The sequence below is a fragment of the Streptomyces sp. NPDC004609 genome (assembly GCF_042873655.1).
Classification (GTDB): Bacteria; Actinomycetota; Actinomycetes; order Streptomycetales; family Streptomycetaceae; genus Streptomyces.
Map to the genome: position 1 here is coordinate 56,095 of NZ_JBIALS010000026.1, position 57,671 is coordinate 113,765.

48 protein-coding genes and 1 pseudogene (2 of these 49 only partly in view) are annotated in these 57,671 nt (G+C 71.5%); 16 read left to right on the forward strand and 33 right to left on the reverse strand.

What is annotated here, in order from left to right; all coding sequences use genetic code 11:
* Positions 1–125 carry the start of an NYN domain-containing protein gene (locus ACFYT4_RS24330; protein ID WP_389272726.1) on the reverse strand. Its footprint begins 1,126 nt before the window's first position, so the window shows 125 of its 1,251 coding nt (coding positions 1–125); its start codon is at positions 123–125; its stop codon lies off the left edge, out of view.
* Between the two features lie 332 nt (positions 126–457).
* Between ACFYT4_RS24330 and ACFYT4_RS24335 the strand changes: the two genes are divergently transcribed.
* Positions 458–634 (forward strand): hypothetical protein, encoded by a 177-nt coding sequence (locus ACFYT4_RS24335; protein ID WP_389272728.1) that lies wholly within the window; start codon positions 458–460, stop codon positions 632–634.
* A gap of 88 nt (positions 635–722) precedes the next feature.
* On the opposite strand, the gene dnaE is transcribed toward ACFYT4_RS24335, so the two are convergent.
* Positions 723–4,262 carry a DNA polymerase III subunit alpha gene (dnaE, locus tag ACFYT4_RS24340; protein ID WP_389272731.1) on the reverse strand — a complete coding sequence of 1,180 codons (3,540 nt, stop codon included), beginning with the start codon at positions 4,260–4,262 and terminating at the stop codon, positions 723–725.
* A 193-nt stretch (positions 4,263–4,455) separates the two neighbouring features.
* Between dnaE and ACFYT4_RS24345 the strand changes: the two genes are divergently transcribed.
* The 3 genes from ACFYT4_RS24345 to ACFYT4_RS24355 all read left to right on the forward strand — a co-directional run bounded on the left by ACFYT4_RS24345 (position 4,456) and on the right by ACFYT4_RS24355 (position 7,826).
* Positions 4,456–5,823 carry a DUF2252 domain-containing protein gene (locus ACFYT4_RS24345; protein ID WP_389272734.1) on the forward strand — a complete coding sequence of 456 codons (1,368 nt, stop codon included), beginning with the start codon at positions 4,456–4,458 and terminating at the stop codon, positions 5,821–5,823.
* Between the two features lie 68 nt (positions 5,824–5,891).
* Positions 5,892–6,584: a hypothetical protein gene (locus ACFYT4_RS24350; protein ID WP_389272912.1), complete on the forward strand. Its 693-nt coding sequence runs from the start codon at positions 5,892–5,894 to the stop codon at positions 6,582–6,584.
* 426 nt (positions 6,585–7,010) lie between these two features.
* A complete protein-coding gene (locus ACFYT4_RS24355; RefSeq protein ID WP_389272737.1) occupies positions 7,011–7,826 on the forward strand; it encodes a DsbA family protein in 816 nt (271 codons plus the stop codon).
* Positions 7,827–8,025: 199 nt separating this feature from the next.
* On the opposite strand, the gene ACFYT4_RS24360 is transcribed toward ACFYT4_RS24355, so the two are convergent.
* Positions 8,026–8,601: a dienelactone hydrolase family protein gene (locus tag ACFYT4_RS24360; protein ID WP_389272740.1), complete on the reverse strand. Its 576-nt coding sequence runs from the start codon at positions 8,599–8,601 to the stop codon at positions 8,026–8,028.
* Positions 8,602–8,624: 23 nt separating this feature from the next.
* Here ACFYT4_RS24360 and ACFYT4_RS24365 point away from each other — a divergent pair, with 23 nt between their 5' ends.
* A complete protein-coding gene (locus ACFYT4_RS24365; RefSeq protein ID WP_389272743.1) occupies positions 8,625–9,767 on the forward strand; it encodes a mechanosensitive ion channel family protein in 1,143 nt (380 codons plus the stop codon).
* Positions 9,768–10,044: 277 nt separating this feature from the next.
* On the opposite strand, the gene ACFYT4_RS24370 is transcribed toward ACFYT4_RS24365, so the two are convergent.
* Positions 10,045–10,791, reverse strand: a complete 747-nt coding sequence (locus ACFYT4_RS24370; RefSeq protein ID WP_389272746.1) for an SDR family NAD(P)-dependent oxidoreductase — start codon at positions 10,789–10,791, stop codon at positions 10,045–10,047.
* A 93-nt stretch (positions 10,792–10,884) separates the two neighbouring features.
* On the opposite strand from ACFYT4_RS24370, the gene ACFYT4_RS24375 reads away from it, so the two are divergent.
* Positions 10,885–11,418, forward strand: a complete 534-nt coding sequence (locus ACFYT4_RS24375; RefSeq protein ID WP_389272749.1) for an SAM-dependent methyltransferase — start codon at positions 10,885–10,887, stop codon at positions 11,416–11,418.
* 141 nt (positions 11,419–11,559) lie between these two features.
* Here ACFYT4_RS24375 and ACFYT4_RS24380 read toward each other — a convergent pair whose 3' ends face one another.
* The 5 genes and pseudogenes from ACFYT4_RS24380 to ACFYT4_RS24400 form a co-directional block, all read right to left on the reverse strand.
* On the reverse strand, positions 11,560–13,146 hold the full coding sequence (locus ACFYT4_RS24380; RefSeq protein WP_389272752.1) for a Na+/H+ antiporter: 1,587 nt from the start codon (positions 13,144–13,146) through the stop codon (positions 11,560–11,562).
* Between the two features lie 157 nt (positions 13,147–13,303).
* Positions 13,304–14,245, reverse strand: coding sequence for an RluA family pseudouridine synthase (locus tag ACFYT4_RS24385; RefSeq protein WP_389272755.1), 942 nt, complete (start codon positions 14,243–14,245; stop codon positions 13,304–13,306).
* Between the two features lie 145 nt (positions 14,246–14,390).
* Positions 14,391–14,951: a signal peptidase II gene (lspA, locus tag ACFYT4_RS24390; RefSeq protein ID WP_389272758.1), complete on the reverse strand. Its 561-nt coding sequence runs from the start codon at positions 14,949–14,951 to the stop codon at positions 14,391–14,393.
* A gap of 57 nt (positions 14,952–15,008) precedes the next feature.
* Positions 15,009–15,482 carry a TraR/DksA family transcriptional regulator gene (locus tag ACFYT4_RS24395; protein WP_389272915.1) on the reverse strand — a complete coding sequence of 158 codons (474 nt, stop codon included), beginning with the start codon at positions 15,480–15,482 and terminating at the stop codon, positions 15,009–15,011.
* Positions 15,483–15,515: 33 nt separating this feature from the next.
* A pseudogene (locus tag ACFYT4_RS24400) lies at positions 15,516–15,953 on the reverse strand (hypothetical protein); the annotation flags it as partial.
* A 560-nt stretch (positions 15,954–16,513) separates the two neighbouring features.
* Here ACFYT4_RS24400 and ileS point away from each other — a divergent pair.
* The gene (ileS, locus tag ACFYT4_RS24405) at positions 16,514–19,684 is read left to right on the forward strand and encodes an isoleucine--tRNA ligase (protein WP_389272761.1); all 3,171 of its coding nucleotides are present in this window, start codon (positions 16,514–16,516) and stop codon (positions 19,682–19,684) included.
* Between the two features lie 707 nt (positions 19,685–20,391).
* On the opposite strand, the gene ACFYT4_RS24410 is transcribed toward ileS, so the two are convergent.
* The 16 genes from ACFYT4_RS24410 to rsmH form a co-directional block, all read right to left on the reverse strand.
* Positions 20,392–21,591: a DivIVA domain-containing protein gene (locus tag ACFYT4_RS24410; RefSeq protein WP_389272764.1), complete on the reverse strand. Its 1,200-nt coding sequence runs from the start codon at positions 21,589–21,591 to the stop codon at positions 20,392–20,394.
* A gap of 63 nt (positions 21,592–21,654) precedes the next feature.
* Positions 21,655–21,945, reverse strand: coding sequence for a YggT family protein (locus ACFYT4_RS24415; protein WP_389272767.1), 291 nt, complete (start codon positions 21,943–21,945; stop codon positions 21,655–21,657).
* Between the two features lie 69 nt (positions 21,946–22,014).
* Complete coding sequence (locus ACFYT4_RS24420; protein ID WP_389272769.1) at positions 22,015–22,632, reverse strand: cell division protein SepF; 618 nt, start codon at positions 22,630–22,632, stop codon at positions 22,015–22,017.
* Positions 22,633–22,757: 125 nt separating this feature from the next.
* Positions 22,758–23,477 carry a YggS family pyridoxal phosphate-dependent enzyme gene (locus ACFYT4_RS24425; protein ID WP_389272772.1) on the reverse strand — a complete coding sequence of 240 codons (720 nt, stop codon included), beginning with the start codon at positions 23,475–23,477 and terminating at the stop codon, positions 22,758–22,760.
* Positions 23,474–24,232, reverse strand: coding sequence for a peptidoglycan editing factor PgeF (pgeF, locus tag ACFYT4_RS24430; RefSeq protein WP_389272775.1), 759 nt, complete (start codon positions 24,230–24,232; stop codon positions 23,474–23,476). Before pgeF ends, ACFYT4_RS24425 begins: the two co-directional genes overlap by 4 nt.
* Before the next feature lie 2 nt (positions 24,233–24,234).
* Positions 24,235–25,440: a cell division protein FtsZ gene (ftsZ, locus tag ACFYT4_RS24435; RefSeq protein WP_389272778.1), complete on the reverse strand. Its 1,206-nt coding sequence runs from the start codon at positions 25,438–25,440 to the stop codon at positions 24,235–24,237.
* A gap of 277 nt (positions 25,441–25,717) precedes the next feature.
* On the reverse strand, positions 25,718–26,524 hold the full coding sequence (locus ACFYT4_RS24440; RefSeq protein WP_389272780.1) for a cell division protein FtsQ/DivIB: 807 nt from the start codon (positions 26,522–26,524) through the stop codon (positions 25,718–25,720).
* A gap of 54 nt (positions 26,525–26,578) precedes the next feature.
* Positions 26,579–27,673 carry an undecaprenyldiphospho-muramoylpentapeptide beta-N-acetylglucosaminyltransferase gene (gene murG, locus ACFYT4_RS24445; RefSeq protein WP_389272783.1) on the reverse strand — a complete coding sequence of 365 codons (1,095 nt, stop codon included), beginning with the start codon at positions 27,671–27,673 and terminating at the stop codon, positions 26,579–26,581.
* Between the two features lie 6 nt (positions 27,674–27,679).
* Entirely contained in the window at positions 27,680–29,020 is a 1,341-nt protein-coding gene (gene ftsW, locus ACFYT4_RS24450) for a putative lipid II flippase FtsW (protein WP_389272786.1), read from the reverse strand.
* A gap of 144 nt (positions 29,021–29,164) precedes the next feature.
* Positions 29,165–30,586, reverse strand: a complete 1,422-nt coding sequence (gene murD / locus ACFYT4_RS24455; RefSeq protein WP_389272789.1) for a UDP-N-acetylmuramoyl-L-alanine--D-glutamate ligase — start codon at positions 30,584–30,586, stop codon at positions 29,165–29,167.
* A complete protein-coding gene (gene mraY, locus ACFYT4_RS24460) occupies positions 30,583–31,653 on the reverse strand; it encodes a phospho-N-acetylmuramoyl-pentapeptide-transferase (RefSeq protein WP_389272792.1) in 1,071 nt (356 codons plus the stop codon). The genes murD and mraY overlap by 4 nt, the downstream gene beginning before the upstream one ends.
* The gene (murF, locus tag ACFYT4_RS24465; protein WP_389272796.1) at positions 31,650–33,086 is read right to left on the reverse strand and encodes a UDP-N-acetylmuramoyl-tripeptide--D-alanyl-D-alanine ligase; all 1,437 of its coding nucleotides are present in this window, start codon (positions 33,084–33,086) and stop codon (positions 31,650–31,652) included. The genes mraY and murF overlap by 4 nt, the downstream gene beginning before the upstream one ends.
* 4 nt (positions 33,087–33,090) lie before the next feature.
* Positions 33,091–34,770: a UDP-N-acetylmuramoyl-L-alanyl-D-glutamate--2,6-diaminopimelate ligase gene (locus ACFYT4_RS24470; RefSeq protein WP_389272799.1), complete on the reverse strand. Its 1,680-nt coding sequence runs from the start codon at positions 34,768–34,770 to the stop codon at positions 33,091–33,093.
* Between the two features lie 82 nt (positions 34,771–34,852).
* Positions 34,853–36,628, reverse strand: a complete 1,776-nt coding sequence (locus ACFYT4_RS24475) for a peptidoglycan D,D-transpeptidase FtsI family protein (RefSeq protein WP_389272917.1) — start codon at positions 36,626–36,628, stop codon at positions 34,853–34,855.
* Positions 36,629–36,848: 220 nt separating this feature from the next.
* Positions 36,849–37,415, reverse strand: coding sequence for a septum formation initiator family protein (locus tag ACFYT4_RS24480; protein ID WP_389272802.1), 567 nt, complete (start codon positions 37,413–37,415; stop codon positions 36,849–36,851).
* Positions 37,416–37,530: 115 nt separating this feature from the next.
* The gene (gene rsmH, locus ACFYT4_RS24485; protein WP_389272805.1) at positions 37,531–38,487 is read right to left on the reverse strand and encodes a 16S rRNA (cytosine(1402)-N(4))-methyltransferase RsmH; all 957 of its coding nucleotides are present in this window, start codon (positions 38,485–38,487) and stop codon (positions 37,531–37,533) included.
* Between the two features lie 316 nt (positions 38,488–38,803).
* Here rsmH and ACFYT4_RS24490 point away from each other — a divergent pair, with 316 nt between their 5' ends.
* The 4 genes from ACFYT4_RS24490 (at position 38,804) to ACFYT4_RS24505 (ending at position 44,470) form a co-directional block, all read left to right on the forward strand.
* Positions 38,804–39,346, forward strand: coding sequence for a beta-class carbonic anhydrase (locus ACFYT4_RS24490; protein ID WP_389272808.1), 543 nt, complete (start codon positions 38,804–38,806; stop codon positions 39,344–39,346).
* Positions 39,347–39,636: 290 nt separating this feature from the next.
* Positions 39,637–40,680 carry an AAA family ATPase gene (locus tag ACFYT4_RS24495; RefSeq protein ID WP_389272811.1) on the forward strand — a complete coding sequence of 348 codons (1,044 nt, stop codon included), beginning with the start codon at positions 39,637–39,639 and terminating at the stop codon, positions 40,678–40,680.
* The gene (locus tag ACFYT4_RS24500; protein WP_389272814.1) at positions 40,680–42,038 is read left to right on the forward strand and encodes a DUF58 domain-containing protein; all 1,359 of its coding nucleotides are present in this window, start codon (positions 40,680–40,682) and stop codon (positions 42,036–42,038) included. Before ACFYT4_RS24495 ends, ACFYT4_RS24500 begins: the two co-directional genes overlap by 1 nt.
* Positions 42,035–44,470 carry a DUF3488 and DUF4129 domain-containing transglutaminase family protein gene (locus ACFYT4_RS24505; protein WP_389272817.1) on the forward strand — a complete coding sequence of 812 codons (2,436 nt, stop codon included), beginning with the start codon at positions 42,035–42,037 and terminating at the stop codon, positions 44,468–44,470. The genes ACFYT4_RS24500 and ACFYT4_RS24505 overlap by 4 nt, the downstream gene beginning before the upstream one ends.
* 392 nt (positions 44,471–44,862) lie before the next feature.
* On the opposite strand, the gene ACFYT4_RS24510 is transcribed toward ACFYT4_RS24505, so the two are convergent.
* The 3 genes from ACFYT4_RS24510 to ACFYT4_RS24520 all read right to left on the reverse strand — a co-directional run bounded on the left by ACFYT4_RS24510 (position 44,863) and on the right by ACFYT4_RS24520 (position 47,248).
* On the reverse strand, positions 44,863–45,270 hold the full coding sequence (locus ACFYT4_RS24510) for a DUF3040 domain-containing protein (protein ID WP_389272820.1): 408 nt from the start codon (positions 45,268–45,270) through the stop codon (positions 44,863–44,865).
* 256 nt (positions 45,271–45,526) lie between these two features.
* Positions 45,527–46,309 carry a methyltransferase gene (locus ACFYT4_RS24515; RefSeq protein WP_389272823.1) on the reverse strand — a complete coding sequence of 261 codons (783 nt, stop codon included), beginning with the start codon at positions 46,307–46,309 and terminating at the stop codon, positions 45,527–45,529.
* A gap of 360 nt (positions 46,310–46,669) precedes the next feature.
* Positions 46,670–47,248 carry an SAV_6107 family HEPN domain-containing protein gene (locus tag ACFYT4_RS24520; RefSeq protein WP_389272826.1) on the reverse strand — a complete coding sequence of 193 codons (579 nt, stop codon included), beginning with the start codon at positions 47,246–47,248 and terminating at the stop codon, positions 46,670–46,672.
* 151 nt (positions 47,249–47,399) lie between these two features.
* On the opposite strand from ACFYT4_RS24520, the gene ACFYT4_RS24525 reads away from it, so the two are divergent.
* From ACFYT4_RS24525 to ACFYT4_RS24545, 5 genes are all read left to right on the forward strand, one after another.
* Positions 47,400–48,410, forward strand: a complete 1,011-nt coding sequence (locus ACFYT4_RS24525; RefSeq protein WP_389272829.1) for an ATP-binding cassette domain-containing protein — start codon at positions 47,400–47,402, stop codon at positions 48,408–48,410.
* Positions 48,382–50,469, forward strand: a complete 2,088-nt coding sequence (locus ACFYT4_RS24530) for a YhgE/Pip family protein (RefSeq protein WP_389272832.1) — start codon at positions 48,382–48,384, stop codon at positions 50,467–50,469. The genes ACFYT4_RS24525 and ACFYT4_RS24530 overlap by 29 nt, the downstream gene beginning before the upstream one ends.
* A 92-nt stretch (positions 50,470–50,561) precedes the next feature.
* A complete protein-coding gene (locus ACFYT4_RS24535; protein ID WP_389272835.1) occupies positions 50,562–51,170 on the forward strand; it encodes a TetR/AcrR family transcriptional regulator in 609 nt (202 codons plus the stop codon).
* A gap of 555 nt (positions 51,171–51,725) precedes the next feature.
* Positions 51,726–52,346 (forward strand): DUF4126 domain-containing protein, encoded by a 621-nt coding sequence (locus ACFYT4_RS24540; protein WP_389272838.1) that lies wholly within the window; start codon positions 51,726–51,728, stop codon positions 52,344–52,346.
* 97 nt (positions 52,347–52,443) lie between these two features.
* The gene (locus tag ACFYT4_RS24545) at positions 52,444–53,940 is read left to right on the forward strand and encodes a phytoene desaturase family protein (RefSeq protein WP_389272841.1); all 1,497 of its coding nucleotides are present in this window, start codon (positions 52,444–52,446) and stop codon (positions 53,938–53,940) included.
* 234 nt (positions 53,941–54,174) lie between these two features.
* Here the strand turns inward: ACFYT4_RS24545 and ACFYT4_RS24550 are convergent, their stop codons facing one another.
* The 5 genes from ACFYT4_RS24550 to ACFYT4_RS24570 form a co-directional block, all read right to left on the reverse strand.
* Complete coding sequence (locus ACFYT4_RS24550; protein WP_389272844.1) at positions 54,175–55,029, reverse strand: hypothetical protein; 855 nt, start codon at positions 55,027–55,029, stop codon at positions 54,175–54,177.
* 39 nt (positions 55,030–55,068) lie between these two features.
* Positions 55,069–55,986, reverse strand: a complete 918-nt coding sequence (gene metF / locus ACFYT4_RS24555; protein ID WP_389272847.1) for a methylenetetrahydrofolate reductase [NAD(P)H] — start codon at positions 55,984–55,986, stop codon at positions 55,069–55,071.
* A gap of 273 nt (positions 55,987–56,259) precedes the next feature.
* Positions 56,260–56,910: a thiamine phosphate synthase gene (thiE, locus tag ACFYT4_RS24560; protein WP_389272850.1), complete on the reverse strand. Its 651-nt coding sequence runs from the start codon at positions 56,908–56,910 to the stop codon at positions 56,260–56,262.
* A gap of 94 nt (positions 56,911–57,004) precedes the next feature.
* The gene (locus ACFYT4_RS24565) at positions 57,005–57,370 is read right to left on the reverse strand and encodes an Rv2175c family DNA-binding protein (RefSeq protein ID WP_389272854.1); all 366 of its coding nucleotides are present in this window, start codon (positions 57,368–57,370) and stop codon (positions 57,005–57,007) included.
* A gap of 122 nt (positions 57,371–57,492) precedes the next feature.
* Positions 57,493–57,671: the 3' portion of an NAD(P)/FAD-dependent oxidoreductase gene (locus ACFYT4_RS24570; protein ID WP_389272857.1), read on the reverse strand. The gene runs 1,144 nt beyond the window's last position; the window shows 179 of its 1,323 coding nt (coding positions 1,145–1,323); its start codon lies beyond the right edge, outside the window; its stop codon occupies positions 57,493–57,495.

The window sequence follows — 57,671 nt, forward strand, 5'->3', positions numbered from 1 at the left end:
TGGATGAGGGAGGTGTGGTCGACGGTGATCCGGGAACGCGCCGGTTCCCCGGCGAGCAGGCTCGCGGCGGCGCCCAGGAGATAGCCGGCGTCCACCAGGACAACGCAGCGGTCCACGCGCTCCACCCTCTTTCGGAAAACTTCGGGTTTCTCGATGCTGTCGGGTCTGTCTGGTCTGTCGGGATCTTCTTCGGGATCGTGAGGTCGCCCCGGCGACGATTCGGCGGAAGCCGCACCCGCGGGGGCGGGCCGGAGCGGGGACTGTTCCGGCTTTCCTTCGAGTCTGCCCGACCTCGTGAGGGTTAACGGCCGGAACTCGATCATCGGCGTGGCGAAAGCCTTATTCAGGCCCTTGACAAGGGGCCTTTACCCACTGCAATGATCCAAAATGCGACACATCGTCCCATATGTGAATCTGGTCGCGGCCCTGGCCCCTAGACCCTCGATGGAGGCACCCCATGGCCAAGAACAAGAATCGCAAGGGCAGCCAGCAGGCACGCGCGCCCCGGGCGGAGCGCGGCACCGAGCAGGCGAAGTCCACCGCCTATGAGTCCCAGGCCCGCCCGCAGTCGCAGGCCCAGGGCAGTCCGGCGGATGTTGCCCGTAAGCACCAGCGGCGCTTCGGCCACAACTGATCGCGCCGTACGACTGATCCGCACGTACGACCGCGGAAGGGGCGCGCCCGTGACGACGGGAGCGCCCCTTCCGTACGCGGGGACGGGCTCAGCCGGCCAGACAGGACGGCCCGAGCAGCACCTTCAGATCGCCGAACAGCGCGGGGTCGGGCTGCACGCGGTGGCGGTCGAGCCGCAGCACGGTGGTGGTCCGGGGGCCCTGGAGCCGGATCCGCACCTCGGTATTGCCCTTGTGGTGGCTGAGGATCTCCCCGAGCCTGCTGACCATCGGCGGGGTCACCTTCACCGTGGGGATGGTCACGACCACCGGGGCGTTGGTACCCGCGGACGAGAGGTCGGGAACCATCAGCTCCATGGCCACCAGCCGGGGCACGTCCTCGCGCTTGTCGAGCCGGCCCTTGACGAAGACGACGGTGTCCTCGACGAGCTGGGTGGAGACCAGCTGATACGTCGCGGGGAAGAACATGCACTCGATGGAACCGGCCAGATCCTCCACGGTGGCGATCGCCCAGGCGTTGCCCTGCTTGGTCATCTTGCGCTGGAGGCCGGAGATGATGCCGCCGATGGTGACCACCGCGCCGTCCGTGTGCTCACCGCCGGTGAGCTGGGAGATCGACGCGTCGGACTTGTCGGAGAGGACGTGCTCCAGGCCGAAGAGCGGATGGTCGGAGACATAGAGGCCGAGCATCTCGCGCTCCTGCGCGAGCAGATACGACTTGTCCCACTCCAGGTCCGAGAACTCGACGTCGAGCCCGAAGCCCGGCTCGTCGCCGGCCTCGTCGCCCATCCCGCCGAAGAGGTCGAACTGCCCCTCGGCCTCCTTGCGCTTGACCGCCACCACATTGTCGATCATGGGTTCGTGGTGGGCGACGAGCCCCTTGCGGGTGTGCCCCATCTCGTCGAAGGCGCCCGCCTTGATCAGCGACTCGACGGTCCGCTTGTTGCAGACGACGGCCTCGACCTTGTCGAGGAAGTCGGGGAAGGAGGAGTACTTCCCCTTCGCCTTGCGGCTGCGGATGATCGAGTCCACGACGTTCGTCCCGACGTTACGGACGGCGGAGAGGCCGAAGAGAATGACGTCGTCGCCCTGCGCGGCGAAGTTCGACTCGGATTCATTGACATTGGGCGGCAGGACCTTGATGCCCATACGGCGGCACTCGTTGAGATAGACCGCCGACTTGTCCTTGTCGTCCTTGACCGAGGTCAGCAGGGCCGCCATGTACTCGGCGGGGTAATTCGCCTTCAAATAGGCGGTCCAGTAGGTGACCAGGCCGTACGCGGAGGAGTGCGCCTTGTTGAAGGCGTATCCGGCGAAGGGGACCAGGACGTCCCACAGGGACTGGATGGCCTCGTCCGAGTAGTTGTTCTTGCGGGCGCCGGACTGGAAGATGGTGAAATTCTTCGCCAGTTCCTCGGGCTTTTTCTTGCCCATGACGCGGCGGAGGATATCGGCTTCACCCAGCGAGTATCCGGCGATGATCTGGGCGGCCTTCTGCACCTGCTCCTGATAGACGATCAGGCCGTAGGTGATGTCCAGGACTTCCCTGAGCGGTTCCTCCAGCTCGGGGTGGATCGGGGTGATCTCCTGCTGCTTGTTCTTCCGCAGGGCGTAGTTCGTATGGGAGTTCATTCCCATCGGGCCCGGACGGTACAGGGCCGATACGGCGGAAATGTCCTCGAAGTTGTCGGGCTTCATCAGCCGCAGCAGCGACCGCATCGGCCCGCCGTCGAACTGGAAGACGCCGAGGGTGTCGCCGCGGCAGAGCAGTTCGTAGGTCTTGGGGTCGTCGAGGGGGAGCGAGAGGAGGTCCAGCTCGACGCCGTTGTTCGCCTTCACCATCTTGACGGCGTCGTCCATGATGGTGAGGTTGCGCAGGCCGAGGAAGTCCATCTTCAGCAGGCCGAGCGACTCGCACTGCGGGTAGTCCCACTGGGTGATGGTGACGCCGTCGGTGTGGCGGACCCAGACCGGGGCGTGGTCGACGATCGGCTCGCTGGACATGATCACGCCGGCCGCGTGGACGCCCATCTGGCGGACCAGGCCCTCGACGCCCTTGGCGGTGTCGATGACCTTCTTCACATCCGGCTCGTTCTCGTACATCGCCCGGATCTCCCCCGCCTCGCTGTAGCGGGGGTGCGAGGGGTCGGTGATGCCGGAGAGGTCGATGCCCTTGCCCAGCACGTCGGCGGGCATGGCCTTGGTGAGCCGGTCGCCCATCGCGTACGGGTAGCCCAGGACACGCGCGGAGTCCTTGATGGCGTTCTTCGCCTTGATCTTTCCGTAGGTGCCGATCATGGCGACCTTGTCGGCGCCGTACTTCTCGGTCACGTACCGGATCACCTCGACGCGCCTGCGCTCGTCGAAGTCGATGTCGACGTCGGGCATGGAGACACGCTCGGGATTGAGGAAGCGCTCGAAGATCAGCCCGTGCTCGATCGGGTCGAGGTCGGTGATCCCCATCGCGTACGCCACGATCGAGCCGGCCGCCGAACCCCGGCCGGGGCCCACCGCGATGCCGTTGCTTTTCGCCCACATGATGAAGTCGGCGACCACGAGGAAGTAACCGGGGAAGCCCATCTGGATGATGACGTCCATCTCGTACTCCGCCTGCTTCTGGCGGTCCTCGGGGACGCCTCCCGGGAAACGGCGGTTCATGCCGACCCGGACCTCTTCCTGGAACCAGGTGACCTCGGTGTAGCCCTCGGGGATGTCGAACTTGGGCATGAGGTCGCGCTTTTCGAACATGCCCGTGATGTCGACCATCTCGGCGATGAGGCGGGTGTTGGCGCACCCCTCCTGCCAGGCGTCCGAGGAGTCGATCGCGTACATCTCGTCCGTGGACTTCAGGTAATAGCCGGTGCCGTCGAACTTGAGGCGGTTCGTGTCGGAGAGGTTCTTGCCGGTCTGGATGCACATGAGGGCGTCGTGCGCGGTCGCCTCGTGCGCGTACGTGTAGTGCGAGTCGTTGGTGACCAGCGGCGGGATGCCGAGCTTCTTGCCGACCCGGAGGAGGTCCTCGCGGACCTTGCGCTCGATGTCGATGCCGTGGTCCATCAGCTCCAGGAAGTACCGGTCCTTGCCGAAGATGTCCTGGTAGTCGGCAGCCGCCTTCAGCGCCTCGTCGAACTGGCCGAGCCGCAGCCGGGTCTGCAGCTCACCCGACGGGCAGCCGGTGGAGGCGACGATCCCCTCGGACCACTGGGAGATCGACTCCTTGTCCATCCGGGGCCACTTCTGCAGCCAGCCCTCGGCGTACGCGTCCGAGGAGAGCCGGAAGAGGTTGTGCAGGCCCGTCCTGTCCACGGCCCACATCGTCGCGTGGGTGTAGCCACCGGAGCCGGAGACGTCGTCCCGCTTCTGATGCGGCTGGCCCCACTGGACCTTGCGCTTGTGCCGCCGCGACCCGGGCGCGATATACGCCTCGATGCCGATGATCGGGGTGATCCCGGCATTCTTCGCCGTGTGGAAGAAGTCGTACGCCCCGTGCAGGTTGCCGTGGTCGGACATGGCGATGTGCGTCATGCCCATCTCATTGCAGACATTGAACATGTCCTTCAGCCGCGCCGCGCCGTCCAGCAGCGAGTACTGGGTGTGCACATGCAGATGTGTGAAGGGCGGCTTGGTCACGGCGGGGGCCTCCGGGGAACGGGCGGTGACGGGCAGCGGACTGTCTGGGGGGACAGCCCCGAAGTCTACGACTCCCCACCGACAGACACGGGGGCACTCATCGGTACGGTCGAGCGTTGGAGGGGGCGGAAGCACCCTCGCCCGGCCACCGGCCGGGTCCCTCGTTCCGCCCTGCACCAGGAGGCACCCAGCGATGCCGGTACCGCACCCCGCCGAGGTCTCGGCCGACGAGCGCGGCGAGCAGATTCTCGCCGTTTTCCAGGCCGCCTTCGGTGAGCTCCTGGCCGCCGACCCGGCCGCGTTCCGGGTCAAGTTCCGGAAGATGGCGGCCTCGGCGTTCGCCTTCTACCGGGGTACGGCCTGCCTGTTCTACGGGGACCTGGAGCAGGAGCACGCCGGGCGTGGCGACCGGGCGATCCGCGGCGGACCGTATCTGGACGAGCGCACCAGCAGGGTGTGGATCCACGGCGATCTCCACGCCGAGAACTTCGGCACGTACATGGACGCCAACGGCCGGCTGATCTTCAATGTCAACGACTTCGACGAGGCCTATGTCGGCCCCTTCACCTGGGACCTGAAGCGGCTCGCGGCCTCGCTGGCGCTGATCGGCTACACCAAGGCGTTCAGCGACGAGCAGATCAGCGACCTGGTGCGGATCTACGCGGCAGCCTACCGCGAGCGCATCCACGATCTGGCCGCGGGCGCCAAGCACGAGGAGGTGCCGCCCTTCACCCTGGACACCGCCGAGGGCCCCCTGCTGGACGCCCTGCGCGACGCGCGCTCGCTCACCCGGTTCTCGCTGCTGGACTCGATGACCGAGATCCGCGACTTCGAGCGCCGTTTCGCCTCGGGCGGCGGCGCGGTGGAGCTGGACGCGGCGACCCGGTACAAGGTGCTGGCGGCCTTCGACGGATATCTGGAGACGCTGCCCGAGTCCAGCCTGACCAGGCCCGACTCGTACCGGGTGAAGGACGTCGTCGGCCGGCGCGGTATCGGCATCGGCTCCGCGGGACTGCCCTCGTACAACATCCTGCTGGAGGGCAACAGCGACGCCCTGGAGAACGACGTCGTGATCTATATGAAGCAGGCGCAGACCCCCGCAGTCTCCCGCCACATCGACGATCCGGCCGTGCGGGGTTACTTCCACCACGAGGGGCACCGCACGGTGATCTCGCAGCGCGCCCTCCAGGACCACGCCGATCCGTGGCTGGGCTGGGCCGAGCTGGACGGCGCCGGTCAGCTGGTGGCCGAGGTCTCTCCGTACGCGGTGGACCTGGACTGGTCGGACATCGACGACCCGACGGAGATCGCGGCGGTCGTCGCGGACCTCGGCCGGGCGACCGCCACCATGCACGGCGCCGCGGACGACGAGAGCGGCCACTCCCTCGTGCCGTTCTCCACGGAGCGCGCCATCGACGCGGCGATCGCGGCGGACGGCGACGACGGCGAGGGCTTCGCGGATCTGCTGGTGGACTTCGCGCACGGCTACGGCGCCCGGGCGCGGATCGACCACCAGATCTTCGTGGACCTGTTCCGCAACGGCCGGATACCGGGCCTGTAGGCCCCGGTCCGCACGGAGCAGCGGGCCCTTAAGGCTCCTCTCAGGGAGCCATGGCACACTCGCAGACGATGGACGTATCGGGAATGCAGCTCAGGGCGCTGCGGGCGGCGGTCTTCACGGCACTGGCCGTGACGCTGTCCGCGGCTTCCCATGTACTGCTCTCCGGAGCCCCGCTGCCGTGGACCACGGTGGCCGGGCTCTGCGCCGCCGTCTTCGCCCTCGCGTACGCCCTGTCGGGCCGGGAGCGCGGGTACTGGCGGATCGCGAGCCTGCTGGTCCCGCTGGAGCTGGCCGCCGACACCGTCTTCAACGGCAGCCAGGACGTCTGCTACGGCCCCGGCGGCGGCCCGGTCACCGGCTCGCTCCGGGCCCTCGGGCTCGATGTGCTGTGCGGCGGCAGCGTCGGCGGCGGTCTGCCGGGAGTCACGGGTGCCGAGGACGGCGCGGCGGCCCTGCTGCACTCCGCCGACCCCGCGCTGCCGTGGGTGCTGCTGGCCGCGCATGTGTCGGTCGGGCTGCTCGCCGCGGCCTGGCTGCGGCACGGCGAGGCCGCGCTGGCGGGCCTGGTGCGGACGGTGGGCGCGTTCGCCTTCCGGCCGCTGCTGCTGGCGGTCGCCGCGGTGGTGGCGGCACACCGGCCGAGGCGGCGCGTGGTGCGTTCCGTGCCGCGTCATACCGCCTCCCGCACGCTCCTTCTCGTGCACGCCCTCGGCCGGCGGGGTCCCCCGCGGCCGGGCGCGGACTTCGCCCTGTGTGCCTGAGCGGTGCCTGAGCGACGGAGCGGCGGCGCCCGGTACGGTCCCCGGCCTCCGGGGCTCCGGCCACCGGGCCTTGGGGCCCCGGGGTGCCGTCCGCTTCCCGCCGGCCCGGTCCCCGTCCTCCCGGCGGCGGTCCCGGTCTCCTGAGCCGTCCGGGCGGCCGAGGCCCCCGGGTGCCGTGGCCCTCCGCACGCCGGAGCCGCCCGGGCCGTGGAGCCCTGGGGTGCACAGCCCCCGTACGGCTCGCACCGGCCGTTGAGCGGTCCGACGGCCTCAGGCCCACACGGACCGGACCGGCCGGATCAGGCGCGTGTGGCCCCCGCCCGGCACCTCATGGCGATCCGCGCCGCCCCCTCATTCCCCTTTTATCCCTTCATCCCCCCATATTCCGTATCTCCCCGATACGGGCATCTCACGGAGTGAATCAGCATGAGCGCACGCAACAGCAAGGCCAACAAGGCAGCCGCCCGCGAGCGGCTGCGCCAGGAGCGCGAGCGGCAGGCGAAGAAGGAGAGGACCCGCCGACAGTTGATCGTCGCCGGCTCGACGGTCCTGGTCCTCGCGGTCGCGGGCGGCATCGGCTACGGCGTGATGCAGGCCAACAAGCCCGGCCACTGGGAGTCGGCGAAGGACGCGAAGAACGTCACCGCACCCAGGAACACGAGCGGCGAGAACGGCACGACCGTCGTCATCGGCGAGCCCGGGGCGAAGAAGACCCTGGAGCTGTACGAGGACTCCCGCTGCCCGGCCTGCGCGGCCTTCGAGCAGGGAGCGGGCAAGACCCTGGAGAAGGACGTCGCCGAGGGCAAGTACAAGCTGAAGTACATCGGCGCCACGTTCATCGACAACATGGACCAGGGCGAGGGCTCCAAGAACGCGCTGAGCGCGCTGGGCGCCGCGCTGGACGTGAGCCCCGAGGCGTTCACCGAGTACAAGGCCGCGCTGTACTCCCAGAAGTTCCACCCCCAGGAGAGCGAGGACAAGTTCGCCAAGGACTCGTACCTCCTGGAGGTCGCCGACAGCGTCCCGGCGCTCAAGAACAACGCCGCGTTCAAGAAGAACGTCGAGGACGGGACCTTCGACGCGTGGGCGATGAAGATGTCGGCGACGTTCGACAAGAGCGGGGTCGAAGGCACCCCGACGCTGAAGATGGACGGCAAGAAGGTCACGGTGGCGGGCTCGGACAACGCGCCGGAGACGGCCGCGGAGTACCGGACCGCGATCGACAAGGCGCTGAAGGGCTGACGCGCCGCCCGGCCGAAAGGGGCCCGCCCGGCCTGGAGGGACTCCTTCCGGCCGGGGGAGCCCGTACCGCCGGCCGGGAAGGGCCGCACCGGGTCCCTCCCGCAGCCCCGCCGCCGCTCCGTTCCGCGGGGGCGGACGGGCGGGGCGGACCCGTCCGGTCCGGCGGGGCCGCCGGGCCCGGACCGGACCGGACCGGCGGCTACGCCGTGAGCGACTCCAGGAAGCCGAGGGCCACCCGCCAGGTCGCCCCGGCCGCCTCCTCGTCGTAGTCCGGCAGCCCGGGATCGGTGTAGATGTGCCCGGCGCCCGGATAGCGGTAGACCTCCACATCGGCTCCCGCCCTGCCCATCCCCAGATACCAGGCGGTCAGCCAGTCGTGCGGCTCGAAGGGGTCGGGATCGGCGATATGGAGCTGTACGGGCAACTCGTCGGCCGAGGCGTTCTCGGCGATGTCGGAGGTGCCGTGCAACAGCAGCAGCCCGCGGGCCCTGTCGTCGCCGAGCGCCAGGTTCTGGGCGAGGGACGCGCCCAGCGAGAAGCCCGCGTACACCAGACCGCTCTCCGAGTGGGGCGCGGCGGCGAGGACCGCCCGCTTAAGCAGTTCGTCCTGCCCGATCCCGTCCTTGAACGCCATGCCCTCCTCCACCGTCTCAAAGGTCCGCCCCTCGAACAGATCGGGTGTCCATACCGTGTGACCTGCTGCTTCAAGGAGTTCGGCCGCGGAGGTGACGGCCGGCCGCAGACCGTAGGTGGAATGGAAGAGCATGATGTTCATGAGGTCAGGTTACGTTCGAGGACATGGAGAACGCGCTGCGTCCGTTGATCGTGATCGGTGGCTCGGTCGTGCTCACCCTCGTGGTGGGCTGGCTGGTCGATCTGCTGCTGCGACGGGCCGACTCACGGCACACCGAGACCCCCCTGTGGGGACTGCTCCGCCGTGGCCGGCTGCCGCTGCAGTTCGTGCTGGGCACCGCCCTGCTGAGAGGCGCGTACCGCCAGACGGAGATCGGGATCGTCCGGGACCACGAGGCGGGCATCGGGCAGGTGCTGACCCTGGTGCTGATCGGGGCCTCCGCCTGGCTCGTCGTCAGGATCGCCACGGCCGTCGTCGAGTCCACGTACAGCCGCTACGCCGCGGCCACCCGTGATCCGGCCCGGGTACGCCGGGTGCGCACCCAGGTCACGCTGATCCAGCGGGTCGTCATCGCCGTGGTGGGCGTGGTCGCGGTGGCCGCGATGCTGCTGACGTTCCCGGCGATGCGGACGGTCGGCACCTCGATGCTGGCGTCGGCCGGTGTGCTCGGCATCGTCGCCGGTGTCGCCGCCCAGTCCACGCTGGGCAATCTGTTCGCCGGGCTCCAGATCGCGTTCGGCGACATGGTGCGGATAGGCGACACCGTGGTGGTGGACGGCGAGTGGGGAACGGTCGAGGAGATCACCCTCACGTTTCTGGCCGTACGGACCTGGGACGAGCGCCGGATCACGATGCCGGTCTCGTACTTCACCGGCAAGCCGTTCGAGAACTGGTCGCGCGGCGGTGTGCAGATGACCGGGACCGTCTTCTTCCATCTGGACCACTCGGCTCCGGTGCAGCGCATGCGGGAGAAGCTCCATGAGATCGTCCGTGGGCACCCGGCCTGGGACGGCCGCGACTGGTCGCTCGCCGTCACCGACACCACGCCGTCGACGATCCAGCTGCGGGCGGTGGTCACCGCGAAGGACGCGGACGACATCTGGACCGTACGGTGCGCGGTGCGGGAGCAGATGATCGCCTGGCTCTGCGAGCACCACCCGTACGCGCTGCCGCGGATCACCACGGCCGGGGCGGTGGGGCCGGGCGACGGCGCCCGCGCGATCTCCCCGGAGCTCGTGCCGCAGCCGGCGGCGGAGGTCCCGGCGAAGGCGTCGGAGGACGGCGGTCCCCGTACGGGCCGGGGCTGACGGGGTACGGCTCCGGGGCCGGGGCCGCCGGGAGACGTTACGGGGCCATGGCGTACGGGGTCGTCGGCACCCGGGCGGGCGGATCCCGGCGCCGCGCGGATCAAAGGGCCCGGCGGCCGCCCGAGGAGTCCCGCCCACCAAGGAGTCCCGCCCACCGAGGAACCCGACCGGCTGGGAATCCCGACGGCCGAGGGATCCGGCCGGGGAATCCGGCCGAAGGGCCCGGACCCGGCCGGGTCGGGACCTCCGGGCGCCCGGGCGCGGGCGGCCCCGGGCCTCAGTGCCCGCGTTCCGCGCCGCCGTTGACCTGGATCACCTGGGCGGTGATGTGCCCGGCCGCGGACGACGCGAGCCAGTGCAGGGTCTGCGCGATGTCGCCGGGGTGGCCCACCCGCCCGGTCGCGGTCTCGGCGATCAGGGCACGCCGCCGGTCCTCCGGGAACGGCGCCCCGAAGAACCCGGTCTCCTCCACCAGCCCCGGCGCGACCACGTTCACGGTGACCCCGCGCTCCCCGAGGTCCCGGGCGAGCTGGAAGGCGTACGGGTGGAGCGCGGCCTTCGACGCGGCGTACGGCGCCAGGCCCGACCCCCGGTACGCGGCGATCGAGCTGAGGAACAGCACCCGTCCGCCGGGGGTGGCCAGCCGCTCCCGCAGGGCCTCGGTGAGCAGCGCGGCGGTGAGGGTGTTGAGCCGGAAGTTGACCGTCCAGTCGTGGGCGACGGCTTCGAGCGGGTCGGAGTGCCCGGTGCGGGGCTCCAGCCGGCCGTTGCCGCCCGCGCTGTGCACCAGGACGTCGACGGTGCCGTACTCCCGCTCGACAAAATCCGCGACCCGGCGCACATCCCCGGGGTCGCTGAGGTCTCCCGCGCAGTGACGGGCGCCGGGAATCCGCTCCGCCGCCCGCGCGAGCACCTCCTCGCGCCGCCCGAGCAGCACCACCCGGTCCCGGTCCGCGGCGAAGGTCTCCGCCGTCGCCAGCCCGATGCCCGTACCTCCGCCACTGATCACCACGGTGCGCGCCATGCCCGGATCCTATGAGCCATACCGGGCGACAGCGGATATTACGCGCGGAACAACCGCTCCCCTGTTCGGTCGGCCACCCCTACAATCCGCCCCATGGCGGAACCGTTGCGACTGGTACGGGCGGTGGAGGAGCTGACGCTTCGGGCGGACGACCGGGTGCTGGAGATCGGCTGTGGCACCGGTGTCGCCGTCTCCCTGGTCGCCGGTCGGCTCACCACCGGCCGTATCACCGCGATCGACCGCTCGGCACACGCGATCGCGGCCGCCCGGCGGCGCAACGCGGACCATCTCGCGTCGGGGCGGGCCGTACTGCTGCACACCCCGCTGAGCGGGCTCCGTGAACCTCCGGCGCACGAGAACGCCTTCGACACGATCTTCGCGGTGAACGTGAACGGCTTCTGGACGAAGGGACCGGCCGCCGCCGGCCGGGACCTGGATCTCGTACGGGGCCTGCTGGCGCCCCGGGGCACGTTCCTGCTGTTCTACGAGCCGCCGGGGCACGCCCGGGCCGCCGAGCTGGAGGCCGTCCTGCGCCCCCGGCTGACGTGGCCCGGAGCGAGACCGGAGGTCGTGTCCGAACGGTCGGGGCCGAGGGTGCTGCTGAGTCTGCGCGTGACCCCGGACTGACGCCCCCGCCCGCGCATCCCCCGGGACCCGGGCCGGGCGGTCGGGCGCTCCCGGGGCACTGCGGGGAGGCGCCCGCCGCCGGACGTCCGCCCGACGCGGCGATGCCCCGGGACCCGGCCCGGCGCATGCGCACCGGCCCGGTCAGCGGAGGCTGCGTACGTCCAGATGCCTCAGCACCCGGTCCACGATCTCGGGATCCGCGCCCGGTTCGCTGCGGGCGGCGAGCACCTCGTGACGGGCCGCGGACAGCATCTCCCGCTGGATCCGCTGCACGGTCCGCAGGCGCTGGGCCCGCCGGGAGTACCAGTCGCGCCGCTCCTCGTCCACGATGTCCGGGCTGATCCTCGCCCCCACCTCGTACGCTCCCCGGTGCAGCCGCTCGCTGACCTCCTCCGGCAGGTCCTCGACCTCCTCGATCTCCCTCAGCCGGTGCCGGGCCGCCCGCGCGGCCCGTATCGCGAGCTCGTGCTCCAGTTCGCGCTCGGCGTCGGTGTCGGCGCGCACCCCGAGCCGTCGCACCAGCCAGGGCAGTGTCAGCCCCTGGAGCAGCAGGGTGGAGAGGATCACCACGAAGGCGATGAAGACGATCTCGCCCCGCGCGGGGAACGGCTCGCCGCTGTCGGTCCGCAGGGGGATGGCGAGCGCGAGCGCCACCGAGGCCACTCCCCGCATCCCCGACCACCACATGACGACGGTCTCGCGCCAGCTGACGGGGATGTCCTCGTCGTAGTCCCGCCGGGTGTGGAGTCTCTTGGCCAGCCAGGTCGCGGGCAGCAGCCACAGCAGCCGTACGCCCACGACGACCCCGGTGATCGCGGCGCCCCAGGCCAGCATGGCGCCGATACGGCCGTCGGCCGTGCCGAAGACGTTGTGCAGTTCGAGCCCGATGAGACCGAAGGCGACACCGGTCACCAGGGTGTCGACGATGTCCCAGAAGGTGTTCCCGGCCAGCCGTCCCATCACATCGTCCGCGTCGGCGGAGTGCTCGGCGACGAACAGGGCGGTGGTGAGGACGGCGAGCACACCGGAGCCGCGCATCTCCTCCGCGAGGACATAGCTGACGAACGGGACCATCAGCGAGAGACCGACCTGGAGGGTGGGATCGCCGAGAAGGCCCATCAGTCTGTTGGACAGCCAGCCGAGCGCGAGCCCGACGGCTACGGCGACCACGGCGGAGAGCACCAGTTGTCCGGCGGCGACGGGCAGGGAGAAGGTGCCGGTGACGGCCGCCGCGATCGCGACGTGGTAGAGCACGATCGCCGTCACGTCGTTGAACAGCCCCTCGCCCTCCAGGATCGACACCAGCCTGCGGGGCAGCCCGAGCCGCCCGGCGACGGCGGTCGCCGCGACCGGGTCGGGCGGTGCGACGAGCGCGCCGAGCGCGACGGCGGCGGCGATGGGGAGCCCGGGCACGATCGAGTCGGCGACGACCGCGACCGCGGCGGTGGTCACGAACACGAGCGCCACGGCTAGCAGCAGGATCGGCCGTACGTTGGCGGCGAACTGCCGCCAGGAGGTCCGCTGGACGGAGGCGTACAGCAGGGGCGGCAGCACCAGCGGAAGAATGAACTCCGGCGGGAAGTCCACGGTCGGTACGAAGGGCAGGAACGCGACCCCCGCCCCGGCGAGCGTCATCAGCACCGGCGCGGGCAGATCGAACCGCTGCCCCAGCGGCACGGTCACCACGGCCCCGAGTAACAGCGCGAGCAGCAGGGCCATTTGGTCCACGGGGTGCCCTCCGGGGTTCGCGGCCTCCTCGGTCAGGCCCTCAGCCTGCCATGCGGAATCCCCGATTCACCCGCTGCACCGCTGGTGGCGCCCCCTGCCCGGACCACCGGGGCGGCCCGGACCCGCGGGCACCCGCGGGACTGGGTACGGGAAACCCCTACGCGCTCTCGGCCGCGATCGTGTCCAGGGCCCGGCGCAGATCGTCCGGATAGCCGCTCGCGTACTCCACCCACTGCCCGTCCGACGGGTGCTCGAAGCCGAGGCGCACCGCGTGCAGCCACTGCCGGGTCAGTCCCAGGCGCTTGGCCATCGTCGGGTCCGCGCCGTACGTGAGGTCGCCGACGCAGGGGTGCCGGTGGGCGGCCATGTGGACCCGGATCTGGTGGGTACGGCCGGTCTCCAGCTTGATGTCGAGCAGGGAGGCCGCCCGGAACGCCTCCAGCAGGTCGTAGTGCGTGACCGACGGCTTGCCGTCCGCCGTGACCGCCCACTTGTAGTCGTGGTTCGGGTGACGCCCGATGGGAGCGTCGATCGTGCCGCTCATCGGGTCGGGATGGCCCTGCACCAGCGCGTGGTAGCGCTTGTCGACCGTACGCTCCCGGAACTGCTGCTTCAGCAGGGTGTAGGCGCGCTCCGACTTCGCCACCACCATCAGCCCGGACGTGCCGACGTCCAGCCGGTGGACGATGCCCTGGCGTTCCGCCGCGCCCGAGGTCGAGACGCGGTAGCCGGCCGCCGCGAGGCCGCCGATCACGGTGGTCCCGGTCCACCCGGGGCTCGGGTGCGCGGCCACGCCCACGGGCTTCACGATCACGACGATGTCGTCGTCGTCGTGGATGATCTCCATGCCCTCGACGGGCTCCGCCACGATCTGGACCGGCGCGGGGGCCCCCGGCATCTCGACCTCCAGCCAGGCCCCGCCGTGCACCCGCTCGGACTTTCCGACGACCGAGCCGTCCACCTGCACCTTCCCCGCCGCGGCGAGCTCGGCCGCCTTCGTACGGGAGAACCCGAACATCCGGGAGATGGCGGCGTCGACGCGCTCGCCCTCAAGGCCGTCGGGTACGGGCAGGGTGCGGATCTCGGGAAGCGTACTCACCCGTCGAGTATGCCTTGCCCGGCCCACACGCCGGACGACGGTCCATGGGCGGCGGTCCGGCGGCCCGCGCGCGCGGTCGCCGCGCCGGTCCCGGTGGACCGGCGCGGTCTGTCTTCAGCCCGGTCCTCGCCGCCGGCCCCGGTCTTCAGTCCTTGTGGACCGTTCCGTCGGGGTCGAGGCCGCGGAAGGAGAGGATCACGATCAGGATGCCGCCGCAGACGATCGCGGAGTCGGCGAGATTGAAGACGGCGAAGCCCTTGGGGGCGATGAAGTCGACGACCGCTCCCTCGAAGACCCCGGGGGCGCGGAAGATCCGGTCCGTGAGATTGCCGAGCGCCCCGCCGAGCAGCAGCCCGAGCGCGATGGCCCACGGAAGGCTGTAGAGCTTGCGCGCCAGCCGGATGATCACGACGATCACCGTCGCCGCGATGACGGTGAAGATCACGGTGAACGCCTCACCGATACCGAAGGCCGCGCCCGCGTTCCGCACCGCCTCGAACCGCAGCAGATCACCGATGATCTCGATGGGTGCGTGGTGCTCCAGCTTGGCCACCACGATCATCTTGCTGACGAGGTCGATCAGATACGCCACGACCGCCACACCGAAGAGCACGGCGATCCTGCGCCTGCCCTTGGGCTGCTCGGCCGGCGCCGCAGCCTCGTCGTCCACATCCGGCGTACCGATGATGCGCTCCGCCTCTGCCACGTGAGTCCCTCAACCTAGGTGCCTGACTGAGCACGAGGGTACGTCACACGTGCGGTTTCAGCCCCGCCGCTCCTGCTTCTGCTTGCACTCCACACACAGGGTGGCCCGGGGGAACGCCTGCATCCTGGCCTTGCCGATGGGCTTGCCGCAGTTCTCGCAGATGCCGTAGGTACCGGCGTCGAGGCGCAGCAGCGCGCGCTCGGTCTGCTCCAGCATCTCGCGCGCGTTCGCGGCGAGCGCCAGCTCGTGCTCACGCGTGATGTTCTTGGTCCCGGTGTCGGCGTCGTCGTCGCCCGCGCCGTCACCGGAGTCGCGCATCAGTCCGGTCAGGGCGGCCTCGGAGGCGGTCAGCTCGGCGGTCAGCCGGGCGACGTCGCCCGCCAGCCCGGCCCGTGCCCCGGCGACCTCTTCCGGGGTCCAGGGCTCCTCGCCGGGCCGTACCGCGAGCTCCTCGGGGGACGCCGCGGCCCCACGGGCCGTGGGTACCGCTGCCGGGTCCTCGCCGACAGCCACGGTCTTCTTCGCTCCCACTGTCCTGGCTCCTGTCTGCTTGGCCGCTGTCCGCTTCGCCGCCGACTTCCCGGCCGCCGTCGTCCTGACCGCCGTCTTCCTGGCCGCCGCGTTCTCGGCGGGTGCCTTCCCGCTCCCGGACGTCCCGGCCGCCGTCTTCTTCACCGCCGCCTTCTTCGCCGTGCTCTTCCCGGCCGCCGCCTTCTCCACGACCGCCGTCCCGGCGGCCGTCGTGGCCGACGTCCCGGCCGCGGGAGCCGACCGCTTCGCGGCGGAGGTCTTCCTCGCCGCGGTCTTCTTCACCGCCGCCTTCCTGGCCACGGTCTTCCTGGCCACCGCCCTCTTGGCCGACGCCTCCCCGGCCGCCGTCTTCCCGGCCGCCGTCCTCCTCGCGGCGGTGCGCTTCTTCCCTTGTGTACCTCCGGCCGCCGCCTCAGCGGCGGTGGATGTCGCGGACGCCGGTTTCCTCTCGGCAGTCTTTTTCGCCACCATGGCCGCGGCCCCTTCACATATTGTGATCTTGCTCGCGAATCGTGCTGGGACGATAAATCGACACCAGCCCCGCGGCAAACGGGCCACGCCGCCGCTTCGACCGCCCCGGCCTCGTTGAAGCGGACCTGCATCCGTTGTGCCCAGCTCCCCGCCGGGTAATCCGCCCCTTGACAGCACCCGGACTCCCCGGTCCGAGGTCTGACCGTTCGGGTCATGTACGCGCCCATCCGCCGCACTCGCGAAATCCGGTCCGCCCGCCCCCGGCGGGGCCCTTACACTGGGCGGAGCGAAAGGCTTGGATGGGGACGAGTAGCGTCGTACGCAGCCATGAGCGACCCGGGGACGGTGCGAGCCCGGGGGCGAGCGCGGTGTGAAGCATCACCCCGGAGCCGCCGGAAGAAAACCCCGAGGTCAGCAGCCGCGAGGTGAGTAGACCCGGCGTCGCGACCCCAATGAGGGGGCGGTGCGCCCACGCGCCGCCAAGGAGGGTGGTACCGCGGGAGCCCAGGCGCTCTCGTCCCTCCGACGGAAGAGAATCTGTCCGCCGGAGGAGTTCGTCGATGACACCCCCGCAGTACCGCCAGGTGCCCGCCCAGGTCGACCTGCCCGCGCTGGAGCACGCCGTGCTCGGCTTCTGGCGCGAGAACAAGATCTTCGCCAAGAGCCTCGCCCAGTCCGAGGGCCGCCCCGAGTGGGTCTTCTACGAGGGCCCCCCGACCGCCAACGGCATGCCCGGTGCGCACCACATCGAGGCCCGTGTCTTCAAGGACGTCTTCCCCCGCTTCCGGACGATGCGCGGCTACCACGTCGCCCGCAAGGCCGGCTGGGACTGCCACGGGCTGCCGGTCGAGCTGGCCGTCGAGAAGGAGCTGGGCTTCTCCGGCAAGCAGGACATCGAGGCGTACGGCATCGCCGAGTTCAACGCCAAGTGCCGCGAGTCGGTCACCCGGCACACGGACGCCTTCGCCGAGCTCACCGACCGTATGGGCTACTGGGTCGACCTGGACGACGCGTACTGGACGATGAAGCCGGAGTACATCGACTCCGTCTGGTGGTCGCTGAAGGAGATCTTCGGCAAGGGGCTGCTGGTCCAGGACCACCGCGTCGCCCCCTGGTGTCCGCGCTGCGGCACCGGCCTGTCGGACCACGAGCTGGCGCAGGGGTACGAGACGGTCGTCGACCCCTCGGTCTTCGTCCGCTTCCCGCTGACCTCCGGCCCCCTCGCGGGCGAGGCGTCGCTGCTCGTGTGGACGACGACCCCCTGGACGCTGGTGTCCAACACGGCGGTCGCCGCGCACCCCTCGGTCACCTATGTCGTGGCGACGAACGGCGAGGAGAAGCTCGTTGTCGCCGAGCCCCTGCTGGAGAAGGTGTTCGGCGCGGCGGCACCCTCGGGGCAGCAGGGCCCGGAGGGTGGGTGGGAGCTCACCGGTCAGTCGTTCACCGGCGCGGACATGGAGCGCTGGACGTACGAGCGGCCCTTCGAGCTGGTGGAGTTCCCCGCTCCGGCGCACTACGTGGTCAACGCGGACTACGTCACGACCGAGGACGGCACGGGTCTGGTCCACCAGTCCCCCGCCTTCGGTGAGGACGACCTGAAGGTCTGCCGCGCGTACGGCCTGCCGGTCGTGAACCCGGTCCGCCCCGACGGCACCTTCGAGGAGGACGTCCCGCTCGTCGGCGGCGTCTTCTTCAAGAAGGCCGACGAGGCGCTCACCGCCGACCTCAAGGAGCGCGGCCGCCTCTTCCGCCACGTCCCGTACGAGCACAGCTATCCGCACTGCTGGCGCTGCCACACCGCGCTGCTCTACTACGCCCAGCCGTCCTGGTACATCCGTACGACCGCGGTCAAGGACCGGCTGATCGAGGAGAACGAGAACACCAACTGGTTCCCCGACTCGGTCAAGCACGGCCGGTACGGCGACTGGCTCAACAACAACATCGACTGGGCGCTCTCCCGCAACCGCTACTGGGGCACCCCGCTGCCGGTCTGGCGCTGTGAGGAGGACCACCTCACGTGCGTCGGCTCGCGCGCCGAGCTGTCGGAGCTGACGGGCAGGGACCAGTCGGACCTGGACCCGCACCGGCCGTTCATCGACGCGGTCACCTTCGACTGCCCGCAGTGCTCCGGCACCGCGACCCGGGTCCCCGAGGTCATCGACGCCTGGTACGACGCGGGCTCGATGCCGTTCGCGCAGTGGGGCTACCCGTACCGGAACAAGGAGATCTTCGAGAAGCGCTATCCGGCGCAGTTCATCTCCGAGGCGATCGACCAGACGCGCGGCTGGTTCTACACGCTGATGGCGGTCGGGACCCTCGTCTTCGACAAGTCGTCGTACGAGAACGTGGTCTGTCTCGGCCACATCCTCGCCGAAGACGGCCGGAAAATGTCCAAGCACCTGGGCAACATCCTCCAGCCGATCCCGCTGATGGACCAGCACGGCGCTGACGCGGTCCGCTGGTTCATGGCCGCCGGCGGCTCCCCGTGGTCGGCGCGCCGGGTGGGTCACTCCGCGATCCAGGAGGTCGTGCGGAAGACCCTGCTCACGTACTGGAACACGGTCGCCTTCCAGGCGCTGTACGCCCGTACGTCGAACTGGACGCCGTCCGATGCCGACCCGGCGCCGGGTGAGCGTACGGTGCTGGACCGCTGGCTGCTCAGCGAGCTGAACGCGCTGGTCGACCAGACGACCGAGGCGATGGAGGGCTACGACACCCAGCGCGCCGGAAAGCTGCTCTCCGCGTTCGTCGACGATCTGTCGAACTGGTACGTACGCCGGTCCCGCCGCCGCTTCTGGCAGGGCGACGCGGCGGCGCTGCGCACCCTGCACGAGGTGATCGAGACGGTGACCCGGCTGATGGCCCCGCTCACCCCCTTCATCACGGAGCGGGTCTGGCAGGACCTGGTCGGCCCGGTGACCCCGGGGGCCCCCGAGTCGGTGCATCTGTCGGACTGGCCCGTGGTGGAGCCGGACGCGATCGACCCCGCGCTGTCCCGGCAGATGGCGCTCGTCCGCCGGCTGGTCGAGCTGGGCCGGGCGACCCGTGCGGAGTCGGGTGTGAAGACCCGTCAGCCGCTGTCGCGCGCGCTGGTCGGGGCGACGGGATTCGAGGCGCTCTCCCCCGAGCTGCGCTCCCAGATCACCGAGGAGCTGAACGTCTCCTCGCTGGCGTCGCTGTCCGAGGTCGGCGGCTCGCTGGTCGACACGACCGCGAAGGCGAACTTCCGGGCCCTGGGCAAGCGCTTCGGCAAGGGCGTCCAGGCGGTGGCCGGGGCGATCGCCGCGACGGACGCCGCCGCGCTCTCCCTCGCGCTCCGCGCGGGGACGGCCACCCTGGACGTCGACGGCGAGACGATCACCCTCGCCCCGGACGAGGTCATCATCACGGAGACCCCGCGCGAGGGCTGGTCGGTCGCCTCCGACTCGGGTGCGACCGTCGCCCTCGATCTGGAGATCACCCCCGAGCTCCGGCTCGCGGGACTCGCCCGTGACGCGATCCGGCTGATCCAGGAGGCCCGTAAGAACAGCGGTCTGGACGTCGCGGACCGGATCGCGGTCGCCTGGTCGTCGGCCGACCCGTCGACCGTCGAGGCCCTCACCGAGCACGCCCCGCTGATCGCGGACGAGGTCCTGGCGACGTCGTTCACCCGGTCGGCTCCGGACGACACGTTCGGCCCGGCGTTCACGGACGAGTCGCTGGCACTGACGTTCCACCTGCGCAAGCGGTAGCCGTCGTTCCGGCCCCTCCGGCGGACTCCGGCGGGGCCGGGTGCCCCGCCGGAGGAGTACCTACGGCTGCCGCGAAGGCACGCGTTCCCAGGAGTCCGCACGGTCCGGCAGCCGGGCCCGCCGACGTACACCCCCACACCGGGGGCGTACGTCGGCGCCTCCGGCATGCCCGGACGCGCCGCCCCGGCCCCTTCGCGCCCCCAGGGCGCTTCTGATGGATCTTGCTGGGCTCGCGTGCCCTGGTACCGCGCCTCTCCCCCGGAGCTTCGCCCGGGAGGTACCCCCATCCTCCGCCTTGCGATCCACGGCACCAGACCCCGCTCACCGACCCGGCCTGACCCATCAGAAACGCCCTCGGCGGTGCCGATGGGCGGCGGACCCACCGCCCGCCCGGGACCGTTGACCTCACCGGTGGTGCGGGCCCGGCCCAAGCACCGCACCCGGCCCCGGTCGCACGGCCCAAGCCCTCGAACAGTTCCCCGCCTTCCTGCGTGACCCGTCCGGTCCGGTCGCCGCGGAGAACCGTTCGGCTCCGGGTGCGGCACCACCCCCGGAGCCGGTCGGCCCTGACGGACCGGAGTTCTCAAGATCACACCGGGAACGCTTTCCGGCAACGCCGAAAGGGCCGGTCTCGGAACGGTGAACGTTCCGGGACCGGCCCTGACGGCTGCCTGCCGACGGCTACGCGCTGGGCGCGCTGCCCGCCGTCAGTTGTCGTCCTCGTCGATCAGGAAACCGCGCATCGGGGACGGCGCCTGCTGCATCGGCTGCGGTGCCTGCGGACGGACCGGAGCCATCGGCTGAGTCATCGCCGGCGACATCTGCTGCTGACCGCCGTACGAAGGACCACCGCCCATGGACGGACCGCCGCCGTTCATGGAGGACCCCATGGACGGACCGCCGCTCATGCTGTGGCCCATCGCACCCGCGCCGGCCGAGGCCATCGACGGGGACGGCGGCAGCGACGCGGCGGCCGGGGTCCGCGGCGGGGCGAGCGAGTCGTCGGCCTGGGTCTCCAACTGGCGCAGCTGGCTCTCCAGGTAGGACTTCAGACGGGTGCGGTACTCGCGCTCGAAGCCGCGCAGGTCCTCGACCTTGCGCTCCAGTGTGGCGCGGGCCGACTCCAGCGAGCCCATCGCGACGCGGTGCTTCTCCTGGGCGTCCCGCTCAAGAGCGTCCGCCTTGGCGCGGGCGTCCCGCTCCAGGCCCTCGGCACGCGACCGGGCCTCGCCGACGATCTTGTTGGCCTCGGAACGGGCCTCGGCGATCGCCTGGTCCGCGGTCTGCTGAGCCAGCGACAGCACCCGCGCGGCGCTGTCGCCGCCGGGGCCCTGACCGGGCATCTGCTGCGGGTGACCGCCCATCGGGCCACCCTGCATCGGGCCACCCTGCATGGGACCGCCCTGCATGGGACCGCCCTGCATGGGACCGCCCTGCATCGGGCCACCCTGCATGGGACCGCCCTGCATCGGGCCGCCCTGCATGGGGCCACCCATCGGGGGACCGCCCATGGGGCCGCCCTGCATCGGGCCGGGTCCGCCCATCGGGCCGCCGTGACTCGGGCCGGCCGGCAGCTGGGGCGCGCCACCGGGCAGCTGGGGCGGACCCATCTGCGGCTGCTGCTGCTGCTGGACGGGAGGTCCGGATATGGCGGCGGGCACGGGTGCGCCGGGACCGCGAGCATCCTGTGGCTCGGGGGGTTTGCGCATGCCCTGCTGCTGGTTCTGCGCGGCCGCACGGGTCGCCGCGGCCAACTTGGCACGCAGGTCCTCGTTCTCGCGGAGCAGGCGGGTCAGCTCGGCCTCGACCTCGTCAAGGAAGGCATCGACCTCGTCCTCGTCATAGCCTTCTCGGAGGCGGACCGTCGTGAACTGCTTGTTCCGCACGTCCTCGGGGGTCAGCGGCATCTCTTCTTCACCTCTACGTAGTCGTCGGCAGTCGGCAAGACCGTATCGTCCACAGTCATCCGGTCACCTCGCGAAGTTGCCCACGATGGAGATCAGGACGTAAACGATGATCATCAGAACGAAGAAGGACAGGTCGAGTGCCACGCCCCCGAGACGCAACGGCGGGATGAACCGCCGAAGAAGCTTGAGCGGTGGATCGGTGACAGTGTAGGTGGCCTCAAGAAGCACCACCATCACCTTGCCGGGTTGCCATGAACGTGCGAACTGGAAGACGTAGTCCATGACCAACCGGAAGATCAGCACGACCAGGAAGCACACCAGCGCGATGTAAACCACCTGTAGTGCGACGCCCATCCCGCGCTTCCCTCTCCCCTGTGCTCTCGCTGTCCGGCCTCGCGGCCGGGTTGTCCCGGTGTCGTGTTCTCAGCTCTGGTTGAAGAATCCGCCCTCTGCGATACGGGCCTTGTCCTCCGCCGTGACATCGACGTTAGCAGGCGACAAGAGGAACACCTTCTGGGTCACCCGCTCAATGCTTCCGTGCAGACCGAAGACAAGTCCCGCGGCAAAGTCGACAAGTCGCTTTGCATCGGTGTCGTCCATCTCGGTCAAATTCATGATCACCGGAGTGCCCTCACGGAAGTGTTCCCCGATGGTACGGGCTTCGTTGTAGGTCCGGGGGTGCAAAGTGGTGATGCGGTAAGGCTCCCGCTCGGACACAACCTTGGGCATGATCACCGGTGCGTTCTTCTCCAGGCTCGGACGTTCAGGTGTGATGGACGCCACGGGGGCGATGCGGGCGGGGCGCCCGCTTTCCGCGGGGACCGAAGCGGAATGAGACACCGGTTCGCGGGGCGCCGGAGGCTGCACCGCCCGTACGGGCTCCTCCCGTTCGACCTGATGCGAAGGCTGGTGCCGCCGGTGCTCCCGCTCGGGCTCCGGCTCGGGTTCGAAGTCGTCGTCGGGGTCGAATCCCCTGCCGTCGTACCCATCGTCCTCCACGAGGCCGAGGTAGACCGCCATCTTGCGCATCGCGCCGGCCATTGCTCTGAGTCCTCCGCTCTGTGGTGGATCGGCCTCGTCACCAAGTGCCCGCGATCCACGCGGTCTGCCCGTTTTTCCACGGGAATGACCATATTTTCTGCTGTGGTCCGACCTGCTTGGCGACGTTACCCGAGCCGGGGACGGACTCCGAGTACCGCAGTGCCGACGCGCACATGTGTCGCTCCCGCCGCCACGGCCTCCTCAAGGTCCGCGCTCATCCCTGCGGACACCATGTTCGCAGCCGGATGCGCCGAGCGCAGGCTGGATGAGAATTCCATCAGCCGCTCGAACGCCGCCTGTTGCCGTCCCGCGAACGGGCCGGCGAGCGGCGCGACGGTCATCAGTCCGTCAAGCCGCAGTCCGGGCGCGCCGTCGATCGCGGCCGCCAGTTCCCCGATGCCGTCCGGTGCCACACCGCCGCGGTCACCCCGCGCACCCTCCTCGGCGTCCAGGGCGACCTGAATCAGACAGCCGAGCTCGCGCCCGGCCCGTACCGCCGCCGTGGAGAGCGCCGTGACCAGCTTGACCCGGTCGATCGACTGTACGACATCGGCATAACTCGCTACAGATCGCACCTTATTGGTCTGCAACTGACCGACGAAGTGCCAGACGAGATCGAGATCCGCGCACGCGGCGGCCTTGGGCGCCGCGTCCTGGTCGCGGTTCTCCGCCATATGACGTACCCCGAGTTCTCTGAGGATCCGCACGTCACTGGCCGGATACGTCTTGGTGACGACGATGAGTGTCACCTCCTCGCGCCCCCGGCCCGCGGCCGCGCAGGCGGAGACGATACGTTCCTCCACCGATGCGAGGTTCGAGGCGAGTTCGGTCCGACGATCCGTCATGAATCTCCTGCTCCCGGCCCGTCGGGCGGTGTGAGCCAGACATATCCGGCGAGCCGCCCGGTGGTGCGGTCGCGGCGGTACGAGTAGTGGTCCCGCGACTCCAGGGTGCAGATCCCGGATGCCTGCCGGTCCCGGACACCGAGGGCGTCGAGCTGGGCGTGGACCCCCGCGGTGACATCGACGGCCGGGGTGCCCCAGCTCGTCTCGGACCAGGCGGCCGGCTCGGCGGCGGCCACCTCCGCGCGCATCCGCTCCGGGACTTCGTAGCAGCGGCCGCAGACCGCGGGCCCGGTCCTCGCGACGATCCGTCCGGGATCGGCACCGAGGGAGGTCATCGCCGCCACCGTCGCGGGCACGATCCCGGCGACCAGTCCGGGGCGGCCCGCGTGGGCCGCGGCACTCACTCCCGCGACCGGATCGGCCAGCAGTACGGGAGTGCAGTCGGCCGTCAGTACGGCGAGGGCGAGTCGCGGCGTGGCGGTGACGAGACCGTCGACCGACGGAATCGGGCCATCGCCCCAGGGTCCGTCCACCTTGGCCACATCTTTTCCATGGACCTGGTTCATCCAGACGACATCGGCCGGATCGAGCCCCAGCTTTCCGGCGGCGAGGGCCCGGTTGGTCCGTACGGCACCGGGGTCGTCGCCGACCGCGCCGCCGAGATTCAGCTCCTCGTACGGAACGGCGCTCACCCCGCCCCACCGGTCGGTGAAGGCGAAGTGCGCGCCGCTCTGGTGTATCGCGTGGTGCCGCACGGTTACTTCAGGAAGTCCGGTACATCCAGCTCTTCGGGCTGGCTGTCCAGGTACGTGCGGCTCCCCGGAACGTGCGGATTGACGGCCGGAGGCACGTCGTCGACTGCCCGGACCGGCTCGGCCGGGGTCTCGTCGCGGACCGGCACGGTGCCCAGGCCGCCGGTGGAGCGGGCGGGCTCGGCGGTCCGGGAGGGGCCGGCGGGCGGGTCCTCACGCTTGGCGGAGGCCGAGCCGAGGACCTTCTCGTGGCGGACGGGCGGCTGGCCGCCGTCGAATCCCGCCGCGATGACCGTGACACGGACCTCGTCGCCGAGGGCGTCGTCGATGACGGCGCCGAAGATGATGTTCGCCTCGGGGTGGGCGGCCTCGCTCACCAGCTGCGCGGCCTCGTTGATCTCGAAGAGACCCAGGTCCGAGCCACCGGAGATGGAGAGGAGCACGCCCCGGGCGCCGTCGATGGACGCCTCCAGCAGCGGCGAGGAGATGGCCATCTCGGCGGCGGCCACCGCGCGGTCGTCACCGCGGGCCGAGCCGATGCCCATCAGGGCCGACCCCGCCTCGGACATCACGGACTTGACGTCGGCGAAGTCGAGGTTGATCAGGCCGGGGGTGGTGATCAGGTCGGTGATGCCCTGGACACCCGACAGCAGGACCTGGTCCGCGGACTTGAACGCGTCCAGCACGCTGACCTGGCGGTCCGAGATGGACAGCAGCCGGTCGTTCGGGATGACGATGAGGGTGTCGACCTCTTCACGGAGCTCGGCGATGCCGTCCTCCGCCTGGTTGGCCCGGCGGCGTCCCTCGAAGGTGAACGGCCGGGTGACCACACCGATCGTCAGGGCGCCGAGCGAGCGTGCGATGTTGGCGACGACGGGCGCGCCGCCCGTTCCGGTGCCACCGCCTTCGCCGGCGGTGACGAAGACCATGTCGGCCCCCTTGAGGACCTCCTCGATCTCCTCACGGTGGTCTTCCGCCGCCTTCCGTCCGACCGCCGGGTTGGCCCCGGCGCCGAGGCCCCGGGTGAGTTCACGGCCGACGTCGAGCTTGACGTCGGCGTCGCTCATCAACAGCGCCTGCGCGTCGGTGTTGATCGCGATGAACTCGACGCCCTTGAGGCCGACCTCGATCATTCGGTTGATGGCATTGACACCACCGCCGCCGACACCGATGACCTTGATGACTGCGAGGTAGTTCTGCGGTGCTGCCACGTCGAAGGCCTCTCGCCTCGAGTTACGTGTCGTCGCTGCGCGGTTGCCGCGCCGCGACGACGGATGCCGATGGGACGGTCCGAAACGCCGACCCAAACCCTAACGTTGAAGTTTAGGGTTACCAGTGTGTCTGTTCGCTGGACTCTTCCGAACAGGACACTAAGTCGACAAGTGGCGCACGTTCAATGAACACGCCGAACCTCCCGTTTTTCTTTTCACCCTATGTGATCAGCCATTGCGCTGACCACCCAGGGCCCCGGGCCTGCGGGTTCGTCCGTCAACTCCCGGACACGGCAGGTGCGGTGGGCGCGCTGACGTCGAAGTTCCCGGCCTTCGGCGCCGCTTTCATGAGCGCGGTCAGCGCCCGTGCCTTCGCCTCGCCCCCTTCGGGGCTGCCCCACACCACGGTACGTCCCCGGGTCAACTCCAGGGTGATGTAGTCGTATGAACGCACCGCGATCGTGCGGGTGTCCGCCGCCACCCCGCCCGGGAGTTCGCCCCTGACCCGTACCGCTTCGGTGATCAGCCGGTCGGCGCCGAATCTGCGCAGACTCGCCGAGCCGGCCGTGTTCAACTCCAGCAGGGGAACTCCCCCGGGGGCTTTGTCGACCGTCGCGAATCGGACACCTTCCGCGTCCACTTCGACGAACTTCGCGCCCTTTTCGAGAAGGAGCACGGGTTGTCTCTCGGTCACTTCCAGGGTGATTCCGTGGGGCCAGGAACGGGACACGTCGACCGAATCGATACGGGGCAGCCGCTCGCGCAGCCGCGCCTCGATACCGTCGGTGTCGACGGAGACGAGCGGCGATCCCATCGGGACCGCGGCGGCCTCCATGACCTGCTCGGGTGTCAGCACGTCGGTGCCGGTGGCCCCCACCTCCTCCACCCGCAGCCACGAGGAGCCGTACAGCGCCCAGATCACACCGCCGGCGAGCACCGCCGCGGCGAGGGCGAGGAGCAGGACGCGGGGCCCGGGAAGGCGCGGCCGGGCGGGTGGGGTGCCTCTCGGGGGCGGGCCGGACGCGCCCCGGTCACGGCGTGAGAGTCTGCGCGCACCGCGCTCGGCGGTGGTCGGTCCGGCCACGCTCCCGGTCTCCTTCCGGCTGGGGCCCGGGGCGGCCCCGGGCCCGGCGGGGGCTCACGCCTGCCGGCGGGCCGCGATCGCCTCGTACACCATGCCGACGAGCAGGTCGTCGGCGTCCCTGCGGCCGAACTCGGCGGCGGCACGGGACATCTCGTACAGCCGGTGCGGATCGGCCAGCACCGGAAGGACATTGCCCTGGACCCACTGGGGGGTCAGATCGGCGTCGTCGACGAGCAGTCCGCCGCCGGCCTTCACCACCGGCTGGGCGTTGAGCCGCTGTTCGCCGTTGCCGATCGGCAGCGGGACATAGGCGGCGGGGAGCCCGACGGCGGAGAGTTCGGCGACGGTCATCGCGCCCGCGCGGCAGAGCATCATGTCGGCAGCGGCGTACGCGAGGTCCATCCGGTCCACGTACGGTACCGGGATGTACGGCGGCATTCCGGGCATGTTGTCCACGCGCGGCAGTTCATTCTTCGGACCGACCGCGTGCAGGATCTGGATCCCGGAGCGCTGGAGCACCGGAGCGGCCTGCTGGACCACCTCGTTGAGCCGGCGCGCGCCCTGGGAGCCGCCGGAGACCAGCAGCGTGGGCAGACCCGGGTCGAGTCCGAAGGCCGCGCGCGCCTCGGGGCGCACGCGGGCGCGGTCGAGCGTGGCGATGGAGTGGCGCAGCGGGATGCCGATGTAGCGGGCGCCCCGGAGCTTGCTGTCGGGTGTGGCGACGGCCACCCCGGCGGCGTACCGCGAACCGATCTTGTTGGCGAGCCCGGGGCGGGCGTTGGCCTCGTGGACGACGATCGGGACGCCGCGCCGCTTGGCGGCGAGATAGCCGGGCAGGGCGACATAGCCGCCGAAGCCGACGACGCAGTCCGCCTTGGTGCGCTCCAGGACCTGCTCGGCGGCCTTGATGGTGCCGCGCAGCCGTCCGGGGACGGTGATCAGCTCCGGGGTGGGCTTGCGGGGCAGCGGTACGGCGGGGATGAGCGCCAGCTCGTAGCCGCGCTCCGGTACGAGCCTGGTCTCCAGGCCGCGTTCCGTACCGAGGGCCGTGATGCCCACGGTCGGGTCCTGCCTGCGCAGGGCGTCCGCGAGGGCGAGCGCGGGCTCGATGTGGCCGGCGGTCCCCCCACCGGCGAGTACGACATGCACCGAAATTCACCGCTCTCCGGACGGACGCTTCTTGACGCGCCGTCTCATCGTCTTCCATCTCACCCCTGGCGACCTCATGGCCAGGGCCGCCTTCGCGGCGGGATCCTCTCGCGCGAAGGCGATCAGCAGCCCGACAGCGAACATGGACGGCAGCAGGGCCGACCCTCCGTAGGAGAACAGCGGGAGCGGGACTCCGGCGATCGGCAGCAGACCGAGCACCGCACCGATGTTGACCACGGCCTGCACCGTGATCCAGGTGGTCACACCTCCCGCCGCGTACCTCACGAAGGAGTCCTCCGTGCGTCCGGCCACGCGGATACCCGCATAGCCTAGAGCCGCGAACAGGGCGAGCACCGACAGCGTCCCCGCCAGCCCGAGTTCCTCTCCGGCGATGGCGAAGATGAAGTCGGTGTGCGGTTCGGGGAGTTGACCCCATTTTTCCACACTGGCGCCGAGGCCGGATCCGAACCATCCGCCGGAGGCGAGCGCGTAGATCCCGTGCACGGCCTGCCAGCACTCGCCCTTGGGACCGAGGTCGATGGCGCCGATGCATTCGAGGCGCGACATCCGGTTCTCGTTGGTCCTGATGAGCATGAATCCGACGAGGGTGGCGACGCCGAGTACGCCCGCGAAGAGCCGGGTGGGCGCTCCGGCGAGCCACAGCAGGCCGAAGAGGATCGCGGCGAGGATGATCGCGGTGCCCATGTCGCCGCCGAGCATGATCAGCCCGAGCAGCAGAAAGGTGATCGGGACGAGCGGGACGAGCAGGTGCTTCCACTGGGTCAGCAGCCGCTTGTCCTGTTTGCGGGCGAGCAGATCGGCGCCCCAGAGAATGAGCGCGAGCTTGCCGAACTCACTGGGCTGGAGCTGGAACGGGCCGGCGATGGCGAGCCAGTTCTGGTTGCCGTTGACCGAACGCCCTATCCCCGGGATCTGCACCAGCACCATCAGGAAGACCGTGCCCACCAGGAGGGGGTAGGCCAGCGCGCGGTGCAGCTTGACCGGCATCCGGGAGGCGAGGAGGAGCAGGACCGCGCCGATGGCGGCGGCGAGGAACTGCTTGCGGAAGAAGTACGAGCCCGGGAGCGACAGCTCCAGCGCCTTGATCATCGAGGCGGAGTAGACCATGACCAGCCCGAGCACGGTGATCAGCAGGCTGCTGCCGAGGATCAGGTAGTACGCGGTGAGGGGCCGGTCCCAGGCGTTGCGCGCACGCTCGTAGAGCAGGCGCGCCCCGCGCCCCCGGGGCGGACGGGACGGGGGGCGGGAGGCCCGTCCGGAACGGAAGGCGCGCGCCGGGGACCCCACCTGCCTCCCCCGCGGCGCGGAGGGGGTCGCGGAGCCCATGGCGAGCCACCCGCGGGGTGGATCCGCGGGAGCCGTGGTGTGGTCGGCCGGCATCGGCGCTGTCCCCTCCAGTCGTGCCCGGTGCGCCGCCCGCGCCCCGGGAGAGCTCCCGGGGCGCACGGCACGGCGCGGAGGTCGGGCCGGTCAGGCGCGCTCGGCGGCGAGGGTGCGGACCGCGTCCGCGAAGGCCTCGCCCCGCTTGTTGTAATTGGCGAACATGTCCATCGAGGCACAGGCCGGGGCCAGCAGGACCGTGTCCCCCGGCCGGGCGAGCTGTGCCGCCTCCCGGACGGCCGCCGACATCGCCCCAGTGTCTGTCCGGTCGAGGTCGACGACCGGGACCTCGGGCGCGTGTCGCGCGAGGGCTTCGGCGATGAGCGCGCGGTCGGCACCGATGAGGACGACACCGCGCAGACGGCTCGCGGACTTCTCGACGAGTTCGCCGAAGGTCGCGCCCTTGGCCAGTCCGCCCGCGATCCACACGATCGGGTCATAGGCGGCGAGGGACGCCTCGGCCGCGTGCGTATTGGTGGCCTTGGAGTCGTCGACGTAGGCGACGTCCGCCACGTCGGCGACCTTCTCGATCCGGTGCGGGTCGGGCCGGAACGCCCGCAGTCCGTCGCGTACGGCGGCCGGGGGCACCCCGTAGGCGCGGGCCAGCGCCGCCGCCGCGAGGGCATTGGCGATGTTGTGGGGCGCGGGCGGCTCGACATCGGCGGTCTCGGCCAGTTCCTGCGCCTGCTTCTGCCGGTTCCCGACGAAGGCGCGGTCGACGAGGATGCCGTCCACGACTCCGAGCTGGGAGGGGCCGGGTGTGCCCAGGGTGAAGCCGATGGCCCGGCACCCCTCCTCGACGTCGGCGGCGCGCACCAGGTCCTCGGTCGCGCCGTCGGCCGCGTTGTAGACGCAGGCGACGGTGTTGCCCTCGTAGATCCGGCCCTTGTCGGCTGTGTACGCCTCCATGGAGCCGTGCCAGTCGATGTGGTCGGGCGCCAGATTGAGTACCGCGGCCGAGTGGGCGCGCAGCGAGGGCGCCCAGTGCAGCTGGTAGCTGGAGAGCTCGACGGCGAGGACGTCGTACTTCTCGGGACCGGTCACCGCGTCGAGGAGGGAGACCCCGATGTTGCCGACGGCGGCCGTGCGCAGCCCCGCGGCCTCCAGGATCGAGGCGAGCATCCGTACGGTCGTGGTCTTGCCGTTGGTGCCGGTGACGGCGAGCCAGGGAGCGGCGCCGGGTTCCCGCAGCCGCCAGGCGAGTTCGACGTCGCCCCAGATCTCCACGCCCGCCTTCGCGGCGGCCAGGAACAAGGGCTTGTCCGGCCGCCAGCCGGGCGCGGTGACGATGAGTTCGGTGCCGTCGGGCAGGGTCGCGCCGTCGCCGAGGCGCACCGTGATACCCAACGCCTCCAGCTCGGCCGCCTGGGCACGGGCGCGCTCGTCGTCCCCGTCGTTGACGACGGTCACGATCGCGCCGAGACCGTGCAGGACCTTCGCCGCGGGGATCCCGGAGACCCCGAGACCGGCGACGGTGACCCGCTTGCCCGACAGCTCCTGACGCGTACTCACTTGTCCGCCGCCCACCCCGCGTAGAAGAGACCCAGACCGACGATCACGCACATGCCCTGGATGATCCAGAACCGGACCACCACAAGGACTTCGGACCACCCCTTGAGTTCGAAGTGGTGCTGGAGGGGTGCCATGCGGAAGACCCGCTTGCCCGTCATCTTGAAGGAGCCGACCTGGATGACCACGGACATGGTGATCAGGACGAACAGTCCGCCGAGGAGGGCCAGCAGCAGTTCCGTGCGGGAGCAGATCGCGAGACCGGCGAGCGCGCCGCCGAGGGCGAGGGAGCCGGTGTCCCCCATGAAGATCTTGGCCGGTGAGGTGTTCCACCACAGGAAGCCGAAGCAGGAGCCCATGAGCGCCGACGCGACGACCGCGAGGTCGAGCGGATCTCGTACCTCGAAACAGGCGGACGGATTCGTCAGCGACAGCGCGTTGGCGCACGCCTCCTGGAACTGCCAGAGCCCGATGAAGGTGTACGCGCCGAAGACCATCACCGACGCGCCGGTGGCCAGGCCGTCCAGACCGTCCGTCAGGTTCACGCCGTTCGACATGGCGAGGATCATGAACAGCGCCCAGACCACGAACAGCACCGGGCCGATCGACCAGCCGAAGTCCGTGATGAAGGACAGCTTGGTGGAGGCGGGGGTGTTGCCGCGCTTGTCGGCGAACTGGAGCGACAGCACCGCGAAGGCGATACCGACGATCAGCTGGCCCGCCATCTTCGCCTTGGCCCGCAGACCGAGCGACCGCTGCTTGACGATCTTGATGTAGTCGTCGAGGAAGCCGACCAGGCCCATTCCGGCCATCAGTCCGAGCACGAGGACGCCGGAGAAGGTGGGCGTCTCACCGGTGATCACCTTGGCACAGGCGTACGCGATCAGCGTGGCCAGGATGAAGGCGATGCCGCCCATCGTGGGCGTGCCCTTCTTGCTGCCGTGGCTGCGCGGGCCGTCGTCCCGGATGAACTGCCCGTATCCCTTGCGGGCCAGGAGCTTGATCAGCAGCGGAGTGCCGATCAGGGTCAGAAAGAGCCCGATGGCCCCCGCGAAGAGGATCTGCCTCATCGACCGGCACCCTGCCCATCCGTGGGCACCGCGTTCTCGACCAGCGCCTGCGCGACCCGTTCGAGACCGACCGATCTGGAAGCCTTCACCAGCACGACGTCTCCCGGGCGCAGCTCACTGCGCAACAGGTCGACCGCCGCCTGCGCGTCGGACACGTGCACCGACTCCTCACCCCACGAACCCTCGTTGTATGCGCCCAGTCGCAACCAGGACGCTTCTCTGCCCCCGACCGCGACCAGCTTGCTCACATTGAGCCGGACGGCGAGCCGTCCGACGGCGTCGTGCTCCGCGAGCGCTTCGTCGCCCAGCTCGGCCATCAGTCCGAGCACCGCCCATGTCCGTCCCCCCCGGGCCTGTACGTCCTGTCCCATCGCGGCCAGCGCGCGCAGCGCCGCCCTCATGGACTCGGGGTTCGCGTTGTAGGCGTCGTTGACGATCGTCACGCCGTCCGGACGCTCGGTGACCTCCATGCGCCAGCGGGAGAGGGTACCGGCCTGCGAGAGCCCGAGGGCGATCTCGTCGGCGGACATCCCCAGCTCATGGGCGACGGCGGCCGCGGCGAGCGCGTTCGACACGTGGTGCTCACCGTACAGCCGCATGGTCACATCGCTGCACCCGGTAGGGGTGTGAAGCGTGAAGGAGGGCCGGCCCTGCCGGGTGAGCCGGACATTCTCGGCACGTACGCCGGCGGTAGCGGCCTCGCCGAAGGAGACGACCCGTGCCTTCGTCCGGGATGCCATCGCGTGTACGAGGGGGTCGTCGGCGTTGAGGACGGCGATCCCGCCCTCCTCGGCCGGCGGCAGGGACTCGACGATCTCGCCCTTGGCCTCGGCGATCCGCTCACGGCCGCCGAACTCGCCGATGTGCGCGGTGCCGACGTTCAGGACGAGTCCGACCTTCGGCGGAACGAGTCCGGTGAGGTAGCGGATGTCGCCGATGTACCGTGCGCCCATTTCCAGGACGAGGTGCTCGGTGGACTCGTCGGCGCGCAGCGCGGTGAGCGGAAGGCCGATCTCGTTGTTGAGGTTGCCCTCGGGGTAGACCGTCGGGCCCTTGCGCAGCAGGAGCTGGGCGATCAGGTCCTTCGTACTGGTCTTGCCGGCCGATCCCGTGAGCGCGACGACGGTGGTGCCCAGACGGGCCACGACATGGCGGGCGAGGGCACCGAGCGCCGCCGTGACGTCGTCCACGACGATCGCGGGCACGCCGACGGGACGGGTGCACAGCACGGCGGCCGCGCCGGAGGCGACGGCCCGTTCCGCGTAGTCGTGGCCGTCGACGCGCTCGCCGTCGAAGGCGGTGAAGAGGGCGCCGGGCACGGCCTCGCGGGAGTCCGTGACGACCGGCCCGGTGATACGTGCGGCCGGATCGGGTATGTCGTGCGGCTGCCCGCCGACGATGTGGGCGATCTCGGCGAGGGAGAGGGTGATCACTGGGTCATCCCCGGGTTTTCTGGTGGAGGGAGGCGCTGATGGCTTCGCGGAGTACCAGGCGGTCGTCGAAGGGGCGGACGACCCCGGCGACGTCCTGGCCCTGTTCGTGGCCCTTGCCCGCGACCAGCACGGTGTCACCGGGCTCGGCGCGGGCGACCGCCGCGGCGACGGCCGCCGCCCGGTCGGCCTCGACGATGACATGGCCGCGTTCATGGGCCGGGACCTCGGCAGCGCCGGCGAGCATCGCGGCGAGAATCGCGAGCGGGTCCTCCGAGCGGGGGTTGTCGGACGTCAGGACGGCGGTGTCGGCGAGCCGGGCCGCCGCCGCGCCCATCGGGCCGCGTTTGGTGGTGTCGCGGTCGCCGCCGCAGCCGAGGACGATGTGGATCCGGCCCTCGGTGACCTTCCGCAGGGACCGCAGGACGGATTCGACGGCGTCGGTCTTGTGGGCGTAGTCGACGACGGCGAGATACGGCTGGCCCTCGTCCACCCGCTCCAGCCGGCCCGGGACACCGGGGACGGTCGCGATGCCGTCGGCCGCGGTCTGCGGGTCGATCCCGGCGGCGGCGAGGGTGACGACGGCGGCGAGGGTGTTGGCGACGTTGAAGGCGCCGGGCAGCGGGGCCCGGGCGCGCAGGCGCTCCCCGCCGGGGCCCACGATCGTGAAGACGGACCCGAGCGCTCCCAGCTCGACGTCCTCGGCCCGCCAGTCGGCGTCCGGGCTGCCCTCGGTGGAGAAGGTGGTGACCGGTACGGACGCCTCCTTGGCCAGCCTGCGGCCGTACTCGTCGTCGAAGTTGACCACCCCGTGCCTGCTGCGGGACGGGGTGAACAGCTGCGCCTTCGCCCGGAAGTAGTCCTCCATGCCGGAGTGGAACTCCATGTGCTCGGGGCTGAGGTTGTTGAAGACGGCGACGTCGAAGACGCACCCGTCCACCCGGCCGAGCACCAGGGCGTGGCTGGAGACCTCCATGGCGACCACGTCGACGCCCCGCTCGCGCATCACGGCGAAGAGTGCCTGGAGGTCGGTGGCCTCGGGAGTCGTACGCTCCGACTTGAGGCGCTCGTCGCCGACGCGTGTCTCGACCGTGCCGATCAGGCCGGTGGAGCGGCCGGCAGCCCGCAGTCCGCCCTCGACGAGATAGGCGGAGGTCGTCTTGCCGGAGGTGCCGGTGATCCCGATCTGGAGGAGCCCCTCGCCGGGGTGTCCGTAGATCTCGGCGGCGAGTGCGCCCATCCGGCTCCGGGGGTCGTCGGTGACCAGGACCGGCAGTCCGGTGGCCCGGGCGCGTGCGGCGCCGGCCGTGTCGGTGAGGACGGCCGCCGCGCCCAGGTTCGCCGCCTGGTCCACGAAGTCCGCGCCGTGGACCCGGGCGCCGGGGAGGGCCGCGTACAGGTCTCCGGGGCGCACCGCGCGGGAGTCGTGGGTGATCCCGGTGACCCGGGTGCCCTCCGCCGCCGGTTCCGTCACCACCCCCAGCCGCTCGGCCAGCTCCCCGAGCGGAGTCGGGTGGGGCCGGTCCGGACGGGGCGCTCCCGGCTGCTGCGGCGGGGCGTCCTCGGGGGTGGTTCGGTGATGATCGGACTGTGGCACGGCGGTGAGCGTACCGGGCGCAGCGTGCGCGGGGCTAAATGAGCCATGCGCCGGGCCGTGGTTCCCGGAATCTGGGGTGATCGTTGTCACTGGTGGTTCCTTGGGTCATTCGGCGTGGCGGTGCGTGCCCCGGACCGGCCGGTCCCGTGGGCGTGCCGGTTTCGGGGGCCGGTCATTCGGCGGGCCTGAAGGTCACGGGCAGTCCGGCGGGCCCCTTGCCCGTCGGCGGCACCTGGAGGGTCTTCAGCGCGAACTCCATGACCTCCTGGTAGATCGGTCCGCAGATCTGGCCGCCGAAGTAGCTGCCCTTGGTCGGGTTCTGGATGGCGCAGTAGACGGTGATTCTGGGCTTGTCGGCGGGTGCGAATCCGGCGAAGGAGGCGGTGTAGCCGCGGTAGCGGCCGAGTTCGGGGTCGACGCGGTTGGCCGTGCCGGTCTTGCCCGCGACCCGGTAGCCGGGGATGCGGGCCTTGGTGCCGGTGCCCTCCTCGTCGCCGACGACGGACTCCAGCATCGTGGCCAGCGTCCGGGCGGTGTCCTCGCTGACGACCCGGGTCTTGCGGGGCGCGGGGGCGGCGGTGAACCGCCCGTCGGGTCCCTTGGTGCCGCGGACGAGGCTGGGCTCGATACGGAGTCCGCCGTTGGCGATCGTCGAGTAGACGGACGCGGCCTGCATCGCGTTGAGGGAGAAGCCCTGGCCGAAGGGGATCGTGTACTGCTGGGAGGTGGACCACTTCTGCGGCGGCGCGAGGATGCCCGGGGTCTCTCCCGGGTAGCCGAGCCCGCTGGGGCTGCCCATGCCGAACTTCCGCAGGTAGGAGTGGAGCACCTGGTTGGCCTGCCGCTGGGTCTCGCCGAGCTGGCCGGTCGCCAGGATGGTGCCGATGTTGCTGGACTTGGCGAGCACCCCGTTGAGGGTGAGATACCAGGTGGGGTGGTCGATGTCGTCCTTGAAGAGGCGGTCGCCGCGGTGCAGCCGGTTGGGGACGACGACATGGGTGCTCGGGGTGGCGGCCTTCTCCTCCAGCACGGCGGCCATGGACATCACCTTGGCGGTGGAGCCGGGCTCGTACGCGTCCTGGAGCGCGGCGTTGCCCATGGCGGCGGAGTCGGCCCCGCCGAGGTCGTTGGGGTCGAAACCGGGTGCGTTGGCCATGGCGAGGATCTCGCCGGTCCGGGTGTCCTGCACTATGACGTACCCGCGGTCGGCCTTGGACTTCGCGACCTGTTCGCTGATCGCCCGCTGGGCGGCCCACTGGATGTCCCGGTCGATGGTCAGCTCGATGTCCGAGCCGGGGACGGCGGGGGTCTCACGGGTGCCGCCCGCGGTGGGGACGCGCCGGCCGCCCGACTGGGCGTAGGTGACCTCGCCGTCCTGGCCGGCCAGCTCCTTGTCCAGCATGGACTCGATGCCTCCGCCGCCGCGGCCCTCGGCGTTGACGTATCCCAGTATCCCGGCGGCGAGTTCGCCGTTCGGGTACACCCGCTTGCTGCTGGGCTCCTGGAAGACCCCGGCGAGGACGTTGGTTCCGGGGCCGCCCCTGGCCCGGTCGGCCGCGGCCTTCTCGGCGAAGACGCCCTTGAGGTCCTTGATCTGGTTCCAGACCTGGGGGGTCTGGCGGCGCGCCAGGACCGTGTAGCGGGACTTGGGGGTCCTGAGCTTCTTCGCGATCTCCCCCGCGTCGGTTCCGAGGATCGGGGCGAGCAGCCCGGCGGCCCGTTCCGGCGCGTCGGGGGACTTGCTCTCCTCGGGTGTGAACAGCTTCGGGTCGGCCGTGATGTCGTACGCGTCGACGCTGGTGGCCAGGGCGATCCCGGTCCGGTCGGTGATCTCCCCGCGTTCGGCGGCGAGCTTGACGCTGAGGTAGCGGCTCTTCTCGGCCTTGGCCGCGTAGGCGTCGGCGTCGACGGCCTGCACCTGGAGCAGGCGTACGACGAAGGCCAGCATCACCAGGGTCAGGGCGAGGCTGACCAGGCGCAGCCGGGGGCGGGGACTGCCGAGCCGGAGGCTGCGCGGTGCCGGACGAGTGCGGCGGGGGGCGGGACGCCCGGACGGCCGTGGGGCCGGCCCGGGGACCCGGCGGCGCGGGGGCGCCTCGCGCGAGGGGCGGCGCGGGGGCTGGTCCCGGGAGGAGCGACGCGGGGGTGGTTCCTGGGAGGGCACTGCGTCACCTGCCGGAGGGCATCGGGGTCGACTTCGCGGGCGGGGCCGGCGGGATGGCCGGCGAGGGGTCGGGGGCCGTGGCGGCACCGGAGGGTGCGGAGGTCGTGGGGGCCGCCGGGGAGGACGACGTGCCGGACGCCCTGGGGGACGGGGATCCGGAGGCGCCGGAGGGGGCGGGGGCGGAGAGGGTGGGGGCGGGCGGTGCGGTCGCCTTGCCGGGGACCCCGCTGACCGTGCCGTCGGGGTCGATGAAGGCGGGCGGGCCGCCGGGCACCATGCCGAGTTCGCGGGCCCGGCGCTCCAGGGCGTCGGGGGCCGACCGGTCGTCGACGTCCCGTTGGAGGGCCTGCTGCTCGTCGGTGAGCTCGGTCGTCTTGCGTTTCAGCTCGCTCAGTTCGAAGGAACCCTCGTTGAGCGCGGAGTTCAGCATCAGCAGCATGATCAGTCCGCCGCCGAGGAGCGCCACGACCAGCAGGACGAAGGGGGTGCGGGCGGCGTTGCTGGGGCCCGCGGGCATCAGCCGGGCGAGTCTCGCGGCGCGTCCCCGGAGCTGCTTGGCCGCTGTGCTCACCGCGTCCTCCCGGTCCTCGCTCCGGCCGTTTCCCGGGCCGCCGCGCCCGCCGCCGTGGCCCCTGCCGCCGTCGGCAGGGGTGCCACAGGGGTCGCCTCACGCCGGCGCCCGCCGTTCATCGCGCGTCCTCACGGATGCGCTGTGCTCCTCTCAGACGCGCGGGGGCCGCGCGCCGGTTCTCCGCGACCTCTTCCTCGGTCGGGAGTTCCGCGCCCCGGGTCAGCAGCCTCAGCCGGGGCTGGTACTCCTCCGGTACGACGGGCAGCCCGGCGGGCGCGGTGGTGGCGGCGCCCGCCGCGAGGACCTGCTTGACCAGCCGGTCCTCCAGCGAGTGGTAGGACAGCACGGCGATGCGCCCGCCCACGGCGAGCGCCCCGACCGCACCCGGAATGGCCCGCTCCAGCACGCTGAGCTCGCCGTTCACCTCGATGCGCAGGGCCTGGAAGGTGCGCTTGGCGGGGTTGCCGCCGGTGCGCTTGGCGGCCTGGGGCAGCGCGTCCCGGATCAGCTCGACGAGCCGGGCGCTGTTGGTGAAGGGCTCCTTCTCCCGCTCCCGTACGACCGCGGAGACGATGCGCTTGGCCTGCTTCTCCTCGCCGTACGTCCGCAGGATCCGCACCAGCTCACCGGGCGGGTAGGTGTTGAGGACCTCGGCCGCCGGCACTCCGGTCGACTGGTCCATCCGCATGTCGAGGGGTGCGTCCTGGGCGTACGCGAAACCGCGCCCGGCCTCGTCGAGCTGCATCGAGGAGACCCCGAGGTCGAACAGGACGCCCTGGACGCGCGGGACCTCCAGCCGTTCCAGGACCCGGGGCAGCTCGTCGTACACGGCGTGGACGAGTGTCGCCCGGTCGCCGAAGGGCGCGAGCCGCTCGGCGGAGAGCCGCAGGGCCTCCTTGTCCCGGTCCAGCGCGATCAGGCGCGCCTCGGGGAACCGGGTGAGCAGTGCCTCGCTGTGTCCGCCGAGACCGAGGGTGCAGTCGACGACCACCGATCCGGGCTGTTCCAGGGCGGGGGCCAACAGGTCCAGGCACCGCTGGAGCATCACCGGGACATGTCGGGTATGGCTCAAGGCGCCCTCTCAGGTCCGGCGCGGGGCTGGAGCGACCGGCGAGCAGGGTGGAAGGCCGAGGCGTACGCCGCACACGCGGGGAAAAATCTTGGGAATGTGCAGGATGTTTCGGTGGACTGCGCGCCACTTTAGTCCACTGGTCTGCCCGGTCAATCAACCGGTCGACGGCGTGGCGTACGGGTTATGGAATCGGACACTTCACCCGAACGGGACCCCATGCATCCCCCCTGTGGGTTACCTCACAACAAGTGTGGTTGATGTTGTTTGTCGCGTCTCACAGCGGGATTCGGGCGGTGTGCGCATTACCTTCTTCGGTATGACCACTTCCGCGCACCACCCTGCCGACGCTGCGCGCACAGCCGGTACGGTCACCGATCGCCTCGTCGAAGCGAACAGGCGCTATGCCGACGGCTTCCAGGACCCCGGAATGGACGCGCGCCCGGTTCTGCGGGTGGCGGTCGTCGCGTGCATGGACGCGCGGCTCGACCTGCACGACGCGCTCGGCCTGGAACTGGGCGACTGCCACACGATCCGCAACGCCGGCGGCGTGGTCACCGACGACGTGATCCGTTCGCTGACCATCAGCCAGCGGGCGCTCGGCACCCGGAGCGTCATCCTCATCCACCACACGGGCTGCGGTCTGGAGTCCCTGACGGAGGACTTCCGCCATGAGCTGGAGGACGAGGTCGGACAGCGTCCGCCGTGGGCGGTCGAGGCGTTCCGCGACGTCGACCAGGATGTGCGCCAGTCGATGCAGCGGGTGCGCACCTCGCCGTTCCTGCTGCACACGGACGATGTGCGGGGCTTCGTGTTCGATGTGACGCAGGGGCTCCTGCGGGAGATCGACCCGGCCGCCTGACCCGAAAGGGCGGAAGGATGCGCTCCGCCCTGCGAGGGCGGGCCCGGCGGCCCGCCTCCGCGTGGAGGCATACACCATGTGTCGGCATGTGACGCGGGGAACACCTGGAGATATCGGGGTCAACCCGCCAAAACCGGAGCGGTTGTCCACAGGCGAGTGACACAACGCGGTAACGGCAACAAGAATGCGGGGGTGGCACCAGCCGGAACCTCCGGGAATCGGTGCCCGTATTTCGGGGTGGGCCGGGCCGTTCGACGTCCCGGCTTGTAGAACGGGCCGAGGAGGGCCGGGTGACGACCTATGACGATCGAGCTAGCCTCACAGACCTGACCGCCACAGCGGATCGTGTCCGCAGGTCGGTGGAGGGTGTGATCGAGGGCAAGCCTGAGGTCGTACGGCTTTCGCTGACCGTGCTGCTCGCCGAGGGACATCTGCTCATCGAGGATGTGCCGGGCGTGGGCAAGACGATGCTGGCCAAGGCGCTGGCGCGGTCCGTCGACTGTTCGGTGCGGCGTATCCAGTTCACGCCGGATCTGCTGCCGTCCGACATCACCGGTGTGTCGATCTACGACCAGCAGCAGCGTGACTTCGAGTTCAAACCGGGCGCGATCTTCGCGCAGATCGTGATCGGCGACGAGATCAACCGGGCGTCGCCCAAGACCCAGTCGGCGCTGCTGGAGTCGATGGAGGAGCGCCAGGTCACCATCGACGGCAGTTCGTACGAGCTGCCCAGCCCCTTCATGGTGGTCGCCACCCAGAACCCGGTGGAGATGGAGGGCACCTATCCGCTGCCGGAGGCCCAGCGCGACCGCTTCATGGCGCGGGTGTCCATCGGCTATCCCAGCGCGGACGCCGAGCTCCGGATGCTCGATGTGCACGGCGGTGTCTCCCCGCTCGACGACCTCCAGCCGGTGGCCCACGCGCACGACATCGTGAAGCTGATCGACGCGGTCCGCGGTGTCCATGTCGCCGAGGCCGTGCGGCGGTACGCGGTGGAACTGGTGGCCGCGACCCGCAGCCACCCGGATCTCCGGCTCGGCGCCTCGCCGCGCGCGACGCTGCATCTGCTGCGCGCCGCCAAGGCGACCGCCGCGCTGAGCGGACGGGACTACGCCCTGCCGGACGATGTGCAGTCCCTGGCGGTGCAGGTGCTGGCGCACCGGCTGCTGCCCACCGCGCAGGCGCAGCTGAACCGCCGTACCGCGGAGCAGGTCGTGCTGGAGATCCTCCAGCGCACCCCGGTGCCCACGGCCGACGGCAAGGAGATCCCGCTCGTCACGGGGCGCCCGTCCCAGGCGCTCTACGGCCCGTCGCCCGGCGCCCGGCGGCTGTGATGCCGGCCGGGGGGCCCGCCGCCGCGGAGGGCGAGGACACGGGGGGCGGGGTGCGGGCCGCTCTCGGCGGGCTGACCACCCGCGGCCGGTCGTTCGTCGCCGCCGGGGTGGCGGCCGCGGTGTGCGCGTACGTGCTCGGGCAGAGCGATCTGCTGCGGGTCGGGCTGCTGCTCGCCGTGCTGCCGCTGGTCTGTGTGGCCGTGCTGTACCGCACCCGCTACCGGGTCGCGGGCAGCAGACGGCTGTCGCCGTCGCGGGTGCCCGCGGGATCCGAGGCCCGGGTGCATCTGCGGATGGACAATGTCTCGCGGCTGCCCACCGGGCTGCTGATGCTCCAGGACCACGTCCCGTACGTGCTGGGGCCCCGGCCCCGGTTCGTCCTGGACCGGGTGGAGGCGGGCGGGCGGCGCGAGGTGTCGTACCGGGTCCGCTCGGACCTGCGCGGGCGCTATCCGCTCGGGCCGCTCCAGCTGCGGCTGAACGACCCGTTCGGCATGTGTGAACTGACCCGCTCCTTCAGCGCGTTCGACACCCTCACGGTCATTCCCCGCACCGAGTCGCTGCCGCCCGTGCGGCTGACGGGCGAGGCTTCGGGGCACGGGGACGGCCGGCAGCGCTCGCTGGCGCTCGCCGGGGACGACGACATCATTCCCCGCAGCTATCGCCACGGTGATGATCTGCGCCGGGTGCACTGGCGCTCCACCGCGCGGTACGGCGAGCTGATGGTCCGCCGCGAGGAGCAGCCGCAGCGGGCCAGATGCACGGTGCTGCTCGACACCAGGAGCATCGCCTACGAGGGTGTGGGCCCCGACTCGGCCTTCGAGTGGGCCGTCTCGGGTGCCGCGTCCTCGCTGGTCCACATGCTGGAGCGGGGCTACGCGGTGCGGCTGCTGACGGACACCGGGAGTTCGATGCCCGGGGAGGGCGCCGACGGCTTCGCCGGTTCGACCCAGGAGTCGGCCGACTCCGCGGGGCTGATGATGGACACCCTCGCGGTCGTCGACCACTCCGACGGTGAGGGGCTCTCGCCCGCCTACGACGTGCTGCGCGGCGGCGGCGAAGGGCTGCTGGTCGCCTTCTTCGGCGATCTCGACGAGGAGCAGGCGGCACTCGTGGCCCGCATGCGGCAGCGCAGTGGCGCGGCCGTGGCCTTCGTCCTGGACAGCGAGACCTGGGTGACGGGCGGGGCGGCGGCCGGTGAGGTCGAGGACCGGCTCCGGCAGCTGCGCGAGGCCGGCTGGACCGCGTTCGCCGTGTCACCGGGTTCGTCGCTGCCCGCGCTGTGGGAACAGGCGGGCGCGCAGCGCGGCGATTCCACCGGGATCGGTACGAACGGCAACACCGGGGGTTGGTCATGAGCGGTCGCGGACGGCTGACGCTCTGCGCGTACGCCGCCACACTGATGGCGTCGAGCGCGGTGCTTCCCCTGCTCGACTCACCCGGCTGGCTGGTACAGGCGGCGGTCCTGCTGGCGGTCCAGTCCGGTGCGGGCGCGCTCACCCGGCGCGTCCCGCTGCCCCGGCCGCTGACGGTGGCCGTTCAGGCGCTCACCGGGCTGGTGCTGCTGACCCTGGCCTTCGCCCGGGGCCAGGCGATCCTCGGGGTGCTGCCGGGGCCGCAGACGCTGGCGCGCTTCGGTGAGCTGCTGGCGGCCGGCGGCCAGGACATCGAGCGTTACGCGATACCCGCGCCCGCCTCGGACGGCATCCGGCTGATGGTGATCGGCGGGGTGCTGGCCATCGGCTTCCTGGTGGACACCCTGGCGGTGACGTTCCGCAGCGCCGCTCCGGCCGGTCTGCCGCTGCTCGCGCTGTACTCGGTGGCGGCCGGGCTCGCGGGCGGTGGGGCGAGCGCGCTGTGGTTCGTGCTCGCCGCGTCCGGGTATCTGCTGCTCCTGCTGGCCGAGGGCCGCGACCGGCTCTCGGCGTGGGGGCGGGTGTTCGGCGGCGGTCCGCCGGCCGCGGCGCGCGGTGCCGGGGCCTTCGAACCGCCGGGCCGTACTCCGCGGGCTCCCGTGCGCAGCGGACGCCGTATCGGCGCGCTGGCGCTGGGGGTGGCGCTCGCGGTTCCCGCCGCGCTCCCCGCGCTGGACGGCGGGCTGCTCGACGGCACGGCCGCCGGGAAGGGCTCGGGCTCGGGCGGCGGCACGATCTCCGCGGTGAACCCGCTGGTCTCCCTCCAGGACAGTCTGAAGCAGCCGGAGGACCGGGAGGTCCTGCGCTATCGCACGGGCGCACCGGACACCAAGGACCTGTATCTGCGGATCGTGTCGCTCGACAAGTTCGACGGGACGGCGTGGAAGACCTCGGAGCGCAAGGTCGGGGACGTGCCCGACCGGCTGCCGCAGCCGACGGGCCTGAGCGCTTCGGTCGCCACCGACGAGATCACGACGAACATCACCGCCGCCGGCTCCTACCGCCAGAGCTGGCTGCCGCTTCCCTATCCGGCGACACAGGTGAAGATCAACGGCCGGTGGCGCTACGAACCGGAGGGCCGCACCCTCGTCGGGGACAAGAACCAGACCACCGGTGGCGCCGAGTACACCGTCAGCAGCCTGCTGGTGAAGCCGACGGCGGAGCAGTTGGCCGAGGCCCCCGCCCCGCCCGCGGACATCGTGCGCGAGTACACCGAGGTGCCCGATTCCCTGCCCGACACGGTGAAGGAGACCGCGCAGAGGGTGACCGCGGGTGCGAAGAACGACTACGAGGCCGCGGTGAGGCTCCAGGACTGGTTCGCGGTCAACGGCGGCTTCACCTATGACGTCAACGTGGAGTCCGGCACGGGGGCCGCCGCGATCAGCCGCTTCCTCCAGCGCAAGGAGGGCTTCTGCGTCCACTTCTCGTTCTCCATGGCCGCGATGGCCCGGACGCTGGGGATTCCGGCGCGGGTCGCCGTGGGCTTCACGCCCGGCACGCCGGGGGCGGACGGCACCGTGTCGGTGGGCATCCGGGACGCGCACGCCTGGCCCGAGCTGTACTTCGAGGGGGTGGGCTGGACCCGGTTCGAGCCCACGCCCAGCCGGGGAAGCACACCCGACTACACCCGTCAGGAATCGCCCTCCGACGCACCCGCCGACCCGGCGGTGCCCGAGGCGACCGCGTCCGACGAGCCGTCCGCGACCCCCTCGGCCTCGGACAGCTGCCCTCCGGATCTCAGGCGTCGCGGTGAGTGCTCGGCCGCTGCCCCGGTGGAGGAGGGCACGCCCACCGATTCGGGGGCGTCCGGCGGAAGCCTGCTGCTGATCGCGCTCGGTGTGCCGGTGGCGCTGGCCCTGCCCCTGCTGCCGATGGCGTGGCGGATGCGGGTCAGGGCCCGGCGGCTGGGCTCCGGGGGGCGTGGCCCGGCGGAGGTCACGGCCCGCACCCTGGCCGTCTGGCTGGAGGTCTCCGACACGGCCTGGGACCACGGCATCCCGCCCGACGAGTCACTGACCGCGCGCAAGGCGGCGGCCCGGATCGTCCGGCTGGGGAATCTGGAGGGCGAGGCCGCCGACTCGGTGCACCGGGTCGCGAGCGCCGTCGAGCAGGTGCTGTACGCGCCGGAGCCACGGCCGGCGACCGGCCTGGTGGACGACGCCGAGCGGATACGGGCCGGTCTGCGCGCGGGGGTCGGCCGCAGGACACGTCTGCGGGCACACCTGCTGCCGCGTTCGGCCGTACGGGTGATCTGGGCGGCCTCCGCCCGCTGGACGGCCCTCACGGACCGCTGGAGCGCCCGCGTCCGGGCCTGGGGCCCGTCCCGTCGGCCCGTCTGGCCCCGTCTGCGGCCCCCGTCGAAACAGCGGGGCTGACCCGCCGTGACCGGTGGACGGGCCGCAGGGCCTCGTCCACCGGTCACGGCTCCCCGCGTCCACCGATCCTGGCTCCCTGTGGGACGGACGCCTCCCGGCCTGTCCGGCGGGAGCGCGATCCCGTTCTCCGCTCCCGTGGGCCTGCCGGGCCGGGCGGGAGAGCGCAGGAGAGCATGCGGCCGGGTTCCCCCGGCGCCCCGGGCGGGGGGGGCGCCGGACCGGAGACAGCACAGCGCCGGACCGGCTGAACCAGCCTGTCCGGCGCTTGAGGACAACCCAAAGCTTCAGGAGCAGCATGACCGGCGCTCGGGCGCACCCGGCCTCGGGCCGCGAGCACGCCACACGCGCGGGGCGCGCTTGAGGGCGATACGGCCCTCAGGGGCGGCGGTGCTTCAGTGGCCCTGCTCGTCGCGGCGGCGCTGCCACCGATCCTCGATCCGGTTCATCATCGACTTGCGCTGACGGGATTGACGGGGCTGACGGCGAGCGGTTCCCGCCGCGTCCCCCAGGGTCTGCTGCTCGCCCGGCTTCGGCGCCTTGCGCCATCCGGTGACCGCCAGGACCGCACAGCCCAGCATGACGAGGAACCCCACCACGCTGATCCAGATCTGCTGTGCGACCATTCCGGCCATGAGGAGCGCGATACCCACCAGGAAGCCTGCAACCGCTTGGTAGACCCGTCGCCGGGTGTACGTACGCAGCCCGCTTCCCTCAAGCGCTGTCGCGAATTTGGGATCTTCGGCGTACAGCGCTCGCTCCATCTGCTCGAGCATTCGCTGCTCGTGCTCCGAGAGCGGCACGGAGTCCTCCTAGTCGTCGGCCGCGGGGGCGACCGTTTGCGGCCCTTTCAGGATAGGCAGGGAATCGCCCCCGTGAAACCCGCCCTCTACGCCAATACGTCAAATCGCCAGTTTGGGCCGCCACGGCGGCTTGGCTGCTGAGGCGTAGATTCCCCAACATCCGATCCGTCATGCCGGATGATGTCCCTCGATCATACGGGGCGACCGCCACGATCGGGTGGTCTGTGGCGTACTCCATGTGCTGCTGCGCCGCTGATCAGGCGCGCTTCTCTCCCAGTACGTGCAACTGCGTGGCGACGGCGTGGAACGCGGGCAGTTCCGCCGCGGCGGACTCCAGTTTGAGGAGGGCGTCGAGAGCACCCGGTTCGGTGTCGACGAGGACTCCCGGAACGAGGTCCGCGAAGATCCGCACGCCGTGCACCGCGCCGACGTCGACACCGGCGTCCGCGGCCAGTCCGGTGAGCTGCTCGGCGGTGAAGCGCCGGGGCACGGGGTCGCCTTCGCCCCAGCGGCCCGCGGGGTCGGTCAGCGCCCGGCGGGCCTCGGTGAAGTGGCCCGCGAGCGCCCTGGCGAGAACGGCGCCGCCGAGCCCGGCGGCCAGCAGGCTGAGGGCACCGGCGGGCCGGAGCGCGGCCACCGCGTTGCGCACACCCTCGGCGGGGTCGTCCACGTACTCCAGGACACCGTGGCAGAGCACCACGTCGTGGCCGCCGCGCTCGACGACGTCGAACAGGCCGTGGACATCGCCCTGCACGCCCCGCACCCGGTCGGCCACCGACGCCTCGGCGGCCCGGCGCTCCAGCGCGAAGAGCGCGTTCGGACTGGGGTCGACCACGGTGACCCGGTGGCCGAGCTGGGCGACGGGGACCGCGAAGGAGCCGCTGCCGCCGCCCGTGTCGAGGACGTCCAGGGTGTCGGCCCCGGTGGCTTTGAGCCGGCGGTCGATGGCGTCCTTGAGGACCTCCCAGACCACGGAGGTACGGAGGGAGGCGCGGGGCGGGCGCGGTGTGGTCTCCCCACGGGGGGACGGATCCGGCACGGCAGTTGACTCCTCGGACAGTGCCGCCTCCGCCCGCGGGCGCGGGCGGGGCGGGTGATGTGCGGTGACCCGCGGCCGCGGACGGCCGGGGTCGATGGACTCTCGTCTGACTGAGAACGACTCCCACCCTATTGCCTCTCTCCGGTGCGCCGTCGTCCCGGCGGGCCCCGGCGAAGACGGCCCGGGGCCGCCGCGGACCCGGCTTCCGCAGCTCGCCCGGGGGTCGCAGCGCGGTGGAGCGCGGCACGGGCCGACGGCGCGCGAGAAAGCTCCCGTACGGCTGCGCGCCCCCGAACTCCCCGGGGGCCGCGGCCGGGTGGCGCCCCCGCGTCCGGCCGTCCGCGGTGGAGCGCGGCGGGGTCACCCGGCGGCACCCCCCGGCTCCGGCTGCTCCGCCCTGGGCTGCGGCAGCACCGGCTGGAGCACCAGCATCCGCTCCACCAGGCGCAGGAACATCGCCGCGTCCCGGAGCAGGTCCTCGGCGTCACGGCTGCTGGCCGCGCCCTGTATGCCCGCCTCCGCGCGGGCCCTGCGCCGGGCGCCCGCGGCGAAGTGGGCGCTCCACTCGGACAGTTCGGGCGCCGACTCGGGGAGCAGTTCCCAGGCGCTCCGTATCCCCGCCCGCCGGCCGCGCCGGGGAGCGGTGCCCTGGCCCCGGCGGGCGGGGGCCGGGGTGCTCTCGGGATAGCCGCGCGCGGCGAGCACGGCGGCGGCCGTGCGCAGGGCGGCCAGATGCGCTGTGGCGTACCGCTCGTTCGGCGTTTCGAGCGTCGCGGCCTCGTCCAGTCCCGAGCGGGCCTGGGCGAGGAGGTCGAGGGCGGCGGGCGGTGCCGAGGCACGCCGCAGCACGGGGTGCACATCGCTCGCCGGCCCGGTCAGTGAGGGGACAGGGCCGGTGGCGCGGCGCCGGTGCGCGGCTGCCGCGTGGAAGCTGGCCATGACGAACCTCCTGTCGTCGTGTGACGGCGCTGTGGCCGTATGTGTCCATCGTGAGGGCCCCCACTGACAATCGGCTCCGACCTGCGGTTTTGCCTTCGAGTACCCCGCGCACTAGCTTTTGCACTGACCAGTCAGTTCAAAGGGAGGGTGTGTGGACAGCCCACAGGGGGCGGCCGTTGTCGCCGAGGGCCTCGGGCTGAGGGGGCCTCGCGGATGGGCCTTCCGCTCGGTGGACATCGACGCCGGGCCGGGCTCGCTCATCGCCGTCGAGGGCCCGTCGGGCACCGGCCGGACCTGTCTGCTGCTGGCACTCACCGGCAGAATGCGCCCCGCCGAGGGCCGCGCCGAGGTCGGCGGCCTGGCGCTGCCGCGCAGGATGGCCGCCGTCCGCGGGATCAGCGCGCTGGGACACGTACCGGGGGTGAACGAGCTCGACCCGGCGCTGACCGTGGCCGAGCATCTGCGGGAACGCGCCCTGCTGCGGCGCCGTTTCGACGGCTCGCTCCGGGCCCTGCTGCGCCCGCGCGCCGACCGGGCGGCCGACGCCCGGCGCCGGATCGACGAGGCGCTGGAGACGGCCGGGCTGGACCTCGCCGGGCTGGTGAAGGAGGGGCGGACGCCCGTACGCGACCTGGAGCGGCTGGAGGCCCTGCGGCTGTCAGTCGCCCTCGCGCTCATCGGCCGCCCCCGGCTGCTCGCCGTCGACGACACCGATCTGAAGCTCTCCGACAGCGAACGGGCCGGAGCCCGGGCGCTCCTGCGCGACGTCACCGGGTCCGGCACGACGGTGCTGGCCGTGTGCAGCCGGGCCCCGAAGGGCAACGTGACCGTCGTCCGCACCGGCGACGACACGGCACACGGGGACCGCGGCCTCGGCGGAACCGCGAGGTCCGGCGGCGCGGACCGCGACCACCCGGACCACCCGGACCACCCGGACCACCCGGACCAGGGTGACACCGACACGGACCGTCCGGGCCCGGAGCCCGCGAACCCGGACGGCGAGGACACGACCGGCGGCGCCCGGGCCGGACGCGCCCCGGGCCGGAGCACCACGGCCGGGGACGCCGTGACCGGGCACAGCGCCACCAGGCACGGAGCAACCGGGGGCGGCATGGCCGGGAAGGGGGCCTCCGATGCGTTCACCGCGACTGGCCGCGCTTGAGCTGAAGCGGTTCGGCCGGGGAAGGCTCCCCCGCGCCGCGCTGGTGGCGATCGTCCTGCTGCCGCTGCTGTACGGCGCGCTGTATCTGTGGTCCTTCTGGGACCCCCACGGACAGCTCGACCGCGTCCCCGTCGCCCTCGTCAACGAGGACGAGGGCGCCACCGCCGACGGCAAAAAGCTCACGGCCGGTGACGAGATCGCGGACGGCCTGCGCGAGAGCGAGGTGTTCTCCTGGCACGAGGTGAGCGCGGCCGAGGCCCGCAGGGGCGTCGAGGACGGCGCGTACTACCTGTCGCTGACCGTGCCGGAGGACTTCAGCAGGCGGATCGCGTCGAGTTCGGGCGACTCGCCCGAGACCGGCGCCCTTCAGGTGCGTACGAACGACGCCAACAACTACATCGTCGGGCAGATCTCGCAAACCGTCTTCTCCGAGGTCCGCACCGCCGCGTCGACCAAGGCGTCCCGCTCCTTCCTGGACCGCATCTACATCTCCTTCTCGGACATCCATGACGCGACCGCCGAGGCCGCGAAGGGCGCCGACGAGCTCAAGAGCGGCATCGGCGAGGCGAAGAAGGGCTCCGAGGATCTCGCGGACGGTCTCACGAACGCCAAGGACAGCAGCGGCAGGCTGGCCGGCGGCCTGGCGAAGCTCAAGAAGGGCGCGAGCGACCTCGAAACGGGCTCCCGGCAGATCGCGGCCGGCACCCGGAGTCTCGCCGAGAAGGTCAACGGGGTCGCCGCCGGCGTCCGCCCGTATCTCAAGGACGACGGCACGTCGATCGGCAACACCGCCCGGCTGGTCGCCGACTCCGCCCAGGCCGTACGCAACAACCTGGACGGCCTCGTGAAGGCGGCCCCCGGGACATCCGCGCTCGCCGACGCCTCGGCCCAGGAGCTGCGGTCGGTCCACACGGCGCGCTGCGCGGACGCGGCGACGGCCGATCCCGAGGTCTGCCCGGCCCTGAAGCGCGCCATGGTCGCGGCGACCGATGTCGCCCGGATCGCCGGCGACGTCGACACCCTGGTCAAGGACAGCAAGGGCGATCTGAAGAAGCTGGACGGCCAACTCGCCGACCTCCGGACGAAGGCGGCGGACCTGGCCGACCGCTCGCCCCGCCTGGACGAGGACCTCACGTCCGCCGTCACCAAGGTCAACGCGCTCGACGCGGGCGCGCGAAAGGTCGCCGAGGGAGCGGACTCCCTCCACACCGGCCTGACCACCGCCACCTCCGGCTCCAGCGAACTGGACAGCGGGGTCGGCAGACTCAGGAAGGGCGCCGGGAACCTCGACGGCGGTCTGTTCAGACTCACCGACGGTTCGGCCGAGCTGGCGGGCGGGCTCAACGAGGGCGTCACGAAGATCCCCGACTACGGCAAGGAGGAACGCGACCGCCGTACGGAGGTGATGGCCGACCCGGTGAAGCTCGCCGCGCAGTCCCTGCACCGGGCTCCCAACTACGGCACCGGCTTCGCGCCCTACTTCATCCCGCTCTCCCTCTGGGTCGGTTCGATGGTCGCGTACATGATCATCCAGCCGCTCAACCGGCGGGCTCTCGCCACCGGGGGCTCCGCCTGGCGGATCGCGCTGGCGGGCTGGCTGCCGGTGGTGGCGATCGGGCTGGTGCAGGTGGCCGCGCTGATGTCCGTACTGCACTGGTCACTCGGGCTCAGGATGGCGCACGCGGCGGCGACGCTCGGCTTCCTCGCGCTCGTCGTCTGCTGTTTCGCCGCGATCATCCAGTGGCTGAACGCCCGTTTCGGGGCGGCCGGACGCATTCTGGTCCTGGCGGTGCTGATGCTCCAGCTGACCTCGGCGGGCGGCACCTACCCCGTGCAGACCAGCCCGGGCTTCTTCAACGCGATCCACCCCTTCCTCCCGATGAGTTACGTCGTCGAGGCACTGCGGAGGCTCATCACGGGAGGCGGGCTCGGCCCGGTGTGGCAGGCGAGCGCGGTCCTGCTCGCCTTCACCGCGGGCGCTCTCGCGCTCACCGCCCTGTCCGCGCGGCACAAGCAGGTGTGGACGCTGGACCGGCTGCACCCCGAGCTGAGTCTGTAGACCGGCCGATGTGGACGAAGGGGCAGATGAGACCGGTGGGAACCCGGTCTGCGGACCCCGTGAGACCTGTGAGAATCGACACCATGGATGCCATGGACAGCACCAGCACCCGACGCCGGGCGACTCGGGCGAAGCTCTACGAGGCCGCGGTGACGCTCATAGCCGAGCAGGGCTTCTCCGCCACGACCGTGGACGAGATCGCCGAGCGCGCCGGGGTGGCCAAGGGCACGGTCTACTACAACTTCAAAAGCAAGACCGAGCTGTTCGAGGAACTTCTGCGGTTCGGCGTCGGTCTGCTGACCGCATCGCTCCAGTCCGCCGCCGACGAGACGGCGGAGCACGACGGCACCAAGGTCGAGGCGCTGGACGCGATGATCAGGGCCGGACTGGTCTTCATCGACCGCTATCCGGCCTTCACCCAGCTGTACGTCGCCGAACTCTGGCGCACCAACCGGGCCTGGCAGTCGACCCTTCTGGTGGTGCGGCAGCAGGCGGTGGCCGTGGTCGAGACGGTGCTCAGGGAGGCCGTCGAGGGCGGTGAGCTGAGCGCGGAGATCGACATTCCGCTCACGGCCGCGGCGCTGGTCGGGATGGTGCTGGTGGCCGCGCTGGACTGGCAGTCGTTCCAGCCGGAGCGCTCGCTCGACGAGGTCCACGCGGCGCTCTCGCGGCTGCTGCACGGCCGGGTGAGCGGACGCTGAGGGCCCCTCGGCCGCGGCGGGATCTCCCAGCCGGGCCGGGGCTTCGGCCACGCCGGCGCCGGGCCTGAGCGAAGCCCCGGGGGCCCGCCGCGACACTCACAGAAGCGGTGGCACGGACAGCGCCCGCCGGGCGTTCGAGGTGCCCCGGCGGTGGACGGCCCGGCGTGAACCGGGCACGGAACGACGCCGGTCCGGCCAGGGCTCGATTCCCGAGCCCCGCCGGACCGGCGTCCCCCGTGTCCCCGTTCTCCCCCGTGTGTTCCCCCGTGGTCCCGGGGAACCCCCTTGCGCGGGGTCCCCCGTCCTGCGTCCCCGTTCGTCGGGGGACCGCGCCGTTCCGCCGCCCCGTGCCGTCGGTACCGGCGCCGCGTCCCCCTCCGTGGTCTCCACTCTTCCGTCCGCGCAGGTGGGAGCCCATCCGCGCGGATACTCATCTCGTTCCGTAGGTACGCGTACTCAGTTGTCCGTACCCATGCCCATCACCTGTGCGTGTTCTCCCCCTTGTGCCTGGTTTTCCCCGTCCGCCCGGCGCGGCGGCTGGCTACGATCACGTCCGTGTCTGTACTCCCTCTCGTCTTCACCAGCGGCTGGGCCAGCGGGATCAACGCGTACGCGGTGGTCCTGCTGTTGGGCGTCTTCGGGGCCACCGGGCTCTCCGACGACGTGCCCGACACCCTTCAGCGCACCGATGTCCTGATCGTCGCCGCGGTGCTCTTCCTGTGCGAGGCGGTGGCGGACAAGATCCCCTACGTCGACTCGGTCTGGGACTCGGCGCACACCGTGATCCGCCCGCTGACGGGTGCCGTGGTGGCCGCGCTCCTGGCGGGCCAGAGCGGCTCGCTGCCGGAGATCGCGGCCGGTGCGGTGGGCGGCTCGACCGCCCTGATGAGCCATCTGGTCAAGGCCGGGACGCGGATGGCGGTCAACACCTCTCCGGAGCCCGTCAGCAATATCGCCATGAGCATCGCGGAGGACCTGGGCGTCGCCGGACTCATCACGTTCGCGATCTTCCATCCCGTGGCGGCCGCGGTCATCGCCGGTGTGCTGCTGGTGCTCGGCATCGTGACCGTACTCTTCCTGGTGTCGAGGATCCGGAGATTCCGGCGGCGCAGGGCCCGGCGGCGGCAGGAGAAGCGCCTGGCGGCCCTCCGCACCGGCGCAGGCCCACCGGGTTAGCGGCTTTCGTTCGGATCGTGCCGGGCTCGCGGGTCATGGCACCGCGGGTCACGACTCCCCGGCCGGACTGTCGGTGGTGGTCGGTAGAGTCCCCGGCATGGCAAGGATTGCGGTGATCGGCGCCGGGATGGGCGCCATGGCGGCTGCCGCCCGGCTGGCCGTGGCGGGCCACCGGGTGACGGTGTACGAGCGCTCGGAGACGTACGGGGGCTCGGTGGGCGTCTTCGAGCGCGACGGCTTCGTCTTCGACACGGGCCCCGCGCTGCTGCATCTGCCCGCCGTCTGGCGCGATCTGTTCCTGAAGACGGGCAAGGAGTCACTGGAGCGGTGCGTCGGCCTCGTCCAGGTCGACCCGGCCGGCCTCCATGTCTTCGCCGACGGCACCGAGGTCCCGCTGCCGAGCGCGTCGCGGGCGGGGATCGTCTCCGCGCTGGCGTCCGCGCTGGGCGCCGGGGCGGGCGAGCGGTGGGGCGCGTTCCTGGACCGGGCCCGGGACGCCTGGGACCGTTCCCGCCGTCCGCTGCTGGAGGAGCCCCTGTGGTCCGACTGGCGGGTGCTGGAGCGCGACCCGTACCCCGCGCCGCGCCGCCGCGCCCTGCTGCGTACGAGGACGGCGTCCACCGTCGCCGAGGTCGGCGCCTGGGAGCTGTCCGATCCCCGGCTCGCGGCGCTCTTCGAGAGCTGTGTGCTGGGGTACGGACTGGACCCGCGGCACGCCCCCGCGGGCGCCGCGCTGCTGCCGTACATGGAGCAGACCTTCGGAAGCTGGTACGTGGAGGGCGGACTGCGGGAGCTGGCCCGGGCGGTGTACGAGAGGTGTCTGGCCCGCAGGGTGGAGTTCGCCTTCGGCTCCGAGGTGACCGCGGTCGTCGAGAAGGACGGCCGCGCCGCCGGAATCGAGCTGTCGGGGGGCTCGGTCGTCGAAGCCGGCCATGTGGTGGCCGGCACGGACGCGCAACGGCTGGCCGGGCAGGACCTGTGGCATGAGGGAGACGTACGACCGCGCGCGGGTGCCGGCGGTGAGCCGCTGCCGGGCAGGTTCACGGTGCTGCTGGCGCTGCGTGGGGCCGGGAAGGCGGATGCCGCCCACCGGAGCGTGGTGCACTCTCCCGACACCCTGGCGGAGGCGGCGGCCGTCTTCGGGGGTGCGGCGGCCGACCGGCCCACGGTCACCGTGCTGCGCCCGGACGATCCGCGCACCCGGCCGGACGACGGACACGAGGCCGTCACCCTGACGGCGACGGTCGCCGGGCACGGCGGCCGGGTCGACTGGACCGACGGGGCGCTGCGCCGGCGGTACACGGAACTGCTGATCGACACGGCGGGCGCGGCTCTGGGAGGGGCCGGGGAGATACGCGACCGGCTGCTCTGGCACGAGACCATGACACCGGCCGAGACGGGCTCCTTGCCCGCACCGGCTCTGGCGGGACCGGGCGGCCGCTGGCTGCATCCGTCGAACAGCACCCGCCTGCCGGGGCTGTATCTCGTCGGTGGCCGGTCGCATCCGGGCGGAGGGCTGGCCCACGCGGGGATGTCCGGAGCGCTGGTGGCCGGTCTGATCGTGGAGGGAGCGGGCTTCCGCGGCTCGCAGTGAGCGGGGTTCGGCCGGACGTACGGCGCGGAAGGCGTGCCGCTCCGGGGAGGGCGGCCGGCAGTCTGCGCCCCGGACCCGGCGGTGGCCCGGCATGCGCACGGTGCCGGGCGGGCACCCGGCCTGAAGGGCGGTGCCGGCCGGACGCAACGGATCCGGTACGGCTGCCGGGGGCCTGATCGGCACACCGGGCGGGGCAGGGTGCGGGGCCGGACTGCGGGCGGCCCGCCGACACCGTCAGTAGCGGAATTCCTGCTGCTCGTTGGGCCCCGGCTCGTAGTCGTACGGAGCGGGCTCCTGCGGCCCGCCCGGCTCGGGATCGCGCTGCTGGGGCACCCACACCCCGCCCGGGGGCGTCTCCGGGTACGGCTGCGGCGCGTAGTACGGGTCCGGGGTGTACGGCTGCGGGTTGCCGAAACTGTCGTAGCTCTCGTAGGCGCTGTACTGCTGACCGCCCACATAGGGGTCGGAGTACGCGGCGTACTGCCCCTGGCCCGGCCCGTAGTCGTACTGCTCGCCGGTGTCCTCCGCGCCGGGCCCGGGGACGTAGTAGGGGTCGAACGCGCCGCAACCCGGACCGCCCGGTTCCTGCTCCGGTCCCGGCCCCTGTTGCGCCGCGGCGAAGCCGGTGTCGCTGTACACGCCGTACTGGCCGGTGTCGTCCGGCATCGGCTCCGGCTCGTACACGGCCCCCTCCCCGGTCTCCGGTCCGGCCGGGGTGAAGGGATGAGCGGCCGCGGCCTGCTCGGACGTGCTCTCCTCCAGGCCGGAGACCTCCAGCGAGGCGACGGCCGACTCCTGCGCGGAACCCGCCTTGCGGCGGCGGCTCGCACCCGGGCGTCCGCCGATCGCCCAGCCCGTGGAGAAGCCCTTGCGGAAGGAGAGCGTCACATAGGTCTGGCCGACCGCGAAGACGAGCACACCGAGCCCGATCACCGCTCTGGAGGCCATCAGCACCCCGAGGACCACGGTCAGAAAGCCGCCGAAGGCGAGCAGGCGCCAGCGCAGCCGCGCCTTGTACTGCAGCAGCACCTCACCGAGCAGCCACAGAGCGACGATGCCGAACGCGATGTAGAGGACCGTAAGCCCCATGCCCGCCCCTCTCCCCCGGCCGCCGTCGGATACGGCCGATCAGGACTGCTTGTGCAGCCCGAGATTCTCGTAGATCTCGAGCGTCGCGGTGGAGTTGTTGAGGGTGATGAAGTGAAGGCCCGGAACACCCTCCGAGAGCAACCCCGCACAGAACTCCGTTGCGAACTCGATACCCAAGGAGCGTACAGCGGCCGCGTCGTCCTTGACCGCGAGGATCCTGTCTTTCAGGTGGGACGGGACAGCGGCGTTGCTCAGCTGGGCGAAACGTTCGAGCTGCCGGACGCTGGTGACCGGCATGACCTCGGGGATGATCGGCGTTTCGCAGCCCGCGGCGGTCACCCGGTCCCGCAGCCGCAGATAGTCCTCGGGCTTGAAGAACATCTGGGTGATCGCGTAATCCGCCCCGGCCCGGCACTTGTCGACGAAGTGCCGGATGTCGGTGTCCCAGTCCTCGGAGCGGGGGTGCATCTCGGGGAAGGCCGCGACACCGACGCAGAAGTCGCCGGACTCCTTGATCAGCCGGACCAGCTCCGCCGCGTACCGCACGCCCTCGGGGTGCTTGACCCACTCGGCCTGGGGATCGCCGGGCGGGTCGCCCCGGACGGCGAGGATGTTCCGGATCCCGGCGTCCGCGTACTGGCCGATCATGTTGCGCAGCTCGGCGATGGAGTGGTTCACCGCGGTGAGATGCGCGACGGGCGTGAGGGTGGTGTCGGCGGCGATCCGCTCGGTGGCCCTGACCGTGCCGGCGCGGGTGGAGCCTCCGGCGCCGTAGGTCACGGAGACGAAACTCGGGGCCACGGCCTCGACCCTGCGCAGCGCGTTCCAGAGGTTGCGCTCGCCCTTCTCCGTCTTGGGAGCCCAGAACTCGAAGGAGTAGGACGTCCTGCCGGTGGCGAGCAATTCGCGCACCGTCCGTGCGCGATCCGTCCGGGTGGAAGGTGTTCCGAGGGCCATAGTCGCAGGCTATCCAGGGTCGGAGGGTCTCCCAACCGCAGTCCACCCATCGGACAGCGGTGGGGACCGTTCGACCGGGCCCGCCCTGCGGGCCGGACCGGACGAGTGAGGAGGGGGCCGGTGGAGGGGCTTCTCCCACGCCGGAGCCCTGCCGGAAGGCCGCGGACCGGGGCCGCTGTCGTGGCCGGAGGGCTACGGGGAAGACGTGCTGCGCCGGGGGTGCAGGGGCCCGGCGCGCCCCGTCCGGCGGGCCCGCCGGACGGGGCGGGGCGGTCAGTCGGAGCGGGCGCGGATCCGCTTGCTGAGGTGGGCTGCCGCGGCTGCGGGGTCGGAGGCTTCCGTGATGGCCCGGACGACGACGATCCGGCGGGCTCCCGCGTCCAGGACCTCGTCGAGGTTGTCCGCGTCGATCCCTCCGATGGCGAACCAGGGCCGGTCGGTCCCGAGCGCGGCGGTGGCACGGACGAGTTCCAGCCCGGGGGCGTGCCGTCCGGGCTTGGTGGGGGTGGGCCAGCAGGGTCCGGTGCAGAAGTAGTCGACGCCGGGCTCGGCGGCCGCGGCCACGGCCTCGGCCTCGGTGTGGGTGGAGCGGCCGATGAGGACGCCGTCGCCGAGGATCGTCCGGGCGGCGGGCACGGGGAGGTCGCCCTGTCCCAGATGCAGCACGTCGGAGCCGGTGGCGTGGGCGACGTCCGCCCGGTCGTTCACCGCGAGCAGCTTGCCGTGCCGACGGCAGGCGTCGGCGAGGATCCGCAGGTACTCCAGTTCCTCGGCCGCCTCCATGCCCTTGTCACGCAGTTGCACGATGTCGACGCCGGAGGTCAGGACCGCGTCCAGGAACCCGGCGAGATCACCCCGCTCTCTGCGCGCGTCGGTGCAGAGGTACAGGCGCGCGCCGGACAGCTGCTCACGAACCGTGGACATGACGCATTCCCCCCGGTGGGTCGGCGGTGTGCGGGCCCGCCGGGCGCGCCCGCACACCGCTGGGTGTGTCTTCGTGTGGTCGCGGGCTCGGGCCTCAGACGGCGAGCGCCTGGGCCCGGCGCTTCACCTCCGTGCCGCGATTCTCGCTGAGCGCCTGCGCGGGGGTGCCGGGCAGGGTCGGGTCCGGGGTGAAGAGCCACTCCAGCATCTCTGCGTCGGTGAAGCCGTCGTCCTTCAGGAGCGTCAGGGTGCCGGAGAGGCCCTTGACGACCTTCTCGCCGCTGATGAAGGCGGCGGGAACCATGAGCACGCGGTTCTCACCACGGCGCACCGCGATCAGCTGGCCCTCCTTGACCAGCTGCCGGACGCGCGTCACCTCGACATCGAGCTTTTCGGCGATGTCGGGCAGCGTGAGCCATGCGGGGACGAGAGCATCGATCTTTGCGTCAATCTCGGTCACGGGACAAGCCTGCCATCTGGGACTGACAGTGGGTAGCGGGAGCCCCCGGCCGGCTGCGGCCAACCGGGCCGCGGTCCGGGCACCGCCGCTGGTCAGAGCCGGATTCCCGGACCCCGGACGGCTCAGAGGGACGCGGCCTTCAGAGGGACCGAGGGGTCGGCGGCGCGCTGTGCGTCCAGCCGGCCGCCCGACTGGATGACCTTGCGGCCCTGTGCCAGATCCCTGGGCCTGCCCACGGCGAGCAGCGCGATCAGGGCTCCTTCGCGCAGCCACAGCACCGTCCAGGCCGGGTCCGCGGGGT

What these genes read in the sequence shown, in the direction of transcription:
- ftsW (WP_389272786.1), bottom strand. Translation starts at nt 29,020, where the DNA reads ATGGGCTCCGCGACCCCCTCCGCGCCGCGGGGGAGGCAGGTGGGGTCC.
- ACFYT4_RS24490 (WP_389272808.1), top strand. Translation starts at nt 38,804, where the DNA reads ATGACCACTTCCGCGCACCACCCTGCCGACGCTGCGCGCACAGCCGGT.
- ACFYT4_RS24360 (WP_389272740.1), bottom strand. Translation starts at nt 8,601, where the DNA reads ATGAACATCATGCTCTTCCATTCCACCTACGGTCTGCGGCCGGCCGTC.
- ACFYT4_RS24410 (WP_389272764.1), bottom strand. Translation starts at nt 21,591, where the DNA reads ATGCCGCTGACCCCCGAGGACGTGCGGAACAAGCAGTTCACGACGGTC.
- ACFYT4_RS24425 (WP_389272772.1), bottom strand. Translation starts at nt 23,477, where the DNA reads ATGACGGATCGTCGGACCGAACTCGCCTCGAACCTCGCATCGGTGGAG.
- ACFYT4_RS24335 (WP_389272728.1), top strand. Translation starts at nt 458, where the DNA reads ATGGCCAAGAACAAGAATCGCAAGGGCAGCCAGCAGGCACGCGCGCCC.
- ACFYT4_RS24355 (WP_389272737.1), top strand. Translation starts at nt 7,011, where the DNA reads ATGAGCGCACGCAACAGCAAGGCCAACAAGGCAGCCGCCCGCGAGCGG.
- ACFYT4_RS24545 (WP_389272841.1), top strand. Translation starts at nt 52,444, where the DNA reads ATGGCAAGGATTGCGGTGATCGGCGCCGGGATGGGCGCCATGGCGGCT.
- mraY (WP_389272792.1), bottom strand. Translation starts at nt 31,653, where the DNA reads ATGAGGCAGATCCTCTTCGCGGGGGCCATCGGGCTCTTTCTGACCCTG.
- ACFYT4_RS24535 (WP_389272835.1), top strand. Translation starts at nt 50,562, where the DNA reads ATGGACAGCACCAGCACCCGACGCCGGGCGACTCGGGCGAAGCTCTAC.
- ACFYT4_RS24500 (WP_389272814.1), top strand. Translation starts at nt 40,680, where the DNA reads ATGCCGGCCGGGGGGCCCGCCGCCGCGGAGGGCGAGGACACGGGGGGC.
- ACFYT4_RS24420 (WP_389272769.1), bottom strand. Translation starts at nt 22,632, where the DNA reads ATGGCCGGCGCGATGCGCAAGATGGCGGTCTACCTCGGCCTCGTGGAG.
- ACFYT4_RS24375 (WP_389272749.1), top strand. Translation starts at nt 10,885, where the DNA reads ATGGCGGAACCGTTGCGACTGGTACGGGCGGTGGAGGAGCTGACGCTT.
- ACFYT4_RS24520 (WP_389272826.1), bottom strand. Translation starts at nt 47,248, where the DNA reads ATGGCCAGCTTCCACGCGGCAGCCGCGCACCGGCGCCGCGCCACCGGC.
- ACFYT4_RS24345 (WP_389272734.1), top strand. Translation starts at nt 4,456, where the DNA reads ATGCCGGTACCGCACCCCGCCGAGGTCTCGGCCGACGAGCGCGGCGAG.
- ACFYT4_RS24370 (WP_389272746.1), bottom strand. Translation starts at nt 10,791, where the DNA reads ATGGCGCGCACCGTGGTGATCAGTGGCGGAGGTACGGGCATCGGGCTG.
- ACFYT4_RS24350 (WP_389272912.1), top strand. Translation starts at nt 5,892, where the DNA reads ATGGACGTATCGGGAATGCAGCTCAGGGCGCTGCGGGCGGCGGTCTTC.
- ileS (WP_389272761.1), top strand. Translation starts at nt 16,514, where the DNA reads ATGACACCCCCGCAGTACCGCCAGGTGCCCGCCCAGGTCGACCTGCCC.
- ACFYT4_RS24415 (WP_389272767.1), bottom strand. Translation starts at nt 21,945, where the DNA reads ATGGGCGTCGCACTACAGGTGGTTTACATCGCGCTGGTGTGCTTCCTG.
- ACFYT4_RS24365 (WP_389272743.1), top strand. Translation starts at nt 8,625, where the DNA reads ATGGAGAACGCGCTGCGTCCGTTGATCGTGATCGGTGGCTCGGTCGTG.
- ACFYT4_RS24505 (WP_389272817.1), top strand. Translation starts at nt 42,035, where the DNA reads ATGAGCGGTCGCGGACGGCTGACGCTCTGCGCGTACGCCGCCACACTG.
- metF (WP_389272847.1), bottom strand. Translation starts at nt 55,986, where the DNA reads ATGGCCCTCGGAACACCTTCCACCCGGACGGATCGCGCACGGACGGTG.
- ACFYT4_RS24530 (WP_389272832.1), top strand. Translation starts at nt 48,382, where the DNA reads ATGCGTTCACCGCGACTGGCCGCGCTTGAGCTGAAGCGGTTCGGCCGG.
- ACFYT4_RS24475 (WP_389272917.1), bottom strand. Translation starts at nt 36,628, where the DNA reads ATGCTGGCCTTCGTCGTACGCCTGCTCCAGGTGCAGGCCGTCGACGCC.
- thiE (WP_389272850.1), bottom strand. Translation starts at nt 56,910, where the DNA reads ATGTCCACGGTTCGTGAGCAGCTGTCCGGCGCGCGCCTGTACCTCTGC.
- ACFYT4_RS24550 (WP_389272844.1), bottom strand. Translation starts at nt 55,029, where the DNA reads ATGGGGCTTACGGTCCTCTACATCGCGTTCGGCATCGTCGCTCTGTGG.